52 protein-coding genes and 1 pseudogene (2 of these 53 running past the window's edge) are annotated in these 55,912 nt (G+C 73.8%); 27 read left to right on the top strand and 26 right to left on the bottom strand.

Annotated elements, in window-relative coordinates:
* Positions 1 to 971 carry the 5' portion of a ThiF family adenylyltransferase gene (locus ACT17Q_RS04840; RefSeq protein ID WP_444664969.1) on the bottom strand. It extends 346 nt beyond the left edge of the window, so the window shows 971 of its 1,317 coding nt (coding positions 1–971); it begins with the start codon at positions 969 to 971; its stop codon lies off the left edge, out of view.
* A 120-nt stretch (positions 972 to 1,091) separates the two neighbouring features.
* Positions 1,092 to 1,250 carry a DUF5679 domain-containing protein gene (locus ACT17Q_RS04845; protein ID WP_094180598.1) on the bottom strand — a complete coding sequence of 53 codons (159 nt, stop codon included), beginning with the start codon at positions 1,248 to 1,250 and terminating at the stop codon, positions 1,092 to 1,094.
* 271 nt (positions 1,251 to 1,521) lie between these two features.
* On the opposite strand from ACT17Q_RS04845, the gene ACT17Q_RS04850 reads away from it, so the two are divergent.
* Positions 1,522 to 2,235, top strand: coding sequence for a YgjP-like metallopeptidase domain-containing protein (locus tag ACT17Q_RS04850; protein WP_444664970.1), 714 nt, complete (start codon positions 1,522 to 1,524; stop codon positions 2,233 to 2,235).
* A 5-nt stretch (positions 2,236 to 2,240) separates the two neighbouring features.
* Here the strand turns inward: ACT17Q_RS04850 and ACT17Q_RS04855 are convergent, their stop codons facing one another.
* Positions 2,241 to 3,695, bottom strand: coding sequence for a zinc-dependent metalloprotease (locus ACT17Q_RS04855; protein ID WP_444664971.1), 1,455 nt, complete (start codon positions 3,693 to 3,695; stop codon positions 2,241 to 2,243).
* Between the two features lie 192 nt (positions 3,696 to 3,887).
* Here ACT17Q_RS04855 and ACT17Q_RS04860 point away from each other — a divergent pair, with 192 nt between their 5' ends.
* The gene (locus ACT17Q_RS04860) at positions 3,888 to 4,856 is read left to right on the top strand and encodes a nucleoside-diphosphate sugar epimerase (RefSeq protein ID WP_444664972.1); all 969 of its coding nucleotides are present in this window, start codon (positions 3,888 to 3,890) and stop codon (positions 4,854 to 4,856) included.
* A 43-nt stretch (positions 4,857 to 4,899) separates the two neighbouring features.
* The gene (locus ACT17Q_RS04865; RefSeq protein ID WP_444664973.1) at positions 4,900 to 6,048 is read left to right on the top strand and encodes a YlbL family protein; all 1,149 of its coding nucleotides are present in this window, start codon (positions 4,900 to 4,902) and stop codon (positions 6,046 to 6,048) included.
* Between the two features lie 34 nt (positions 6,049 to 6,082).
* On the opposite strand, the gene ACT17Q_RS04870 is transcribed toward ACT17Q_RS04865, so the two are convergent.
* Complete coding sequence (locus tag ACT17Q_RS04870; protein WP_094180596.1) at positions 6,083 to 6,658, bottom strand: PPA1309 family protein; 576 nt, start codon at positions 6,656 to 6,658, stop codon at positions 6,083 to 6,085.
* Positions 6,659 to 6,791: 133 nt separating this feature from the next.
* Here ACT17Q_RS04870 and ACT17Q_RS04875 point away from each other — a divergent pair, with 133 nt between their 5' ends.
* From ACT17Q_RS04875 to ACT17Q_RS04890, 4 genes are all read left to right on the top strand, one after another.
* Positions 6,792 to 9,824 (top strand): UPF0182 family membrane protein, encoded by a 3,033-nt coding sequence (locus ACT17Q_RS04875; protein WP_444664974.1) that lies wholly within the window; start codon positions 6,792 to 6,794, stop codon positions 9,822 to 9,824.
* Positions 9,825 to 9,978: 154 nt separating this feature from the next.
* Positions 9,979 to 11,004 (top strand): metal ABC transporter solute-binding protein, Zn/Mn family, encoded by a 1,026-nt coding sequence (locus tag ACT17Q_RS04880; protein ID WP_444664975.1) that lies wholly within the window; start codon positions 9,979 to 9,981, stop codon positions 11,002 to 11,004.
* The gene (locus tag ACT17Q_RS04885; RefSeq protein ID WP_094180593.1) at positions 11,001 to 11,798 is read left to right on the top strand and encodes a metal ABC transporter ATP-binding protein; all 798 of its coding nucleotides are present in this window, start codon (positions 11,001 to 11,003) and stop codon (positions 11,796 to 11,798) included. The genes ACT17Q_RS04880 and ACT17Q_RS04885 overlap by 4 nt, the downstream gene beginning before the upstream one ends.
* The gene (locus ACT17Q_RS04890; RefSeq protein WP_444664976.1) at positions 11,795 to 12,754 is read left to right on the top strand and encodes a metal ABC transporter permease; all 960 of its coding nucleotides are present in this window, start codon (positions 11,795 to 11,797) and stop codon (positions 12,752 to 12,754) included. The genes ACT17Q_RS04885 and ACT17Q_RS04890 overlap by 4 nt, the downstream gene beginning before the upstream one ends.
* A gap of 25 nt (positions 12,755 to 12,779) precedes the next feature.
* Here ACT17Q_RS04890 and ACT17Q_RS04895 read toward each other — a convergent pair whose 3' ends face one another.
* Together ACT17Q_RS04895 and ACT17Q_RS04900 are read right to left on the bottom strand one after the other, a co-directional pair.
* Positions 12,780 to 13,184 (bottom strand): Fur family transcriptional regulator, encoded by a 405-nt coding sequence (locus tag ACT17Q_RS04895; protein WP_280525798.1) that lies wholly within the window; start codon positions 13,182 to 13,184, stop codon positions 12,780 to 12,782.
* Between the two features lie 54 nt (positions 13,185 to 13,238).
* Positions 13,239 to 13,778 carry a type 1 glutamine amidotransferase domain-containing protein gene (locus tag ACT17Q_RS04900; RefSeq protein WP_141318696.1) on the bottom strand — a complete coding sequence of 180 codons (540 nt, stop codon included), beginning with the start codon at positions 13,776 to 13,778 and terminating at the stop codon, positions 13,239 to 13,241.
* A 147-nt stretch (positions 13,779 to 13,925) separates the two neighbouring features.
* Between ACT17Q_RS04900 and ACT17Q_RS04905 the strand changes: the two genes are divergently transcribed.
* On the top strand, positions 13,926 to 14,756 hold the full coding sequence (locus ACT17Q_RS04905) for a hypothetical protein (RefSeq protein WP_444664977.1): 831 nt from the start codon (positions 13,926 to 13,928) through the stop codon (positions 14,754 to 14,756).
* A 142-nt stretch (positions 14,757 to 14,898) separates the two neighbouring features.
* The gene (locus ACT17Q_RS04910; protein WP_268531199.1) at positions 14,899 to 15,714 is read left to right on the top strand and encodes an alpha/beta fold hydrolase; all 816 of its coding nucleotides are present in this window, start codon (positions 14,899 to 14,901) and stop codon (positions 15,712 to 15,714) included.
* A 138-nt stretch (positions 15,715 to 15,852) separates the two neighbouring features.
* Here ACT17Q_RS04910 and ACT17Q_RS04915 read toward each other — a convergent pair whose 3' ends face one another.
* Entirely contained in the window at positions 15,853 to 16,041 is a 189-nt protein-coding gene (locus tag ACT17Q_RS04915) for a CsbD family protein (RefSeq protein WP_094180589.1), read from the bottom strand.
* A gap of 66 nt (positions 16,042 to 16,107) precedes the next feature.
* Positions 16,108 to 16,335 (bottom strand): hypothetical protein, encoded by a 228-nt coding sequence (locus ACT17Q_RS04920; protein ID WP_444664978.1) that lies wholly within the window; start codon positions 16,333 to 16,335, stop codon positions 16,108 to 16,110.
* A gap of 63 nt (positions 16,336 to 16,398) precedes the next feature.
* Here ACT17Q_RS04920 and ACT17Q_RS04925 point away from each other — a divergent pair, with 63 nt between their 5' ends.
* From ACT17Q_RS04925 to ACT17Q_RS04950, 6 genes are all read left to right on the top strand, one after another.
* Positions 16,399 to 16,845, top strand: a complete 447-nt coding sequence (locus tag ACT17Q_RS04925; RefSeq protein WP_094180587.1) for a MarR family transcriptional regulator — start codon at positions 16,399 to 16,401, stop codon at positions 16,843 to 16,845.
* A gap of 137 nt (positions 16,846 to 16,982) precedes the next feature.
* Complete coding sequence (uxaC, locus tag ACT17Q_RS04930) at positions 16,983 to 18,422, top strand: glucuronate isomerase (RefSeq protein WP_444664979.1); 1,440 nt, start codon at positions 16,983 to 16,985, stop codon at positions 18,420 to 18,422.
* A gap of 159 nt (positions 18,423 to 18,581) precedes the next feature.
* Positions 18,582 to 19,586 carry an ABC transporter permease subunit gene (locus ACT17Q_RS04935; protein ID WP_268531203.1) on the top strand — a complete coding sequence of 335 codons (1,005 nt, stop codon included), beginning with the start codon at positions 18,582 to 18,584 and terminating at the stop codon, positions 19,584 to 19,586.
* A gap of 47 nt (positions 19,587 to 19,633) precedes the next feature.
* On the top strand, positions 19,634 to 20,524 hold the full coding sequence (locus tag ACT17Q_RS04940; protein ID WP_232514770.1) for a carbohydrate ABC transporter permease: 891 nt from the start codon (positions 19,634 to 19,636) through the stop codon (positions 20,522 to 20,524).
* Positions 20,525 to 20,631: 107 nt separating this feature from the next.
* A complete protein-coding gene (locus ACT17Q_RS04945) occupies positions 20,632 to 22,311 on the top strand; it encodes an ABC transporter substrate-binding protein (RefSeq protein WP_444664980.1) in 1,680 nt (559 codons plus the stop codon).
* Positions 22,312 to 22,383: 72 nt separating this feature from the next.
* Positions 22,384 to 23,094: a DUF624 domain-containing protein gene (locus tag ACT17Q_RS04950; protein ID WP_444664981.1), complete on the top strand. Its 711-nt coding sequence runs from the start codon at positions 22,384 to 22,386 to the stop codon at positions 23,092 to 23,094.
* A gap of 45 nt (positions 23,095 to 23,139) precedes the next feature.
* Here the strand turns inward: ACT17Q_RS04950 and ACT17Q_RS04955 are convergent, their stop codons facing one another.
* Together ACT17Q_RS04955 and manD are read right to left on the bottom strand one after the other, a co-directional pair.
* Positions 23,140 to 25,263, bottom strand: coding sequence for an alpha-glucuronidase (locus tag ACT17Q_RS04955; protein ID WP_444664982.1), 2,124 nt, complete (start codon positions 25,261 to 25,263; stop codon positions 23,140 to 23,142).
* Between the two features lie 5 nt (positions 25,264 to 25,268).
* Positions 25,269 to 26,552, bottom strand: a complete 1,284-nt coding sequence (gene manD / locus ACT17Q_RS04960) for a D-mannonate dehydratase ManD (RefSeq protein WP_444664983.1) — start codon at positions 26,550 to 26,552, stop codon at positions 25,269 to 25,271.
* Positions 26,553 to 26,752: 200 nt separating this feature from the next.
* Between manD and ACT17Q_RS04965 the strand changes: the two genes are divergently transcribed.
* A complete protein-coding gene (locus ACT17Q_RS04965) occupies positions 26,753 to 27,724 on the top strand; it encodes a LacI family DNA-binding transcriptional regulator (protein ID WP_444664984.1) in 972 nt (323 codons plus the stop codon).
* 34 nt (positions 27,725 to 27,758) lie between these two features.
* Here ACT17Q_RS04965 and ACT17Q_RS04970 read toward each other — a convergent pair whose 3' ends face one another.
* The 4 genes from ACT17Q_RS04970 to ACT17Q_RS04985 form a co-directional block, all read right to left on the bottom strand.
* A complete protein-coding gene (locus ACT17Q_RS04970) occupies positions 27,759 to 30,344 on the bottom strand; it encodes a polynucleotide kinase-phosphatase (RefSeq protein WP_444664985.1) in 2,586 nt (861 codons plus the stop codon).
* Positions 30,344 to 31,891 (bottom strand): 3' terminal RNA ribose 2'-O-methyltransferase Hen1, encoded by a 1,548-nt coding sequence (locus ACT17Q_RS04975; RefSeq protein WP_444664986.1) that lies wholly within the window; start codon positions 31,889 to 31,891, stop codon positions 30,344 to 30,346. The genes ACT17Q_RS04970 and ACT17Q_RS04975 overlap by 1 nt, the downstream gene beginning before the upstream one ends.
* 57 nt (positions 31,892 to 31,948) lie before the next feature.
* Positions 31,949 to 32,200, bottom strand: coding sequence for a hypothetical protein (locus tag ACT17Q_RS04980; RefSeq protein WP_444664987.1), 252 nt, complete (start codon positions 32,198 to 32,200; stop codon positions 31,949 to 31,951).
* A 229-nt stretch (positions 32,201 to 32,429) separates the two neighbouring features.
* The gene (locus tag ACT17Q_RS04985; RefSeq protein WP_444664988.1) at positions 32,430 to 33,146 is read right to left on the bottom strand and encodes a TetR/AcrR family transcriptional regulator; all 717 of its coding nucleotides are present in this window, start codon (positions 33,144 to 33,146) and stop codon (positions 32,430 to 32,432) included.
* 166 nt (positions 33,147 to 33,312) lie between these two features.
* Between ACT17Q_RS04985 and ACT17Q_RS04990 the strand changes: the two genes are divergently transcribed.
* Entirely contained in the window at positions 33,313 to 35,889 is a 2,577-nt protein-coding gene (locus tag ACT17Q_RS04990; protein ID WP_444664989.1) for an MMPL family transporter, read from the top strand.
* A 4-nt stretch (positions 35,890 to 35,893) separates the two neighbouring features.
* Here ACT17Q_RS04990 and ACT17Q_RS04995 read toward each other — a convergent pair whose 3' ends face one another.
* The 5 genes from ACT17Q_RS04995 to ACT17Q_RS05015 all read right to left on the bottom strand — a co-directional run bounded on the left by ACT17Q_RS04995 (position 35,894) and on the right by ACT17Q_RS05015 (position 39,269).
* Entirely contained in the window at positions 35,894 to 36,250 is a 357-nt protein-coding gene (locus tag ACT17Q_RS04995; protein ID WP_444664990.1) for a PRC-barrel domain-containing protein, read from the bottom strand.
* The gene (locus ACT17Q_RS05000; protein WP_444664991.1) at positions 36,237 to 36,650 is read right to left on the bottom strand and encodes a hypothetical protein; all 414 of its coding nucleotides are present in this window, start codon (positions 36,648 to 36,650) and stop codon (positions 36,237 to 36,239) included. The genes ACT17Q_RS04995 and ACT17Q_RS05000 overlap by 14 nt, the downstream gene beginning before the upstream one ends.
* The gene (locus ACT17Q_RS05005; protein ID WP_444664992.1) at positions 36,647 to 37,876 is read right to left on the bottom strand and encodes an Nramp family divalent metal transporter; all 1,230 of its coding nucleotides are present in this window, start codon (positions 37,874 to 37,876) and stop codon (positions 36,647 to 36,649) included. The genes ACT17Q_RS05000 and ACT17Q_RS05005 overlap by 4 nt, the downstream gene beginning before the upstream one ends.
* Positions 37,873 to 38,337 carry a hypothetical protein gene (locus ACT17Q_RS05010; RefSeq protein WP_444664993.1) on the bottom strand — a complete coding sequence of 155 codons (465 nt, stop codon included), beginning with the start codon at positions 38,335 to 38,337 and terminating at the stop codon, positions 37,873 to 37,875. Before ACT17Q_RS05010 ends, ACT17Q_RS05005 begins: the two co-directional genes overlap by 4 nt.
* A gap of 68 nt (positions 38,338 to 38,405) precedes the next feature.
* Positions 38,406 to 39,269 carry an SDR family oxidoreductase gene (locus tag ACT17Q_RS05015; RefSeq protein WP_444664994.1) on the bottom strand — a complete coding sequence of 288 codons (864 nt, stop codon included), beginning with the start codon at positions 39,267 to 39,269 and terminating at the stop codon, positions 38,406 to 38,408.
* A 570-nt stretch (positions 39,270 to 39,839) separates the two neighbouring features.
* Between ACT17Q_RS05015 and ACT17Q_RS05020 the strand changes: the two genes are divergently transcribed.
* From ACT17Q_RS05020 to ACT17Q_RS05055, 8 genes are all read left to right on the top strand, one after another.
* Entirely contained in the window at positions 39,840 to 40,760 is a 921-nt protein-coding gene (locus ACT17Q_RS05020) for a DUF2231 domain-containing protein (protein ID WP_444664995.1), read from the top strand.
* Between the two features lie 191 nt (positions 40,761 to 40,951).
* The gene (locus tag ACT17Q_RS05025) at positions 40,952 to 43,177 is read left to right on the top strand and encodes a SpoIIE family protein phosphatase (RefSeq protein WP_444664996.1); all 2,226 of its coding nucleotides are present in this window, start codon (positions 40,952 to 40,954) and stop codon (positions 43,175 to 43,177) included.
* 139 nt (positions 43,178 to 43,316) lie between these two features.
* Positions 43,317 to 43,652: an STAS domain-containing protein gene (locus ACT17Q_RS05030; RefSeq protein ID WP_444664997.1), complete on the top strand. Its 336-nt coding sequence runs from the start codon at positions 43,317 to 43,319 to the stop codon at positions 43,650 to 43,652.
* 67 nt (positions 43,653 to 43,719) lie between these two features.
* Complete coding sequence (gene hsdR / locus ACT17Q_RS05035; RefSeq protein ID WP_444664998.1) at positions 43,720 to 46,176, top strand: EcoAI/FtnUII family type I restriction enzme subunit R; 2,457 nt, start codon at positions 43,720 to 43,722, stop codon at positions 46,174 to 46,176.
* A 67-nt stretch (positions 46,177 to 46,243) separates the two neighbouring features.
* Positions 46,244 to 46,831, top strand: coding sequence for a type IV toxin-antitoxin system AbiEi family antitoxin domain-containing protein (locus tag ACT17Q_RS05040; protein WP_444664999.1), 588 nt, complete (start codon positions 46,244 to 46,246; stop codon positions 46,829 to 46,831).
* A complete protein-coding gene (locus ACT17Q_RS05045) occupies positions 46,828 to 47,697 on the top strand; it encodes a nucleotidyl transferase AbiEii/AbiGii toxin family protein (protein WP_444665000.1) in 870 nt (289 codons plus the stop codon). The genes ACT17Q_RS05040 and ACT17Q_RS05045 overlap by 4 nt, the downstream gene beginning before the upstream one ends.
* Positions 47,694 to 49,190: an N-6 DNA methylase gene (locus tag ACT17Q_RS05050; protein ID WP_444665001.1), complete on the top strand. Its 1,497-nt coding sequence runs from the start codon at positions 47,694 to 47,696 to the stop codon at positions 49,188 to 49,190. Before ACT17Q_RS05045 ends, ACT17Q_RS05050 begins: the two co-directional genes overlap by 4 nt.
* Positions 49,187 to 50,326, top strand: coding sequence for a restriction endonuclease subunit S (locus tag ACT17Q_RS05055; RefSeq protein WP_444665002.1), 1,140 nt, complete (start codon positions 49,187 to 49,189; stop codon positions 50,324 to 50,326). Before ACT17Q_RS05050 ends, ACT17Q_RS05055 begins: the two co-directional genes overlap by 4 nt.
* Positions 50,327 to 50,343: 17 nt before the next feature.
* On the opposite strand, the gene ACT17Q_RS05060 is transcribed toward ACT17Q_RS05055, so the two are convergent.
* The 3 genes from ACT17Q_RS05060 to ACT17Q_RS05070 all read right to left on the bottom strand — a co-directional run bounded on the left by ACT17Q_RS05060 (position 50,344) and on the right by ACT17Q_RS05070 (position 52,735).
* Complete coding sequence (locus tag ACT17Q_RS05060; RefSeq protein ID WP_444665003.1) at positions 50,344 to 51,021, bottom strand: JAB domain-containing protein; 678 nt, start codon at positions 51,019 to 51,021, stop codon at positions 50,344 to 50,346.
* A gap of 86 nt (positions 51,022 to 51,107) precedes the next feature.
* Positions 51,108 to 51,977: an NAD(P)H-hydrate dehydratase gene (locus tag ACT17Q_RS05065; protein WP_444665004.1), complete on the bottom strand. Its 870-nt coding sequence runs from the start codon at positions 51,975 to 51,977 to the stop codon at positions 51,108 to 51,110.
* Positions 51,974 to 52,735 (bottom strand): histidine phosphatase family protein, encoded by a 762-nt coding sequence (locus tag ACT17Q_RS05070; protein WP_444665005.1) that lies wholly within the window; start codon positions 52,733 to 52,735, stop codon positions 51,974 to 51,976. Before ACT17Q_RS05070 ends, ACT17Q_RS05065 begins: the two co-directional genes overlap by 4 nt.
* A 112-nt stretch (positions 52,736 to 52,847) precedes the next feature.
* On the opposite strand from ACT17Q_RS05070, the gene ACT17Q_RS05075 reads away from it, so the two are divergent.
* Complete coding sequence (locus tag ACT17Q_RS05075; RefSeq protein ID WP_444665006.1) at positions 52,848 to 52,988, top strand: hypothetical protein; 141 nt, start codon at positions 52,848 to 52,850, stop codon at positions 52,986 to 52,988.
* A gap of 78 nt (positions 52,989 to 53,066) precedes the next feature.
* The gene (locus ACT17Q_RS05080) at positions 53,067 to 53,792 is read left to right on the top strand and encodes a DUF72 domain-containing protein (RefSeq protein ID WP_141318734.1); all 726 of its coding nucleotides are present in this window, start codon (positions 53,067 to 53,069) and stop codon (positions 53,790 to 53,792) included.
* A gap of 3 nt (positions 53,793 to 53,795) precedes the next feature.
* Here the strand turns inward: ACT17Q_RS05080 and ACT17Q_RS05085 are convergent, their stop codons facing one another.
* The 4 genes and pseudogenes from ACT17Q_RS05085 to ACT17Q_RS05100 form a co-directional block, all read right to left on the bottom strand.
* Entirely contained in the window at positions 53,796 to 54,803 is a 1,008-nt protein-coding gene (locus tag ACT17Q_RS05085; protein WP_444665007.1) for a DUF808 domain-containing protein, read from the bottom strand.
* 124 nt (positions 54,804 to 54,927) lie between these two features.
* Positions 54,928 to 55,695, bottom strand: a pseudogene (locus ACT17Q_RS05090) (APC family permease); the annotation flags it as partial.
* Positions 55,668 to 55,793: a hypothetical protein gene (locus ACT17Q_RS05095; RefSeq protein ID WP_255407198.1), complete on the bottom strand. Its 126-nt coding sequence runs from the start codon at positions 55,791 to 55,793 to the stop codon at positions 55,668 to 55,670. The gene ACT17Q_RS05095 and the pseudogene ACT17Q_RS05090, both read right to left, overlap by 28 nt.
* On the bottom strand, positions 55,790 to 55,912 hold the 3' portion of the coding sequence (locus ACT17Q_RS05100) for a CDGSH iron-sulfur domain-containing protein (protein ID WP_141318777.1). It continues 54 nt past the right edge of the window; the window shows 123 of its 177 coding nt (coding positions 55–177); its start codon lies off the right edge, out of view; it ends in the stop codon at positions 55,790 to 55,792. The genes ACT17Q_RS05095 and ACT17Q_RS05100 overlap by 4 nt, the downstream gene beginning before the upstream one ends.

Here is a 55,912-nt window from a genome sequence, read left to right on the forward strand (position 1 = left end):
GGCGGGGACGGTCGCGTCCCGGGTCGACCGGTCGCGGCCGCGCTCGTCGCGGGACCCGCCGCACGACCGGCCGTGAGACCAGCAGCGAGACCCGCAGCGAGACCAGCAGCGAGACCCGGACCGTGACCCGTCGCGACGCCCCGGGCGTGCGTGCCGAGCGCGTCCGCGACGACCGGCCAGGCGGGGTCGGCGTCGGTCCGGTGCAGGTCGAGGCAGCGCAGGCACGGGCCGGTGCCGGGAGCGACGAGCGGGCCCACGACGGTGTCCGCCTCGCGCAGCACGACGCTGAGGTGCGGCGTCGCGCGGTTCAGCAGCAGCGCACCGAGGCTGGGAGCGACGACGTCGTCGCTCACGACGACCACCAGGTCGGCACCGGCGGACGGTCCTCCCGACTCCTCGCCGGGTGCCACGCCCGCAGCGGTCGCCACGGCGGTCGTCGCGGGTGCGACCGCCGCGAGGACACCGACCGCGGCGGCGACCCGCCCGTGCCCGACGTCCTGGAACCGGTAGCCGCCCGGCCCGACGTCGCCCGAGCGCACCGGGCGGTCGTCGTCGAGCAGCACCCGGCCGACGCCCGCCGCGGCGAGCGTGACCGCGATGCCCAGGCCGGTCGCGCCGAGCCCCACGACGCCGACGGTGCGGTGCGCCCGGCGCAGCACCCGGGCGGCGCCCGCGGAGTCGGGGTCGAGCAGCGAGAGCACGCGCGCGTCGTCGCCCGCGGCCCCCGGCAGCGCTCGCGCCCCGCCGGGCGCGGTCAGCCCCGCCTGACGGAGCTGGTCCGTGAGGTCGGCGAGGCGCTGCGGATCGAGCTCGGCGGCGGCCAGCGCGAGCGGGAGTCCCTGGCCGAGCGCGACGAGCGCGCGCTCCTCGTCGGGGGTCAGGTCGTCGACCCGTACCGCCCACCGGGGGTCCGTGCCGACCTGCACCTCACCCGGCGCCCGACGCACGACGCGCAACCCGGTCCGCAGCATGGCGCCAGGCTGCCACCGGAGGGCTCGGCCGCGGACCGGTCATCCACAGGGGGCGGGTACGACAAGGGGCGCCGTCCGTCGGACGACGCCCCTCGCAGCTTCTCGGCGGTCGAGCGGTGCTCAGGCCTTGCCGAGGATGCGGTTCAGCTTGGTGCCGCAGACGGGGCAGACGGCCTTGGCCATCTTGCGACCCGACTCGGAGACGACGACGTCACCCTCGGCCTCGCGCTTCTCCTTGCACTTCACACAGTAGAACTCGCCTGCATAGGTCTCGGCCATTGGTCCTCCTCGCGGTGTCCGGTGCACCGCCGACGTCCCGCGGCGATGGCCGGGCAGAGCGGTGACCTGCCCGAGCGCCTTCCACAGTAGTGGCCGATCCGCGTCGTCCCGCCGATGTGCGCGTGTCGCGGGCCGGTGTCGGCGATCTCGCACGTCCCGGTTCCTCCGAGCGGGTGACGGCGGGCGGCCCGCCGGGGCCGTTCGGTGGCCGCGTGCGGCACCGCGGCGCGCGGGGGCTGTCCGTGTGGGCGTGGCACGCTAGCGTGCGGCTGTGCACCCGACGTACGACCTGTCGACGATCGGCGGGGTCGACCACGAGGTCGAGGTCCGTCGCTCGCGCAGGCGCGTGCGGACCGTGACGGCCTGGCGTGAGGACGGCCGGACGGTCGTGGCCATCCCCGCGCGGTTCACGCGCGCCCAGGAGGCGGAGTGGGTGCGTCGGATGCTCCTGCGCCTCGCGACGCAGGAGCGACGCCGCCGGCCGTCGGACGACGAGCTCGTCTCGCGCGCCGCGGAGCTGTCCGCACGGTACCTGCAGGGCAGGGCGGTGCCGACGAGCGTGCGGTGGTCGTCGAACCAGGGGCGCCGTTGGGGGTCCTGCACGCCGTCGGACGGCTCGATCCGGATCTCCGACCGGGTGCGCGGCATGCCCCGCTGGGTGCTCGACTACGTGCTGCTGCACGAGCTGACGCACCTGCTGCACCCGGGGCACGGGCCGGAGTTCTGGGCCGAGCTCGACGCCTATCCCCGCACCCAGCGTGCGCGGGGCTTCCTCGAGGGCTACTCCTACCGCGAGGAGCGCGGCCCGCAGGACCCGGCGCCCGACGACGACGATGTCGAGGACACCGAGGACACCGAGGACACCGAGGACACCGAGGACACCGAGGACGCCGAGCGGGTCGAGGCGCACGTGGGCGCGCTCGAGGGCGCGGCTGCGGACCGCCCGCCCGCGGCCGACGGCACGGACCGAGACGGTACGGACTGACCGGGTCAGGGGGTCGTGGGGTCCTGCGGGGGCTCCTCGCCGAGGATCTCGGCCAGCGCCTTGTCGAGGTCGGCGGACTCGTCGGCCGCGGCGCTGCGGCGGCGGGCGTAGCCGGCGGGGTCGTCGAGGTCCTCGGCGGTCGGCATGAGGTCCGGGTGGTCCCACACCGCGTCGCGCGCCGCGGGGCCGCCCTCGGTGCGCTCGATGTGCGCCCACAGGGCCGCGGCCTCGCGCAGCCGTCGGGGCCGCAGCTCGAGCCCGACGAGCGTGGCGAACGTCTGCTCGGCGGGTCCGCCCGCGGCGCGGCGACGGCGGATCATCTCGCGCAGCGCGACCGAGTGCGGCAGGTGGGCGAGCGCGGCGGCCGCGCTCACCTCGTCGACCCAGCCCTCGACGAGCGCGAGCGCGGTCTCCAGCCGCTCGAGCGCGGCCCGCTGCGCGGGGGTCGTCTGCGGCGCGAACACGCCGCTCGACAGCGCGCTCTGCAGGGCCTCGGCGTCGGTCGGGTCGATCGAGCCGACCGCCTGCTCGAGCTGCTCGACGTCGATCGTGATCTCGCGCGCGTACGTCTCGACGAGCGCGAGCAGGTGCGCGCGCAGCCACGGCACGTGCGTGAACAGCCGCGTCGCGGCGGCCTCGCGGAGCGCCAGGAACAGCCGCACCTCGTCGACGGGCGCATCGAGGCCCTCGGCGAACGCGTCGACGTTGGACGCCACCAGCACCGGTGCGGGCACCTCGAGCAGTGGGAGGCCGATGTCGGTCGTGCCGAACACGTCGCGTGCGAGCGTGCCGGCGGCCTGGCCGACCTGCAGCCCGAACACCGCGGAGCCGAGCCGCCGCAGGAGCTGACTGGGCGCGAGGCCGCCGGGCAGCGCACCGCCGGGCAGCCCGAGCGCGCGCATCTGCTCGTCGAGGTCGTCGCCCGCCCCGAGCTCGGGCAGCTCCCCGCCGAGAGCGTCGACGAGCGCGGTCGACAGCGACGACGCGACGGGCTCGGTGAGCGTGCGCCACGTGGGGAGCGTCGCCTCGACCCACTCGGCGCGGCTCCAGGCACGGCCGGGTGTGGTCGCGGGGGGCAGGTCGGTCGCGGCGTCGAGCCACAGCTCGGCGACCGTCAGCGCGTCGAGCACCTGACGCGTGCGAGCGGGCGTGAGCGACGGGTCACCGCCCACGGACGCCTGCTGCCGGGCCAGGTCGTGCGCCATCTGCCAGTTGACCGGCTCGTCGCCGCCGCTCGCGAACAGGCTCTGCACCTGCGCGAGGACCTGCTGCATCGCGGCGGGGTCGGTGGGCAGCGTGCCCGCCGCGCCGAGCGCCTCCGGGTCGATCCCGCGCGCCCGCATCTCGGCGATCGCCTCGTCGGCCCGGTCGCCCAGGAGCGCGCGCAGCATCTGCTCCCACGGCGGCTGCGTCGATTCGGGCGTCGGTTCGGGCGTCGGGTCGCTGTGGTCCGGGCTCACGTGCGCCTCCTGGGAGGATGACTGCGGGGACACCGCCGACGGGCACCGGGACGGCGGGGTCGGGCGGGCCGGGTCGGGACGATTCGGTCGCGGTCTGGCCGGGCTGGCCCCACGGTAACCACGTGACCGAGGAGTTCGTCGATGGCGGGTCGAGAGGTTCGCTCAGGGCGCAGCGCGCCGGACGTCGTCGTCGTGGGCACGGGACCCGTCGCGGCGGGCGTGCTCGCCGCGTGGGGAGCGCGGGCCCGCGCGGTCGACGAGGTGCCGACGGCCGCGCCCGCGTCGGCACTCACGGGCGCGCGTGTCGTCGTGCTCGTCGCGCACCCGGGCGACCTCGCGTCCGTGGCCGGGCGCCGGGGGCCGCAGGGGCACGCCCCCGCGGTCGCGCACGCGCAGCGCACGTTCGCGGCGGCGCGCGAGGTGCGGGCCGAGCACGTGGTCGTCGTGACGTCGGCGCTCGTGCACGGCGCCCACCCCGACCGGCCGGTCCTGCACGACGACGAGCCCGTGCTCACCGGTGCGCGCGCCGTCCCGGACGGGCTGGTCGGTCACCTGCTCGCGGTCGAGGCGGTCGTCGCGCGCGCGGCCCGCCGCCGCTCACCGCGCGTGACGGTGCTGCGGCCCGCCGCGATGGTCGGACGCGGCACCGACACGTTCGTGACGCGGCACTTCGAGGCGCCGCGCCTGCTCGTCGTGCGGGGCGTGGAGCGGCCGTGGCAGCTCGTGCACGTCGACGACGTGGGCGCCGCGACGGTGTTCGCGGTCGAGCACGCGCTGACCGTCGGGCCGCCGGACACGCTGACGCCCGAGCAGGTCAGCGCCGTGGCCGGGATGCGGACGGTCGCGCTCGCGCCCGCGACGGCGTTCGGCACGGCCGAGCGGCTGCACCGCGTCGGCGTCCTGCCGGCGCCGGCGGCCGAGCTCGCGTACGTGGTCTACCCGTGGACGGTGGCGGCGGACCGGCTCACGGCCGCGGGGTTCACGCCGCGGTACTCGAGCGCCGAGGCCCTCGACGTGCTGCTCGAGGGCGTGCGCGGGCGCCTCGCGCTCGGCGGGCGCCGGGTCGAGCGGCGCGACGCGGCCGCGCTCGGCGCGGCGGGCGCCGCGGTCGCGCTGCTGGGCACCGCGGCCATCTGGCGGCAGGCGCGGCGTCGCGGCTGACCGCCCGCGTGTCGCACACACGCGCGTGCGGCATGATGCCGACGTGCCCGACGAGAACGTCACCCCGCCCGCACCCGCGTCCGCCGTCGACGCGCTCGGCGCACCCGCGCCCGTCGTCGCCGAGCGGCCCAGCCGCCGCGCGATCACGCTGTCGGTGTCGATGCTCGCCACCGCGGTGCTGCTCGCGGCGGTCGCCGTGCTGCCCGCGCCGTACTCGGTGACCAGCCCGGGCCCGACCGAGGACGTGCTGGCCAAGGTCGACGACAAGCCGCTGATCACGATCGACGGCGCGCCGACGTACGACTCGACGGGCGAGCTGCGCCTCACGACGGTGTCCGCGACCGGAGGGCCCGGGTACCCGTCGAGCACGCTGCGCGTGCTGCGCGGGTGGTTCTCGCCGTGGTCGGTCGTGCAGCCGCGCGAGATCCTGTTCCCCGACGCGGACGAGTCGCAGGAGGACATCGACCGCGAGAACACCGCGCAGATGGTGTCCTCGCAGGAGAACGCGGCCGTGGCGGCGCTCTCCGAGCTCGGCCGCCCGGTGCCCGCGACGCTCGTCGTCGCGGACACCGTCGAGGACACCGGTGCGGACGGCGTGTTCGAGGACGGCGACATCATCACCGCGATCGACGGCACGCCGCTGCCGGACTACCAGAGCCTCGTCACGACGATGGCCGCGGTGAAGCCGGGTGCGGACGTCACGGTCACGGTGCGCCGCCAGGGCGAGGAGGTCGACCTCACGGTCGAGACCACCGCGGGCGACGACGGTCGCGCGCAGTTGGGCGTGTACATCGACCCGGACTTCGACATGCCGGTCGACGTGACCATCGACGCCGGCCGGATCGGCGGCCCGAGCGCGGGGACCATGTTCGCGCTCGGGATCATCGACCTGCTCACGCCGCAGGACGAGGCGAACGGCCAGGTGGTCGCGGGCACGGGGACGATCGACGTGGTCGGTCGGGTCGGCGCGATCGGCGGCATCCGCCAGAAGCTCGCGGGTGCGCACCGTGACGGTGCCCGGTGGTTCCTCGCGCCCGAGGCGAACTGCGCAGAGGTCGTCGGGCACGTGCCCGACGGGCTGCGCGTGGTGCGCGTCGCGACGCTGCACGAGGCGTACACGGACCTCGTCGCGATCGGCAAGGGCGAGGGTGACGCGCTGCCCACGTGCACGGGGGAGCCCGCGGGGTCCTGACGGGGCGGACGCGGGACCGGCGGCGGGGCGAGGCTCAGGCGAGCGTCGCGCGCAGCGCCTCCAGCAGACCCGGGACCACGTCGGCACCCTGGCCCACCTGGTCGTCGCTGTCGTGCGCACGCTGCCGCACGGCGCACCACGTCGGGCCCTCGCGCAGCACACCCACGGCGAGGCGCACGTCCTCGCGGTCGGGGTGGGCGAGCAGCCACGCGAGCGCCTCGTCGGGGTCGGCGGGCATCTGCGCCTCGGCGGCGGGCGGCAGCACGACGCGCTCGGCGGTCACGGCGACGCCGTCGACCGTCTGCGGCCACGACAGCCCCGCGAGGAGCGTCTCGAGGTCCGGTGCGTCGGGCAGGCCCTCCTGCTCGATCGACGTCAGGTGCCACGGCTCGGCCTGCGCGGCGGCGAGCGTCTGCGGCGTGAGCTGTGCGGCGAGCGAGGGCTCCGCGGCGAGCGCCGCCTGCGTGCGGACCAGGGCGAACACCCGCACGGGGGCGTCCCAGCCGGCGGCGGCGACGTGGTGCTCGATCTCGCGCACGGCGTCGGCGAGCGCGCGCGTCGCGGCGTCGGGGGCGGGCGTGGCGGCGGGCGGCGTCGTGCTGGGGTTCACCGGGCCATCGTCGCACCGTGCGCCGCCGCGGCGGGACCTGACACCTCGGACCGGGCGTGTGGGAACCTGGGCCCGTCCGCCCGCGTTGGGCTGGACGAGTACACGACACCGAGACGACGAGGACCGCACCGACGTGAGCTTCGCCAGCACACCCCGCAACCCGAGCGCCGGCCGACCAGCCGGCCGTCCGAGCGAGAGGCGGCGCGGTGCGCTCGTCCCGACGCTGATCGTGCTCGGCGCGATCGTCGTGCTCGTCCTGATCCTCGCCCAGGTGTGGACCGAGTGGCTGTGGTTCGACCAGCTCGGGTTCATCGAGGTGCTGCGCACCGAGTGGGGCACGCGCGCCGTGCTGTTCGTCGTCGGCTTCCTGGCGATGGCCGTCGCGGTGGGGCTGACGATGCGGTACGCGTACCGCTCCCGGCCCGTGTACGCGCCGTCCACGCCCGAGCAGGCGAGCCTCGACCAGTACCGCGAGGCCATCGAGCCGCTGCGCCGGCTCGTCATGATCGTGGCCCCCGCGCTGCTCGGACTGTTCGCCGGTGCCGCCGTGTCGCAGCGCTGGGACACGGTCCAGCTCTGGATGCACGCGCAGCACGTCGGGACGGCCGACCCCCAGTACGGCATCGACCTGGGCTTCTACCTGTTCGTGCTGCCCGGCATCCGGTTCGTCGTGTCGTTCCTCATCGCGGTCACGGTGCTCTCGGGCGTCGCGGCGCTCGCGACCCAGTACCTGTACGGCGGCCTACGCATCGGCGGCAGCAACGACATGCCGCGCACCACGCGGGCCGCGCGCATCCAGCTGTCGGTGATCGCCGCGGTGCTCATGCTGCTCGTCGCCGCCAACTACTGGCTGGACCGCTACTCGATCCTCACCAAGACCGCGGAGAAGTTCGACGGCGCCGCGTACACGGACGTGCACGCGGTGATCCCGTCCAAGGCGATCCTCGCGGGCATCGCGGTGTTCGTCGCGGTCACGTTCGTCGTGACGGCGGTGCGCGGCAACTGGCGCATGCCGCTGATCGGCGTGGGGCTGATGGTGGTCGCGGCGATCGCCGTCGGCGGCATCTACCCGGCCGTCGTGCAGCGCTTCCAGGTGCAGCCGAACCAGCAGGACGCCGAGGCGGAGTACATCAAGCGCAACATCGAGGCGACGCGCGACGCGTACGGCATCGAGGACGTCGACGTGAAGGAGTACGACGCCAAGGTCACGGCGGAGCCGCAGGCGCTGCGCGACGACGCGGAGACCGCGGCGTCGATCCGTCTGCTCGACCCGCAGGTCGTCAGCCCGTCGTTCAAGCAGCTGCAGCAGGTCACGACGTTCTACAGCTTCCCCGACACGCTCTCGGTCGACCGGTACGAGATCGACGGCGAGAGCCAGGACACCGTGATCGCCGCGCGCGAGCTCAACCTCAGCGGTCTCGAGGCGTCGCAGCGCAACTGGACCAACGACGTCACGGTCTACACGCACGGCTACGGCGTGGTCGCCGCGGCGGGCAACCGGACCGCGGCACGCGGCGCCCCGTCGTTCCTCGAGAGCGGCATCCCGTCGAAGGGCGTGCTGGGCGAGTACGAGCCGCGCATCTACTTCAGCCCGGGCTCGCCGCAGTACTCGATCGTCGGCGGCCCCGAGGGTTCGGACTGGGAGCTCGACCGTCCGACGAACGACGGCGGCGGCTCGGTCAACACGCGCTTCCCGACGCAGGACGTCTCGGCGGGGCCGAGCGTCGGCAACGCGTGGAACAAGCTGCTGTACGCCGTGAAGTTCGGCTCGGAGCAGATCCTGTTCTCGGACCGCGTGAACGAGCAGTCGCAGATCCTGTACGACCGCAGCCCGCGTGACCGGGTCGAGAAGGTCGCGCCGTACCTGACGCTCGACGGGCGCGTGTACCCGGCCGTGGTCGACGGGCGTGTGGTGTGGATCGTCGACGGCTACACGACGAGCAGCCAGTACCCGTACGCCGCGCAGGTCACGCTCGACGACGCGACGGTCGACTCGCTCACGCAGTCGTCGCAGACCGTCCAGGCGCTGCAGCCGAAGACCGCGAACTACATCCGCAACTCGGTCAAGGCGACGGTCGACGCGTACGACGGCACGGTGACGCTGTACGCGTGGGACGACGAGGACCCGATCCTGCGGGCGTGGCAGGAGATCTTCCCGACCTCGCTGCAGCCGCTCAGCGAGATCGAGGGCGAGCTCATGGCGCACCTGCGCTACCCCGAGGACCTGTTCAAGGTGCAACGTGAGCTGCTCGCCCGCTACCACGTGAGCGACCCGAAGCAGTTCTTCACCGGCACGGACTTCTGGGCCGTCCCGGACGACCCGAACACCGCGGGCAACGTCGCGCAGCCGCCGTACTACATGACGCTGCGGATGCCCGAGCAGAAGAGCGCGAGCTTCTCGCTCACGTCCACGTTCATCCCGTTCGGTCAGCAGGCCCGCAACGTGATGCGCGGGTACATCGCGGTCGACGCGGACGCGGGGTCGCAGGACGGCACGAAGGCGCCCGGGTACGGCAAGATCCGGCTGCTGGAGCTGCCGCGGGACGGCTCGGTGCCGGGCCCCGGCCAGGTGAACAACAACATGACGACCGACTCGAAGGTCGCCGAGGAGTTCACGCTGCTGGGTCGTGGCGGCGCGAACATCGTGCGCGCCAACCTGCTCGCGCTCCCGGTGGGCGACGGGATGCTCTACGTCCAGCCGGTGTACCTCCAGGCCGAGAAGGGGACGACGTTCCCGCTGCTGCAGCGCGTGATCGTCGCGTTCGGCGACGAGGTGGCGATCTCCGAGACGCTCGACGGCGCGCTCAACGACGTGTTCGACGGGGACTCGGGGGTCGAGACCGACCCCGGCGCCCCGCCGGCCGGCGAGGACCCGGGGACGGGTGGTGAGACGCCCGAGGAGCCGACCACGCCGCAGGAGCCCGGCGACGCCGACGCCGAGGCGCGCGCGGACCTGGCGGACGCGCTCGAGCGGGCGCGGGTCGCGATCCAGGAGGGTCAGGCGGCTCTCGCCGAGGGCGACTTCGCGGCGTACGGCGAGTCGCAGGACGCGCTCGACCAGGCGATCGCGGACGCGCTCGACGCCGAGGCGAGGCTCGAGGGCGGCACCGCGGTGACGCCGACGCAGGCGGCGGCGCCGGCGCCGACGGCCACGGCCGGCAGCTGACGACCGACCCGACGAACGAGGGGGTCCGTGCCCGGGTGGGCGCGGGCCCCCTCGTCGGTCTCCGAGGAACCGGGGTCGCACGGTCCAGATCCTTATTGGGAACTGCTATCGTTATCGCTGGCCGCACGGTGCGGCACCGTGAAAGGGGTCCTCGATGCGTGCCCGCGCCGCCACCTCGCTCGCCCGCTCCGGGGCGGGCGCCCTCGTCCTTGCCCTCGCTCTCGCCGCCTGCTCGTCGGACGACGGGCCCGACGGCGCGTCCGACGACGCCACGCTGTCGGTCGTCGCGTCGACCAACGTCTGGGGCGACGTCGTGCGTCAGGTCGGCGGCGACCTCGTCGAGGTCACGTCGGTCGTCGACGACCCGTCCGTCGACCCGCACTCGTTCGAGGCGAACGCGCGCGTCGAGCTCGCGATGTCGCGCGCCGACCTCGTCGTCGTCAACGGCGGGGGCTACGACGACTTCGCGTCGCAGCTGCTGGACGCGCTCGACCAGGCGCCGCCGGTCGTCGTCGCGGTCGACTCCCACGCGGCCGACGACGCGCACGCCGACGAGTCGCCCGAGGCGACACCCGCTGAGGACACGCACGCCGAGGACACGCACGCCGAGGAGACGCACGCCGAGGAGACGCACGCCGAGGACGGCCACGCGCACGGCGAGGGCAACGAGCACGTCTGGTACGACCTGCCGACGGTCGAGGCGGTCGCCCTGGACGTCGCGGACGAGCTAGCGGCGCTCGCACCCGAGCACGCGGCGCAGCTGCGGGCCAACGCGGACGCCTTCGTCGGGCGGCTCGCCGAGCTCGAGCAGCGGGCCGCGCGGCTCGCCGAGGAGCACGGCGGTGCCGAGGTGCTCGCGACCGAGCCGGTCCCGCTGTTCCTCGTCGAGGCGGCGGGGCTCGTGGACCGCACGCCCCCGCAGTTCTCGGCGGCGGTCGAGGAGGAGACCGACGTCCCGCCGGCCGCGATGAGCGAGATGCTCGACCTCGTGTCGTCGCCCCAGGTGGCGTTCCTCGTGTACAACGAGCAGACGACGGGTCCGCAGACGGACCAGGTGCTCGAGGCGGCGCAGGCCGGGCGGCTCCCCGTCGTGGACGTGACCGAGACGCTGCCGGAGGGCGAGGACTACGTGTCGTGGATGGCGGGGAACCTGGACGCGTTCGCCCAGGCGCTCGCGTGAGCGCACCGGCGGCGCCGCTCGAGCTCGCGGGGGCGCGGCTGGCCTACGGGCCGCGCGTCGTGTGGTCGGACCTCGACCTCGTCGTGCGACCGGGGGAGTTCCTCACCGTGCTGGGCCCCAACGGGTCGGGCAAGACGAGCCTGCTGCGCGCGATCCTGGGGCTCGCGCCGCTCGACGGTGGGCGCCTGAGCATCCTGGGCCGCCCGCCGCGCCGCGGCAGCCGCGCGGTCGGGTACATCCCGCAGCAGCGGCTGATCGACCCGGCGACGCCCGTGCGTGCGCGTGACCTGGTGCGGCTCGGCCTCGACGGCGACCGGTGGGGTGTCGGCGGTCGCCGCACGCGTGCGCGGGTGGACGAGCTGCTCGCGGCGGTCGGGGCGACGTCGTACGCGGACGTCCCGCTCGGCATGCTCTCGGGCGGTGAGCAGCAACGCGTGCGCATCGCGCAGGCGCTCGGCACCGAGCCCGGGCTGCTGCTGTGCGACGAGCCGCTCTTGTCGCTGGACCTGCGCCACCAGCACGAGGTCACCGCGCTGATCGACGCCATGCGCCGCGAGCGGGGCACGGCCGTGGTGTTCGTGACCCACGAGATCAACCCCGTGCTCCCGTACACGGACCGCGTCCTGTACCTGGGACCCGCCGGGCACGCGATCGGCGCGCCCGACGAGGTGCTCACCTCGAGCCGGCTCACGGCGCTCTACGGCACGCCCGTCGACGTCCTGCGCTCGCACGGGCGCGTCGTCATCGTCGGCGGCGACGACGAGCACCACCACGTCGAGGAGGCCGAGGCATGAGCGTGCTCGCGACGAGCGTCCTGACGAGCGCCCTGACGAGCAGCCTGACGAGCGCTGCGGCCGCCGGGGTGCGGGCGGAGGTCGCCGACGACTGGTGGCGGCGGGTGTTCGACTTCAGCGACTACGGCGCGCTGCTCGGCCTGGTGCACAACTCGCTGATCGCGGCCGCGGTGCTCGGGCTCGTCGGCGGTCTCGTCGGGGTGTTCGTCATGCAGCGCGACCTCGCGTTCGCGGTGCACGGGATCAGCGAGCTGTCGTTCGCGGGCGCGGCCGCGGCGCTGCTGCTGTCGGTCGACGTCATGCTCGGCGCGGTGCTCGGCTCGGTCGTCGCGGCGGTCGTGATCGGTCTGCTGGGCACGCGTGCGCGCGACCGGAACTCGATCATCGGCGTGCTCATGCCGTTCGGGCTGGGCCTCGGCGTGCTCTTCCTCGCGCTCTACCCGGGCCGTGCGGCGAACAAGTTCGGGCTGCTCACGGGGCAGGTCGTGGCGGTGGACTCGACCCGGCTGTCGGTGTTCCTGGTGGTCGCCGCGCTCGTCGTCGCGGGCCTGCTCGCGATGTGGCGCCCGCTGACGTTCGCCAGCGTGGACCCGGACGTGGCGGCCGCGCGCGGTGTGCCGACGCGCGCCCTGGGTCTGGCGTTCATGCTCCTGCTCGGGCTGGCGGTCGCGCTCGCGGTGCAGGTGGTCGGCGCGCTGCTCGTGCTGTCCCTGCTGATCACGCCCGCCGCGGCCGCGACGCGCGTGTCGGCGTCGCCCGTGGTGGTGCCCCTGCTGTCGGTGGGGTTCGCGATGACCAGCGCGGTCGGCGGGATCCTGCTCGCGCTCGGCGGCTCGGTGCCGATCAGCCCGTACGTCACGACGATCTCGTTCGTCATCTACGTCGTGTGCCGGCTCGTCGGACGCGCGCGCACGCGGCGCGGCTGGGCGCGCAGGACGCAGGCCGTCGCGGCCTGAACGGCCGCGTCCCTCGTCGGCCCCGTCAGGAGGTCGCGAGCTCCTCGGCGCACGTCGCGCACGTGCCGAACAGCTCGAGCGTGTGCGACACGTCCACGAAGCCCGTCTCGTCGGACAGCGAGGCGACGAGCGTCTCGAACGCGGCGGCCTGCACCTCGACGGTGCGCCCGCAGCTGCGGCACACGAGGTGGTGGTGGTGCCCCTGCCGCTCGCACCGGCGGTACAGCGTCTCGCCGGTCGCGGTGCGCAGCACGTCGAACTCGCCGCTCGCGGCCATCGCCCCGAGCGTGCGGTACACCGTCGCCAGGCCGATGTCCTCGCCCCGCTGCGCGAGGAGCTGGTGGATCTGCTGCGCGCTGCGGAAGTCCGCGAGCTCGTCCATGAGCTGGCCGATCGCGCGTCGCTGGCGCGTCGTGCGCTGACCGATCACGTGCACCTCCCGGGGGTCGCCCGAGTCTACGTGGCGCAGCCGTGCCGGACGGCGTCAGCCCCGGGACGTGCCTCCCGCGCCGACCGCCTCGACGAGCGCCTCGCCGAACGCGGGCAGGTCGTCGGGCGTCCGGCTGGACACGAGCGGCCCGTCGACGACGACCTGCTCGTCCACCCACTGCGCGCCCGCGTTCGTCAGGTCGGTGCGCAGCGACGGGTAGCTCGTCATGCGCCGCCCGCGGACCGCGTCCGCCTCGACGAGGACCCACGCGCCGTGGCAGATCACGCCCACGGGCTTGCCCGCGTCGACGAACTCGCGCACGAACCGGACGGCGTCCTGCGACATCCGCAGGTCGTCCGCGTTGACCACGCCGCCCGGCAGCACGAGCGCGTCGAAGTCGGCGGCGTCGGCGGTGGCGACCGGGAGGTCGACGTTCTGCTCGTACCCGTTCTTCCCGACGACCGTGACGTCCGTGGGGGACACGAGCGACGCGCGCGCTCCGGCGTCCGTCAGGGCCGCCCACGGGTGGGTGAGCTCGCTGTCCTCGAAGCCGTCGGTGAGCAGGAAGGCGACGGTGCGGTCGTCGAGCGACATGGGTCCTCCTCGTGGTCGGTCAGGTCAGGCTAGGCACGCCCCGTCCGGGTCGGCACGTCGAGCGGCGACGCCGCGCGCCACATGCACCCGCCGCGCGCGGCGTGCGCCCGCCGCGCGCGACGTCGCGCCGCGTGCCACGGTGGCGCCATGACGAGCGCGGTGGGGTCGATGTGGGCGTGGGACAACCCGGTGTCGCAGCAGGACGACGCGCGTGGGCGGGGGTACGCGCCGGCCGCACCTGCCCCGCTCGCGGCGTTCGCGGCCACGCGCGGGCTGGGCCGCGTGCACCTCGCGGCCCCGTGGGCGGCCGACGAGGGGCCCGTCGGGGAGTGGTTCGGCGACGCGGCGCGCGCGCTGCGCGCTGCGGGCGTCGCCGTGGGTGCGCTCGGCGGCGACCCGGGCTGGCTCGACCAGCCCGCGCTCGCCGCGACGTGGGCCGACGCCGCGCTGCGCTCGGCGGGCGGCGCGCTCGACGCGGTGCAGCTCGACGTCGAGCCGTGGACCCTGCCCGCGTGGCAGACGGACCCGGCCCCGGGCGCGCGCGCGTGGCTCGCGGTGCTCGACGCGACGCGCGCGGCCGTGGACGTCCCGCTCGGGGCGGACGCGCCGTGGTGGCTCACGACCGTGCCCGCCCCGGACGAGCCGGGCACGCTGCTCGACGCGGTCCTGCGGCGGGTCGAGCGCGTGGTGGTCGTCGCGTTCGCGGACCACGCGGCCGGCGCCGACGGGATCGTCGCGCTCGCGCGGCCGGCCGTCGCCGCGGCACAGGCGGCGGGCGTCGCGTGGAGCGTGGGGGTGGAGACGGACACGCCCGAGGTCGCCGGGGGAGCGCAGTTCACGTTCGTCGACGAGGGTGCGGCGGTGCTCGAGCGCGAGGCGGCGCTCGTGGCGTCGGCGTTCGACGCGCCGGGCTGCGTGTGCGTGGAGCACCACCGCGCGTGGCGGCGACTGCTCGGGCTCGACGCCGCGCAGGACTGACCCGGCGCCGATCCGGTGCCGGGTCGGAGCTGACGCCTCGTCGTCCACAACCGGGTGCAGGAACCTCGTCGTCCCGTCGCGTGCGTCCTACGGTGGACGCAGGGACCGGGACATCGGCGTCCCGGGGGCGGAGGGAAGGCTCATGACCGCGGGTGAGCTCTGCACGGCTCGGTCGGGCGACGGGACGACGATCGCGTACGAGCGTTCGGGCGTCGGCCCGCCGCTCGTGATGGTCGGGGGCGCGTTCACCACGCGTGAGGTGTTCCGCCCGCTGGCCGAGCTCCTCGGGGACGTGTTCACGACCGTGCTCGTGGACCGGCGGGGGCGGGGGGACAGCGGCGACGCGATCGTCCCGCACGAGGCGTTCTCCTACACCGTCGACCGCGAGGTGGAGGACCTCGAGGCGGTGGTCGCGGCCGAGGGCGGCCGCGCTGCGGTGCTGGGCTTCTCGTCGGGCGCGAACCTCGCGCTGCACGCGGCGGCGGCCGGCCTGCCCGTCACGGCCCTCGTGCTGTACGAGGCGCCGTTCTCGCTCGCGGGCCTGCCCGCCGCGGCGCCGGACGTGCCGCGCCGGCTCGCCGGTCTCGTCGCCGAGGGACACCTGGGCGACGCCGTCGCCACCATGCAGCGCGAGGTCATCGGCCTGCCGGCGGCGATGGTCGAGCAGGCGCGACGGTCACCGGGCTGGCACGCGCTCGAGGAGCTGGCGCAGACGTGCGTGTACGACGCGACGATCACGGCCGCCCCGAACGTGCCGACCCCCGCGATGTGTGCGCTCGCGGTCCCGACCCTCGTGGTGTGCGGTGCGCAGACGTGGCCGACGCTGCGGGCGGCGGGCGCGGCGCTCGCGGGCGAGCTGGCGGCCGCCCGGTACGTCGAGGTCCCGGGCGGTGCGGGGCACGAGATCGCCGCCGAGGCCACCGCAGCGCTCCTGCGCGCCGAGCTCGCCCACGGGTGACGCGCGCCGAGCGCGCACGCGCGATGACGAGCGGGGCTGCCGCGCTCGCCTGAGACGCGACGAGGGCGGGACCGCGTGGTCCCGCCCTCGTCGCGTCCTGGTCGCCCGCTGGGAGCGCCCAGGTCTGCTCGGCTGCCGTCAGAAGGCGTCCTTGACGTCCTTCGCGGCGTCCTTCACGTGGTCACCGGCCTGCTTGACGCCGGCCTCGGCCTGCTCGGCGCGGCCCTCACGCTCGGTGTCCTCGTCGCCCGTGGCCTTGCCGAGGCCTTCCTTGGCCTTGCCCGCGAGCTCTTCGCCCTGGTGCTTGATCTTGTCGTCGAGACCCATCGCGTCGTCCTTCCCTCGTGGTTGTCTCGAACGTAACCGCTCGCCGCGGGGGGCGCGCGGCGAGCGTCAGACGTCGCGCTCGTCGGGCTGGGTGGCGGACCGCTCGACGAGGTAGGTGCGTCCGTTGGCGTCCTGCACCCGCACGAGGGTGCTGCGCAGCTCCTGCTCGCGGGCGTGCTCCTGCTCGGTCGTCGGGCGTGCGGGCTCGCGGCTGTCGCCGACCTGCGCGGGGCCGAGGAGGTGACGCGCGAGCCAGTCGGTCAACGCGCGACCGGTGCGCGGCGAGCGGGACATGCGGTGCCTCCTGGCGACGGTGATAAGTGCCCTCACTATAAGTGCCCTCACGATCGACCTAGGATGACGCGCGTGACCGACGACCCTCTCGCGCTCGAGGCGCAGGTGTGCCTCGCGCTGTCCGCCGCCGCCCGTGCGCTCGTCGGGACCTACCGCACGCTGCTCGAGCCGCTCGGCCTGACGCACCCGCAGTACCTCGCGATGCTCGCGCTGTGGCAGCACGGGCCGATGTCGCTCGCGGGGCTCGCCGGGCGTCTGCACCTCGAGCCGGCCACCGCGTCGCCGCTCGTGCGCCGGCTCGAGGACCGTGGGCTCGTCGCGCGCCGGACGGACGAGCGGGACGAGCGCGCGCTGCTCATCGAGCTCACCGACGCGGGTGCCGCGATGCGCGCGCAGGCCGTCGGCGTGCCCGCCGCGATGCTCGACCGGCTGGGGATCGACGTCGACGAGGCCGCGCGGGTGCGGGACGCCGCGCTGCGCATGCTCGACGCGTGCGAGCGGGCGGTCTGAGCGCGCCGTCCGAGCGTGCGTCCGTCGCGTGACGTGCCTGGTTGCGCCGATGTCGGCGAAAGTGACAAACTCGCATGGCAAACGTTTGCAGCAGAGAGTCGGACGACGAGGTCCGGCCGCGACCGGAAGGAACCGCGGTGACGCGCCCCGCCCTGACCCTCGACCCCGACCGGGCGCTGCCGGCCGAGCCCACCGTCCGGGCCATCGCGCGCGAGCTGCTCGCCGGCACCCAGGACCTGCCGCTCGTCTCGATGCACGGCCACGTCGACGTGGACCTGCTCCTGGCCGACGAGCCGTTCCGTGACCCCGCCGCGCTCCTCGTCGTACCCGACCACTACCTGCTGCGGCTGCTCGTCTCGCAGGGCGTGAGCCTCGACGCGCTGGGTGTCCCGCGCCGTGACGGCGGCGCCGTCGAGCGTGACCCGCGCGAGATCTGGCGGCAGGTCGCCTCGCGCTGGCACGTGCTGCGCGGCACGCCGACGCGGTTCTGGCTCGAGCACGAGCTCGTGGACGTGCTCGGCGTGACGGTGCGCCCGTCGGCGCAGACCGCCGACGAGACCTACGACCAGATGGCCGAGGCGCTGGCCAAGCCGCAGACGCGGCCGCGTGCCCTGTTCGAACGGTTCCAGCTCGAGCTGCTCGCCACGACCGACGACGCGACCGCCCCGCTCGACGCGCACGCCGCGCTCGAGAACGCGGGGCTGCCGGGCCGGGTCGTGCCGACGTTCCGGCCGGACGCGCTGCTCGACGCCGCGGCGCCCGGGTGGGGGCAGCGCGTCGCGCGGCTCGACGAGCTCACCGGGGTGCGCGTGCGCGACGCGCGCACGCTCGTCGAGGCGCTGGCGGTCCGCCGGGGCCACTTCGTCGAGCGCGGTGCGCTCGCGACCGACCACGGCATGCGGACGCTGCGGGCGGAGCGCCTCGACGACCACGAGGCCGACGCGCTCGTCGTCGCCGCGCTGCGTGCCGCCGAGGCCGGGCGCGCGCTCGACGAGCCGCAGGCCGGCGCGCTCGCGGGGCACCTGCTGTTCGAGATGGCGCGGACGTCGTGCGAGGACGGCCTCGTCATGCAGCTGCATCCCGGGGTCCTGCGGGGGTACGACACGCAGGTCGACGCGCTGCGCGGACCGGACGTGGGCTACGACATCCCGGTGGCGACCGACTTCGTGCACGGGCTGCGCCCGCTGCTCGAGGCGTTCGGGCACCATCCCCGGTTCCGGCTGGTCGTGTTCACGGTCGACGAGGACGCCTACTCGCGTGAGCTCGCACCGCTCGCGGGCGTGTACCCGGCGATGCGGCTGGGAGCGCCGTGGTGGTTCCTCGACACCCCCGACTCGATGCGGCGGTTCCGCGAGGCCGTGACGGACACCGCGGGCTTCTACAACACGACGGGCTTCGTGGACGACACGCGCGCGTTCTGCTCGATCCCGGCGCGGCACGACCTGGCGCGCCGGGTGGACGCGGGGTTCCTCGCGCGGCTCGTCGCGGAGCACCGGCTGGACCTGGACGAGGCGCACGAGACGGCGGTCGACCTCGCGTACCGGTTGCCGCTCGCGTCGTACCAGCGACCCATCTGACGCGGTTCGCAGGGTGTACACGCCGCACCCCCTGTGGCAACATGCGTGGCAACCGTTAGCCATCCGATTTGCCCCGCGCGGTCACGGGACATCGGCGGCACACCGGACGGCGGCATCAGGACCTGCCGGCTCACGACGAGGTGAGAGGAGCTTCGCCCCATGGTCAGCGACACCGCAGGCGCGACGAGCGTCGTGGAGCCGCGCGCGCCGCAGAGGTGGCCGGGCGCACGCTCGCGGCCCCCGCGCCTCGACCGACCACCGCGTCGCACGTGGCGCCAGGCGCTCGCCCGCGACTGGCGGCTGTACTCGTTCCTCGTGCTCCCGCTGGTCTTCTTCGCGGTGTTCCGGTACCTGCCGATCCTCGGCAACGTCGTGGCGTTCCGCCGCTTCCGGCCCGGCTCGAGCATCTTCGGCGACGAGTGGGTCGGCCTGTACTACGTGCGGATGTTCATCCAGGACCCCGCGTTCTGGTCCGCGTTCTGGAACACGGTGGTCCTCGGCGGCCTCACGCTCGTCGTGGTCTTCCCGCTGCCGGTCGTCCTCGCGCTCATGCTCAACGAGCTGCGCTCGCGGCGGTTCAAGCGCGCCGTGCAGACGATCAGCTACCTCCCGCACTTCATGTCGGTCGTCATCGTGGCCGGCATGGTCTTCCAGCTCACGGCCGCCAAGGGCACGGTCAACCAGGTCGTCACGTCGCTCGGCGGGACCGCTGTCGCGTTCTTCCAGGATCCCGACTGGTTCCGCCCCATCTACCTGACCTCCGAGGTGTGGCAGACCGTCGGGTGGGGGACGATCCTCTACCTCGCGGCGCTCACGACGATCGACGAGCAGCTCTACGAGGCCGCGCGGATCGACGGCGCCAACCGGTGGCGCCAGACGTGGCACATCACGCTGCCCGGCATCCGGCCGACGATGATCGTGCTGCTCATCCTCAACATCGGCTCGTTCATGGCGGTCGGCTTCGAGAAGGTCCTGCTCCTGCAGAACCCGGTGATCTACTCGACGGCCGACGTCATCTCGACCTACCTGTACCGCGTCGGCATCGTCTCGAACAGCGTCTCCTACGCGACCGCGATCGGGCTGTTCGAGGCGCTGATCGGCCTGACGCTGATCCTGTCGGCCAACGCGATCTCCAAGCGCACCGTGGGGGCCTCGCTGTGGTGAGCGACGTGACGACGAGGAAGGTCGACCTCGGCCGGCCGCGCGCGCGGGTGCCGCGCGGGGTGCGCCCGCGCGACGGGGCGGGCTACACCGCGTTCCGCGTCGCGAACGCGGCGCTGCTGCTCGTGATGTGCGCGCTCGTGCTGTACCCGTTCGTCAACATCGTGGCGCAGGCGTTCAGCTCCGAGGGCTACATCAACTCGGGCCAGGTCAACCTGGTGCCGCGCGGGTTCAACCTCACGACGTTCCAGGTCGTGATGTCGGACGACATGTTCTGGGTCAACTACAAGAACACGGTCGTGTACACGGTGGTCGGCACCGCGATCGCGATGGCCCTCACCACCACGTACGCGTACGCGTTGTCGAAAAAGCACCTCAAGGGCCGCACGTTCTTCATCGGCGTCGCGGTGCTCACGATGTTCTTCAACGGCGGCCTGGTGCCGAACTACGTGCTCATCAACACGCTCGGGTTCAAGGACACCATCTGGGCGATCGTGCTGCCGAACGCGATCAGCGTGTTCAACCTGCTCGTCATGAAGTCGTTCTTCGAGAACTTCCCCGACGAGCTCGAGGAGGCCGCCGCGATCGACGGCATGTCGACGTACGGCATCTTCTTCCGGATCGTGATCCCGCTGTCGAAGGCCGTGCTCGCCACGATGGTGCTGTTCTACGCCGTGGCGTTCTGGAACAGCTGGTTCTCCGCCTACCTGTACATGACGGACCCGCACAACTACCCGGTGACGGTGTACCTGCGCAACCTCATGGCGGGCGTGACGTCGGGGACCACCGTCGCCGGCGGGAGCCTCGACAACACGACCCAGATCGCCTCCAACGTGCAGTCCGTGACGATGCTGCTCACGGTCCTGCCGATCGTGTGCCTCTACCCGTTCATCCAGAGGTACTTCGTGTCGGGCGTGATGCTCGGCGCGGTCAAGCAATGACGAGCGGGCGCACGCCGGGCCGTGAACCCGGCGTGCGCCCTTTCGACCCCGTTCGCATTCCCAGCACCGAGCAGGACGACGAAGTTCCACCGGAGAAGGAGAAGGTCATGAGATCGACGAAGAAGAGCGTAGTCGCGTTCGGTTCCGCGGCCGCGCTCGTGCTGACGCTCACCGCGGCGTGCTCGTCGGACGACCCGGAGCCACAGGCGACGGGAGGCGACGCGACCGCGAGCGGCGTCACGATCGACGAGGAGCACAGCGTCGGCGCGATGGCCGACTTCGCCGCCGGCACGCCGTTCGTCGCGACCGAGCCCGTGACGTTCTCGCTGCTGTACCGGGACCACCCGAACTACCCGCTCAAGAAGGACTGGCTCTTCTTCTCGGAGCTCAAGGCCAACACCAAGGTGTCGTTCGACATCACGAGCGCCCCGCTGTCCGACTGGGACGCGAAGAAGTCGCTCATCATCTCGGCCGGCGACGCGCCGGACCTGATCCCGGTGACCTACCCGGGCCAGGAGACGCAGTTCGTCGCGGGCGGTGCGCTCCTGCCCATCAGCGACTACGTGCAGTACATGCCGAACTTCCAGCAGAAGGTCGCCGACTGGGGCCTGGAGCAGGCGATCGACAACCTGCGCCAGGTGGACGGCAAGTACTACATGCTCCCGGGCCTGTTCGAGTCGCCGCAGCCGCAGTACTCGATCGTCACGCGCCAGGACCAGTGGGACGCCGCGGGCATCACCGAGGCGCCCGAGACCTGGGACGACTTCAAGGCCGACCTCGCGACCCTCAAGCAGAAGAACCCCGACGCGTGGCCCATGTCCGACCGCTGGTCGACCACCAACAACGTCCCGCTCGGCGCGACGCTGCAGATCGCCTCGCCGAACTTCGGCACGGTCGCCGGGTGGGGCTTCGGCAACGGGCTCTGGTACGACGAGGAGTCGGGCGAGTACCAGTACGCGCCCGCGACCGAGGGCTACAAGCAGCTCGTCGAGTACTTCGCGGGCCTCGTCGCGGACGGTCTGCTCGACCCCGAGTCGATCACGCAGGACGACGACACCGCGATCCAGAAGTTCACGTCCGGCGAGTCGCTCACCATCTCCGGGAACACGCAGGAGATCACCACGTACCGCACGTCCTTCACGGACGCCGGCACGGACGCGACGCTGCGGCTGCTGCGCGTGCCGTCCGGCCCCGCGGGCGACAACGTCTCGGCGGGCAGCCGCACCGGTCCGGGCTTCATGCTGTCGGCCAAGGCGGCCGAGAACCCGAACTTCCTCGCGCTGCTGCAGTTCGTCGACTGGCTGTACTACTCCGACGAGGGCATCGAGTTCGCCAAGTGGGGGGTCGAGGGCACCACGTACACCAAGGACGGCGACACCCGCACGCTCGCCGACGACGTCGACTGGAACGGCCTGAACCCGGGTGCGCCGAAGCTGCTCAACGCCGACTTCGGCTTCAGCAACGGTGTGTTCATGCTGGCCAACGGGTCGTCCGACGAGCTCGTCGCGTCCACGTCCTCCGACGAGGTCAAGGAGTTCGTCGAGGAGATGTCGACGAAGACCGAGCTGCCGCTCGCACCCGCCGCGCCGCTCGAGGAGATGGAGCAGGAGCAGGTCAACCTGTGGCAGACGTCGCTCAACGACGCGGTCACGCAGGGCACGGCCGCGTTCATCCTCGGCAAGCGGCCCCTGTCCGAGTGGGACGCGTTCGTCGGCGAGCTCAAGGCGCTGAACATGGACCAGTACGTCGCCACGTTCAACACCGCGCTCGAGCGCGCGCAGGGCTGACGGCCTCCGGTGGCGGTCCGGGTGCGTGCCCGGGCCGCCACCGGCCGCCACCGCGCGTCAGGAGGAGGGACCGTGACCGTGACGGACCGCAGCACCCCGGCCTCCGAGATCGGCCGTGGACCGCTGTCGCGCTGGTCGGCGGCGGTGTACTGGGCGCTGGTGATCGAGCTGCTGATCCTGCTCACGGCGCTGCCCGGGCTGCTGGCCCTGGTCCTGCTCGACCGCTCGGTGTCCAACGCGCCGCTCGTCGCGCTGTGCCTCGTACCGCTCGGACCCGCGCTCGGCGCCGCGACGTACGCCTGGCGCGCCTACCTCGTCTCGCCCCCCGACCAGCGTGACCTCACGCCCGCGTCGTGGTTCTGGCGCGGCTACCGCCTGTCGTGGCGGGACGTGCTCGCGTGGTGGGTGCCCATGCTCGTCGTGCTCGCGCTGCTGGCGGTCGACGTCCTGCACGCCGGTGCCGTCGTCGGGCAGGGCTGGGCGGTCGCGTCGCTGGTGGTGGCCGTCGCGCTGCTCGTGTGGGCGGGCAACGCGCTCGTGCTGTCGTCGCTGTTCGCGTTCCGGACCCGGGACGTGGTGCGGCTGGCGGCGTACTACCTCGCGGCGCGCCCCGTCGCCGCGCTCGGCAACCTGACGCTCGTCGTCCTGGGCGCGACGCTGGCGACGGTCACCACGGACCGCCTCGTCCTGGCGCTCGCGACCCTCGCCGTGGCGTCCCTGGTCCGCACCGCCACGCCGGTCGTCGCCGACGTCACCGCCCGCTTCACGTCCCCGACCGACTGAGCCCGCCCCTCCGCCGACTGCGGACCGGGCCGGGGCGGGGACGGGTCAGGGGATGACGCGGCCGGCGGGGTCGGGGATGCCGGACTTGCGCCAGAAGTAGGTGTTGACCTGGTCGCGCCACTCGGCGGCGGAGCGGACCTGCTCGTCGAGCCGCTCCGCGACGCGGGCGTGCACGGCGTCGGGGACCAGCCCCCGCACCTCGCGCCACGTCTCGCGCATGCGCTCGGTGGCCTGCGCCCCCGCGACGTGGGTGTCGTAGACGTGCTGGACCACCGTCGAGCCCGAGTGCAGCACGTGCGTGTAGGGCACGTGGTGGAAGAACAGCAGGAGCTCGTCGGGGCACGTGTCGAGCGACTCGTAGACGTCGCACCAGGGCGCCGGGTACTGGCCGGTGAAGCCGGTGCCGGTGGCCCGCGTGCGGTCGACGCCGATGCCGTCACGGTCGGCGAAGTGGTACGTGCCCCACGGGGAGTACTCGTAGCCGTCGACGTCGGGACCGTAGTGGCCGTTCGGCTTGACCATGAAGCCGACTCCGAGCGGCGCGGTGTAGCTCTCGTAGACGCGCCACGAGTCGTCGAGGACCGCGTGCACGGTCGCGCGCACGCGCTCGTCGCAGCCGGGGAACGTCAGCGCGAGCCACTCGTCGAGCAGCGCCGACGGGGCGAGGGTCGGGTCCCACGCGAGCCGGCCGTACGCGTAGAGGTTGGCCTGCGCGAGGGGGTGCCCGGTCCAGAACGGGTCGTCGCCGACGTTGGCCACCGCGACGAGCGCGCCGGCGAGCGTCCCGTCCCCGCGCACGACGTCGGCGACGGTCCGGCCCGGCCGCGCGGGGTCGAGCGGACCCCACGGCCGGAAGTCGAGCGCCTCGCGCCACAGCGGGGCGAGGTAGCACGCGTGCCGCTGCTGGCCGGTGTACTCCTGGGTGACCTGCAGCTCCATCGCCAGGCGGGTGCGCGGCATCGCGGCGATGAGCGGGGACAGGGGCTCGCGCACCTGGAAGTCGACCGGCCCGAGCTTGACCTGCACGACGACGTTCTCGTCGAACTGCCCGTCGAGCGGGGTGAAGTGGTCGTACGCGGCGCGGGCACGGTCGGTGCTCCGGTCCCGCCAGTCCTGGCGGTGGTCGTACACGAACGCGCGCCAGAACACCGTGCCGCCGTACGGGGCCAGCGCGCGCGCCAGCAGGTTCGCGCCGTCGGCGTGCGAGCGGCCGTACGCGAACGGCCCGGGGCGACCCTCGGAGTCCGCCTTGACGACGAACCCGCCGAAGTCCGGGACCGCCGCGTGCACCCCGGCCGCGGCGTCCGCCCACCAGGCGCGCACGTCGTCGTCCAGCGGGTCGCTCGTCGTGAGCGCACCCGAGGTGATCGGCGCGGCGAAGTCCACCGCGAGGTACGTGCGGATGCCCTGCGCGCGGAACACCTCGGCCAGCCGTGCCACCTGGTCCAGCCCGGACGTCAGCAGCGCCGACTCGCGCTCGTGCACGTTGACGTTGTTGACGCACACCGCGTTGACGCCGACGTGCGCGAGCAGGCGCGCGTAGTCGTGCACTCGCGTGAGGTCGTCACGCAGCCGACCGTCGGCGAACCACAGCGACGCGCCGGCGTACCCGCGCTCGACCGGGCCCATGGGGGAGTCCGCGGCGATGTTGTCCCAGTGGTCGAGCTTGCGGATCGCGACGGCGGGCAGGTGGTCGACGAGCCCGGAAACCTCGTCGAGCACCTGCTCGTCGAACAGCGGCCCGTCGAACAGCGGCTCGCCGGTGCGCAGGACGTGGTGCCACCCGGCCAGCAGCCCGACCGGGGTCGCGGCGACGACGACGAGGGTCTCGCCGTCCCGTCCGACGACGAAGCCCTGGCGGCCGAGCTCGCCGTCGACGCCCGGCCGTCGCGCGAGGTCCAGCGCGCGTCCTGCCGCGCCGCTCAGCGCGGGCAGGACGCGCGCGTCGGACGCGAGCGCGAGGGTCAGGTGGGCGCGCTCGTCGTGCACCACGGCGCCGCCGTGGAGCCCGGTGGCCCGCGCGAGCTCGTCGCGCAGGGTGGTCAGGACCGGGTCGTCACCGTCGGCCAGCAGCCGCACGCGCCGTCGCCCGGCCGGGCGGAGCGCCTCGTCGGGCAGCCAGGCCGCGTGCCAGGGCCGGCCCGTCGGGCTCGTCGGACGTGTCGTCACCGGCCTCACCAGTCGTGGATGGTGCCGTCGTGCAGGCGCGTGAACGGCAGGTAGGCGGGCTCGTACGGGTGCGCCGCGGCCGCCTCGTCGTCGTACCCGACCCCGAGGCCCGGCTCGTCGCCCGGGTGCAGGTAGCCACCCGTGAACGTGTACGACGTGCGGAACACCTCGCGCGTGCGCGGGGAGTGCGGCATGAGCTCCTGGATGCCGAAGTTGTGGATCGCCAGGCCGAGGTGCAGGGCCGCGGCCATGCCGACGGGGGAGATGTCCGTGGGCCCGTGGAAGCCCGTGCGGACCTGGTACGTCGCGGCCTGGTCGGCGACCTTGCGCAGCGCGGTGACGCCGCCTGTGTGCGTCACGGACCCGCGCACGTAGTCGATGAGCTGCTCGCGCAGGAGCGTCTGGTAGTCCCACGCGGTGTTGAACACCTCGCCGATCGCGAGCGGCGTGGTGGTGTGCTGCCGCACCAGGCGCAGCGCCTCCTGGTTCTCGGCGGGCGTGCAGTCCTCGAGCCAGAACAGGTCGTAGGGCTCGAGGGCCTTGCCGAGCCGAGCCGCCTCGACGGGGCGCATGCGGTGGTGCCCGTCGTGCAGCAGCGGCAGGGCGGGGCCGAACTCGCCGCGCACCGCCTCGAACACGCCCGGGATGTGGCGCAGGTAGGCGCGTGTGTCCCAGTCCTCCTCGGCGGGCACGACCGCGCGCTGCGCGGGTTCGTAGTCGTAGCGCGTGCCGGTGGTGGTGGGCTGGCTCGCGACGCCGTAGACCGTGCGCACGCCCGGCACGGACGTCTGCACGCGGATCGCGCGGAACCCCTCGTCGAGGTGGCGGCGCACCGAGTCGAGCAGCGCGGGCACGTCACGGCCTGACGCGTGCCCGTACGCGAGCAGGCCTGCGCGGCTCGCGCCGCCGAGCAGCTGGTACAGCGGCATGCCGGCGCGACGCGCCTTGATGTCCCACAGCGCGGTGTCGACCGCCGCGATCGCGGCCATCGTCACGGGCCCGCGACGCCAGTACGCCGAGCGGTACAGGAACTGCCACGTGTCCTCGATGCGCTGCGCGTCGCGCCCGACCAGCAGGGGGACCACGTGGTCGCCGAGGTAGCTGGCGACGGCGAGCTCGCGGCCGTTGAGCGTCGCGTCGCCGAGGCCGACGACGCCGTCGGCCGTCGTGACGCGCAGCGTGACGAAGTTGCGGTCGGGGCTGGTGACCAGCACCTCGGCGCGGGCGATGACGTCGCGCTCGGCGGGCTCGGGGAAGGCGATGGGCTCGGCGAGCGGGGTGGTGCTCACGTCGGGGTCTCCTCGGTCGGCGGCGCCGGTGCCGCACGTGTCGTGACCCCGCGACCATAGCCAGCCGTTTCACCCTTTGGCAACCGTTTGCGCACAGTTGCCCGAGAGGCCGCGCGGCTGCGAGGATGATCCGCGGCAGACCCCGTCCCCGTCGTCCGGAGGCCCACGAGGTGGCAGAACGAGCAGCGACGCTCCGCGACGTGGCGGAGCGCAGCGGCGTGGCCGTGTCGACCGCCTCGCGCGCGCTCACCAAGCCCGGCCGCGTGAGCGAGGCGACCGCGCAGCGCGTCCTCGACGCCGCGCGCGAGCTCGGCTACTCCGCGTCCGCGGCCGGCCGCGCGCTCAGCTCCGGGCGGACCTGGACCGTGGCGCTCGTCGTCCCCGACATCACCAACCCGTTCTTCTTCGGCGTCATCCGTGGCACGCAGTCACGGCTGCGCGAGGGCGGCTACGCGCACGTGCTCGTCGACACCGAGGAGTCGGTCGAGGCCGAGGAACGCGCCCTGCGCTCGCTGCGCCGCTCGGTCGACGGCGTCATCCTCGCCGCCTCGCGCCTCGACGACGACAGCCTCGTGCGCTGGTCCGGCGACATCCCGCTCGTCACGCTCAACCGCACCTTCCCGGCGCTGACCAGCCCGAGCGTCGTCATCGACACCCCCAGCGGCGCCGTCCAGGCGCTCGAGCACCTCGCCTCGCTCGGGCACCGGCGCGTCGCGTACGCGGGCGGGCCGCGCACCTCGTGGTCCGACGGGCGGCGCCGCACCGCGCTCGCGGAGGCGGCGCGGCGGCTCCGCGTCGAGCTGACCGCCCTGGGGCCCTACGCCCCGCAGCGCGAGGCCGGCCCCGCCGCCGCCGACGCCGTCGTGCAGTCCGGCGCGACCGGTGTGCTGGCGTTCAACGACCTGCTCGCGTTCGGCATGCTCGAACGGCTCGAGCACCGTGGCGTGCGCGTCCCCGACGAGATGAGCGTCGTCGGCTGCGACGACGTGTTCGGCGCGGACCTCGTGCGCCCCTCGCTCACCACCGTCCGCGCCCCGCTCGAGAAGGCGGGTCACCACGCCGCCGAGCTCCTGCTCGCGTCCCTCGACCCGGTGCACCCCCGTGCCGGCGCGCCCGTCGAGCTGCCCACGCACCTCGTCGTCCGCGAGTCCTCCGGCCCCGCGCCGTCCTGACCGTCCTGGCCGGGCCGACGCGGGCGTCGGCGCCTCAGAGGCGAGGGTCGACCGGTTCGGACTCGAGCGCGAGGACCGCGAAGACCGCCTCGTGGACGCGCCAGAGCGGCTCGTCCGCGACGACGCGGTGCAGTGCCTCGATCCCGAGCGCGTACTCACGTAGCGCAAGGGCACGCTTGCGGCCCAGGTTGCGCGAGCGCAGGCGCTCCAGGTTCGCGCGCGTCGTGTACTCCGGGCCGTAGATGATCCGCAGGTACTCGCGGCCGCGGACCTTGATGCCCGGCTGGACGGTGCCGCGCGGGCCGCGCACGAGGTTGGCGAGCGGCTTGACGACCATCCCCTCGCCGCCGGCCGCCGTGAGGTCGGTCCACCACCGCGTGCCGGCCTCGACGGAGGCGGGGTCCGCGGGGTCGACCACGAGGCGGCGGGTCGTGAGCAGCACGTCGTGGGGGTCGGCGGCGACGAGCGCGTCTGCGACCCCGAGGTGCCACAGGTGGTCGCGCTGCTCGAACGTCGCACCGCCGGACGATCGACCCGCCGCCAGGAGCTGGAACGGTGCGAGCCGCACGCCGCGCAGCCCGTCGGTTGCCCAGACGTACGGGCGGTACGCGGCGGTGAACGCGTCGGCGTCGGCCGCGCGCCGCGCCGTGCTCTCCAGCAGGTCGCCCACGTCGAGCCCGCGCGCGGCGGCGGTGGTCAGGGTGTCGAGCGTCGCGCGGGTGGACGCGCGCGCCGCGGCGCCCACCGCCGCGTACTGCTCGCGCAGCAGGTCGCCGGCCTTGAGCGACCAGGGGAGCAGCTCGGCGTCGAGCAGCAGCCAGTCCACGGGTGCTCCAGTGCCGTCGCCGGGCAGCGACGCGCCCACGGACGCCCACACGTCCGCCGCGTCGGCGGCGTCCCGGACGACCGCGAGCAGCTCCTCGGTGCGCGCGTCGTCGAAGAACGGGCGGCCGGTGCGGGTGTGGACCACGCCGGTGCTGCCCGCCGGCAGGGCGAAGCGTGCGGCGGCGACCTCGCGCGTCCGGCACACGAGCACCACGGCACGCGAGCCCATGTGCTTCTCCTCGCAGACCACGCGGTCCACGCCGTCGGACGCGTACTGCGCGAACGCCTGTGCCGGGTGCTCCAGCAGGTCGGCCCCCTCGGGCGCGGTGGCGCACGGCGACATCGTCGGCGGCAGGTACAGCAGGTGGCGTGGGTCGGTGGCGAACCGGCTCATCACCTCGAGCGCACCCGCGGCGTTCTCCTCCGCGACGGTCACACGACCCGCGAGCGTCGTCTCGACGACGCGCTTGCCGAGCACGTCGGTCACGTCGAGCACGTCCGGGTCGCGCGTCGCGGACGCCGCGGGGCCGGACACGAGGAACGGCCGCGGCGGCTCGCACCACACCTGCTCGGCCGAGACCTGCACGACCTCCTTCTCCGGGTAGCGCAGAGCGCTGAGCCGCCCGCCGAACACGCAACCGGTGTCGAGGCACATCGTGTTGTTGACCCACACGGCGTCCGCCGACGGAGTGTGGCCGTACAGCACCATCGCCTTGCCGCGGTAGTCGTCGGCCCACGGCAGGCGCACCGGCAGGCCGTCCTCGTCGCTCTCCCCGGTGGTGTCGCCGTACAGGGCGAACGCGCGCACCCGGCCCGACGCCCGGTTGTGGTACTCCTCCTTGAGCCCGGCGTGCGCGACCACGAGCCGGCCCTCGTCGAGGACGAGGTGCGCGACGAGCCCGTCGCAGAAGTCCCGCACCTCCCGGCGGAACTCCTCCGGCTCGGCGGCGAGCTGCGCGAGCGTTCCCGCCAGCCCGTGCGCGGTCTGCACGGGGCGGCCGTCGAGCGCGCGGACGAGCTTGGCCTCGTGGTTGCCCGGGACGGCGAGCGCGTGGCCTGCGCCGACCATGCCCATGACGAGCCGCAGGACGCCGGCGGAGTCCGGGCCGCGGTCGACCAGGTCGCCGACGAACAGCGCACGCCGACCCTCGGGGTGCCGGGCGTCCACCGGCCGCCCCGCGTCGTCGCGGACGATCACGTAGCCGAGGCGCCCCAGGAGCGTCTCGAGCTCGCCGCGGCAGCCGTGCACGTCGCCGATCACGTCGAACGGCCCGGCCTCGTCGCGGCGGTCGCTGCGCAGGGGGCGGCGCTCGATCGTCGCGGCGTCGATCTCCTCGACCCCGTGCAGGACGTGCACGGTGCGGAAGCCCTCGCGGCCCAGCCCGCGCAGCGACCGGCGGAGCTGGTCGCGCTGACGTGTGACGACGCGCGACGGGACGGACCGGTCGGTGCGGGCCGCGTTGCGTGCGACGCACACCTCCTGCGGAGGGTCGAGCACGATCGCGACGGGGAGCACGTCATGCTCGCGGGCGAGCGCGACGAGCTCGCGGCGCGCGTGCTCGACGACCGTGAGCAGGCCCGCGGCCAGGCGCAGGCCTGCCGCGTGGTGCAGCAGGTCGAACGCGGCGTCCGTCGCGGACTGGTCCTCGGGGTCGTTCGAGACGACACCGCGGCACCAGTCCGACGAGAGCGTCTCGAACGGACCGAACAGCCGGGCGGCGAAGGTCGACTTGCCGGAGCCCGAGGCGCCGACGAGCACGACGAGCGAGAGCGCGGGGAGGTCGAGTGTGGCCATCACCGGTCTCCTTCCGTGCTCGTCGGGTTGCTCGTCGTCCTGGTCGTCGCGTCGTTCGTCGCGCGGGTCGTCGGGTCGCTCGTCGTGCCGTCACTCCTGACCTCCGGCCCTGCGCCGGTGGTCGGCTGGGCCTGGCGGCGGAACACCGCGAGCTGCGTCGGTGGCCCGACGTCCGGGTCGTCCGGACCCACGGGTGCGAACGACACCGTGTACCCGTGCGCGCCCGCCGACCGCTGCGCCCATGCGCGGAACTGCGCGCGCGTCCACTCGAACCGGTGGTCGTCGTGGCGCACCCCGCCCGCGGCGAGTGCCAGGTAGCGCACGTTGTGCTCGGCGTTCGGCGTGGTCACGACGAGCGTGCGCGGGCGAGCGACGCCGAGCACCACACGCTCCATGGCCGCGAGGCGCGGCGGGTCGAGGTGCTCGACGACCTCCATGAGCACCGCCGCGTCGAACCCGGCGATGCGCGCATCGGTGTACGTGACCGACGACTGCACGAGATCGACCCGGGCGCGCACGCGCTCCGGCATCGTGTCGAGGTGCAGGCGGCGTGCGGCGGTGGTCAGCGCACGCACCGACACGTCGGTGCCGACGACGCGCGCATACCCCTCGTCGAGCAGCCGCCCGACGAAGGCGCCCTCGCCGCAACCGAGGTCGACGACGGTGCGCGCGTCGGACGCCCGCAGCGCGGCGAGCACGGCCTCGTGCCGCTGGCGCACGAGCGGCACGTCCGCCGAAGGCTCGGGCGCCGCCGCCCCTCCGGAGGGGGACGCCGCGTCGTCGTCCGTGGCCTCGAACGGCGCGACGCCCTCGACCTCGGCAAGGCGGTCCAGCGCGAAGGTCGCGAGCGCCCGGCTGCGCGCCAGGTAGCGGCGCGCGATCTCGTCGCGGGCCGGGTGCACCGCGAGCCAGTCGCCACCCGCGCGCAGGAGCTTGTCGACCTCACCCTCGTCGACCCAGTAGTGCTTGGTCCCGTCGAGCGCGGGCAGCAGGACGTACAGGTGGCTGAGCGCGTCGGCGACACGGTGCGTGCCCCGCAACCGCAGGTCCACATACCGCGAGTCGCCCCAGGCGGGCACCTGCGGGTCGAGCGGCAGCGGCGTCGCCTCGACCTCCCAGCCGAGGGGCGCGAGCAGTCGCTGCGCGGCCTCGGGCCCGCCCGTGCAGCCGACGACAGGTACGTGCACCTCGAGCGGCCAGCGCCGGTCGACGAGGTCGGGGCGGGCGTCGCAGCGGCCCGTGAGTGCCGAACGGAACACGCGTCCCATCGCGACGACGAGCTGCGACGACGCGGTGTACGGCCGGTCGTTGACGTACTGCGCGAGGACGAACGGCTCGCGCCTGCCGGTGCCGCGCACGAGCGCGACGGGGTCGACCTCGAGCAGCACGGCGACCGTGCAGCGCTCGTCGTCCGCCTCCGGGTAGAGCACGTGCACGGTGCCGCTGTCGAACGTCTGCACGCGCGCGGGGTGCTTGTGCAGCAGGTAGCCGAGGTCGGACGCCGGTGTGGCGTCGTCCGACCGGGTGGTCGTCAGGGTCAGCAGCACGCGGGGCATCCTCGCAGGTCGCGACCCCGCCCGTCGGTCGGTTTCCCCGGCGCGGCCTCAGGCGGTCCGGGAACGGGCCGAGGCGTCCGCCCGGAGTCGCGAGATCTCCGCGACCTCCGCCTCGGGCAGTGCGTCCGGCACCCGGCGCCGCCCCTCACCCGTAGGCCGTCCAGCAACGCGGGTCGTGCCCGAGTGGTCGTCGATGCGCTCGCCACTCGGCAGGGTCAGCCGGCTGACCGTGCCTTCGACCTTGCCGCCCTTGTCGACCTTGTCGGCGTACCGCTGGATCGCCGTGCGACGAGGCGTCACGGTGGTGCTGGTCCTGGTCCTGGTCCTGGTCCTGGTCTTGGCGGGGCTCGTCGCGGGGACGGCCCGGTCGGAGCTGTGGTCTCGGCCGATGGTGGTCGGCGAGTCACGTGCAACGCGAGCGCGGGTGATTTCGACGGCGCTCACCTGGCTTACCTGGCCGCCGGGTCGGGCCGGGCGTGGTGCGCGGCAGCCGGGACCCGATGCCTCGTGGAGGTGGCGCGTGCGGCCGTCAGGCGGGGCGGGCGCGGGAGCGGGCCGACGAGTCGGCCCAGCGGCGGGAGATCGCGGCGACATCCTGCTCGAGGAGCGGGTCGGGCAGCGGGGGACGGCCCGGTGAGGCGCGCAGTCCGTCGAGCAGGGCGGTGGTGTAGCGGCGGTAGGCGTCGGGGCGGGTGTCGACGGCGTGCTTGGCGAGTTCGGTGACCATCCAGAGGACGACGACCACGTCCTGCTCCGTGGCTCCGTCGCGCAGGTCGCCCTGCTCGCGTGCCCGGCGGAACAGGTCGCGCGTGAGCTCCTCGATGCCGCCCGTGACCTCGGGGACGAGGTCCTCGTACCCGCCCAGGGCGGCGTCGCGCAGGCCGATGTTGTCGACCAGCAGGTCGGTCACGCGGCCGACGAGCAGCACGAGCCCGTCCCATGCGCGTGGCGTCGCGGCGGCCTCGCGCGCCACCGCGTAGAGCTCGTGGAGCGGCGCGGCGAGGGCGGCTTCGAGGAGCTCGCGGCGGTCGGCGAACCGGCGGTACACGGTGCCGACGCCGACGCCCGCGCGGTGCGCGACCTCGTTGAAGCCGACGCCGAGGCCGTGCTCGGCGTACAGCTCGCACGCGGCGCGGATGATCCGCTCGCGGTTGCGCTCCGCGTCCCGGCGCAGCGGCGCCGGGTGCGCCGTGCCGTGCGCCGTGCCGTGCGCGGGGGTCGGGGTCCGCGCCGGAGTCCTGTCCATCCGCTCAGGGTAACCCGCAAGCGGATACGTGAGATCAACTTCACACCGGGCAAGCGGATGACCCGAATCAACTTGTGTGCCTACGATGCGGATCTGGAATGACGTGCCGGCGCACCCGCCGCACGCGACGACCAGCCGGCGGCGCCGGCGGGAGGACACCCCCCTCATGGCTGAGCTGCTCTACCGGATCGGTATGTTCGCGGCGCGTCGCGCCTGGCTCGTCGTCGGCGCGTGGGCCACGGCCCTCGCGCTCGCGGTCGGCGCGTTCCTCACGTTCGGCGGCACGCTGACGGAGGCCATCTCGATCCCGGGCACCCCGACCGCCGAGGTCACCGACCGGCTCGCGCGCGAGCTGCCGTCCGCGAGCGGCGGGACCGGGCGCGTCGTGTGGAGCACCGACGACGGCTCGGCCCTGACCGACGAGCAGCAGCAGGCCATCAGCGCCGAGCTCGCGAAGGTCGCCGACGTCGACGGCGTCGTGCAGGTCGCCGACCCGTTCGCCACCGAGGCGCAGCGCGCCGAGCAGGCCCGGCAGGTCAGCGAGGGGGAGCAGCAGCTCACCGCCGGCAAGGCGGAGCTCGACGCGGGCCAGCAGCAGCTCGCCGACGGCCAGGCGCAGCTCGACGCGGGACGCGCACAGCTCGAGAGCGCACAGGCCGAGCTCGACGCGACGGTCGCGCAGGTCGGCGACAACGCCCAGACGCAGGCCGCGCAGGCCGAGCTGGACGCGCAGCGCGCCCAGCTCGACGCCCAGCAGAAGGCGCTCGACGACAAGCAGGCCGAGCTCGACGCGGGGCGCGCGGAGCTCGAGGCCCGCGCGCCGCAGCTCACCGACGCGAAGGCGCTGCTCGACATGGCGTCCGAGATCCGCCTCGTCTCGAGCGACGGCTCGACCGCGGTCGGCACGGTCGTGTTCGCCCTGCCCCAGCACGAGGTCCCGGACGAGACCAAGCAGGCCGTGGTCGACACCGTGACGGCCGGCGTGCCCGACGGCGTCACCGCGGACTTCTCGACCGAGATCGCGCAGGGCTCGATCCAGCTCGGCGGCGCCGCCGAGGCCATCGGCGTGCTCGTCGCGGGCATCGTGCTCGTCGTCATGCTCGGCACGCTCGTCGCCGCGGGCCTGCCGCTGCTCAACGCGCTCGTGGGCGTGGGCGTCGCCGCCGCGGGGGCGATGGCGTTCTCCGGCGTGGTCGAGATGACCTCGGTGACGCCCGTCCTGGGCGCGATGCTCGGCCTCGCGGTCGGCATCGACTACACGCTGTTCATCCTCAACAGGCACCGGCGACAGCTGCGGCTCGGGATGGACGTGCGCGAGTCGATCGGACTGGCGAACGGCACGTCGGGCAACGCGGTCGTGTTCGCCGGCACCACGGTGCTGATCGCGCTGCTGGGCCTCAACCTCACGGGCATCGACTTCCTGGGCCTCATGGGCACCGTGGCGGCCGCGAGCATCCTCGTCGCGGTGCTCGTCGCGGTCACGCTCACGCCCGCGATGCTGGGGCTGCTCGGCCGCCGGATCCTGCCCGCGAAGCACCGCGACGAGGTCCGGCCGGACGCGCACGAGGTCGCGCAGCCCATGCCCAACGGCCGGGCGTGGCTGTCGATCGTCGCGGGGGTGGGCGTGCTCGTCGTCGTGGCCCTGCCGGCGCTGTCCATGCGCCTGGGCCTGCCGACCGGCGCGAACGAGCCCACGGAGTCGACGCAGTACCAGGCGTACGCCGCGGTCTCCGACGCGTTCGGCGCGGGCGTCAACGGCCCGCTCGTCGTCGTCGCCGACCTGCCCGAGGCGGTCACGCAGGACGACCTCACGTCCGTCCAGGCGCGCCTGGGCGCGCAGCTCATGGCCGACGACGACGTGGTCGCCGTCGCGCCGGTCGGCACCAACGAGGCGCGCACGGTCCTGGTCTTCCAGGTGGTCCCTGCGCAGGGGCCGGACAGCGAGTCCACCGAGGAGCTCGTGCACACGCTGCGGGCGCTCGAGGTGGACGGCGGCACCGGCACGTTCCAGGTCGCCGGGAGCGCGAGCGCGAACATCGACATCTCCGAGAAGCTCGCCGACGCGCTGCCCGTGTACCTCGCGGTGGTCATCGGGCTGTCGATCTTCATCCTCGTCGCGGTGTTCCGCTCGTTCCTCGTCCCGGTCGTCGCGACCGGCGGGTTCGTGCTGTCGCTGTTCGCCGCGATGGGCGGCGTCACCGCCGTCTACCAGTGGGGCTGGGCGGCGGACCTGTTCGGCGTGTCCAACCCGGGCCCGGTGCTGAGCTTCCTGCCCACCCTGCTGGTCGGCATCCTGTTCGGCCTCGCGATGGACTACCAGCTGTTCCTCACCTCGGGCATGCGCGAGGCGTACGCGCACGGGGTTCCCGCGCGGCGCGCGGTCATGGAGGGCCTGCACGCGGGCCGGGCCGTCGTGACGGCCGCGGCGATCATCATGATCTCCGTGTTCGGCGGGTTCGTGTTCTCCCACCTGTCGTTCGTCCGGCCGCTCGGGTTCGCGCTCGCGTTCGGCGTGCTGCTCGACGCGTTCGTCGTGCGCATGCTGATCATGCCCGCGGTGCTGCACCTCGCCGGGGACAAGGCGTGGTGGCTGCCGAGCTGGATCGACCGCGTGATGCCCGACGTGGACGTCGAGGGCGCCAAGCTCGAGCGTCGTCACCCGGGCGTTCCTGGCGGCGCGCCCACCGAGCCGACCACCGAGCCGACGAGCGGGCCGACGAGCGAGCCGACGAGCGGGCGCTGACCCGTCAGCCGCCGGTGCGCGGCGGGAGCGTCGGCGCCCAGCGGCGGTAGCCCGCGCGCAGCTCCACCGGACGGTCGTCGTCGCCGCCGTGCCCGGCGACGTCCTCCCACAGCACCAGGAACGTCCCGCGGTGCCGCCGGCGCAGCCAGCCGGCGAGCACCGCGGGCGCGCGCGCGTCGGACCGCTCGTAGCCGAGGAACGACGTGCCCGTGCGTGGCGAGACGAGCAGGCCGTGCAGGCGTGGCGCGGCGAGCGCGCCGTCGAGCGGCCCGTCGAGCACCAGTCGTACGTCGACGACGAAGCCCAGGGGACGTCCGCGGTCGTCGACGACGCGTGCGTCCAGCAGGTCACTCAGGAGCATGGCGACCCCCCGGGATGCGTCCGATCACGTGCTCGCGCAGCCATCGCTCCACCCACAGCACGTCGAGCTCCTCACCGTGCACGCCCAGGCGGACGACGACCCCCACGTCCGTGACGTGCCGCCACGCGATGCGGTGCCAGCGGCTGCGCGGCGGGCGGCCGCCGAAGATCCGGGTCGCGAGCACGGGACCGGACAGCAGGTCGGTGACGACCACGAGCCCGTCCCGCTCGGCCAGCTCGACGTCGTCGACGGTCGCCACCGGGTCACCGGCCACGTCGTCGACCTGGCGGTCCAGCAGGTGCAGGCGGGCGTCGAGGACCAGCCCGGCGGGACGCGGAGGGTCGGGCAGCCGCTCGTCGGGCGGGAAGGGGCGCTCGTGGCGCCGCAGGCGTGGGCTCATCCGCCGGCTCCCGTCGCGATCATGAGGGGGATCGCCGCGAGCGACGCGGCGAGGATGACGACCAGGTAGACCAGGCCGAGCGCGTTCGTCGCCCGTCCGTTGACGTGGTCGCCCATGTACTCGCGGTCGTTCGCGACGACGAGGATCGGCAGGTACGTCAGCGGCAGCGCGACCGCCGAGAAGACCACCGAGTACTCGGTGACGGCGACCGGGTCGACGTTCGTCAGGAGCACGAGCGTGCCGACGAGCACGGCGACGGCCATCGCGGTGTGGAACCGGGCGGCCTGCGCGGGCCGGTGGTACTTGCCCCACGACCACCCGAAGAACTGCGCGAGCGTGTACCCGGTCGACAGCGCGGTCTCGAGCGCGGCGCCGAACGTGGCCGCCACGATCCCGAGGATCACGAGCGCGAGCAGCAGCTTGCCGCCGGCGAGCGCGACGGGCAGCGTGATCTGAGACAGCGTCGAGACCTCGATGCCGCGGGGGAGCAGGACGACCGCCGCGCACCCGGCGATCGCGACGGACAGCAGCCCGCCCAGCGGGAACCCGATGAGCACGTTCGCACGCGAGACGGACAGGTCCTTCACCGTCCAGCGCTCCTCGCGCGCGCCCGACGAGAAGAAGAACACCTCGTAGGGCGTCATCGCGGCGCCGAACAGCGCGACCGCGTAGTACCAGTACGTGGGGACCGGCTCGCTCGCGGGGACCTGCGGGCGCGTCGCCTGCTCGACGAGCTCGCCCCAGTCGGGGCCGAGCTGGAACAGCGCCACCGCGAACGCGACGAGCGTGAGGCCCAGCAGCCCCGCGACGTTCTCCAGGACCGAGAACTTCACGCGCCACAGCACGAGCCACACGGCCAGCCCCGCGAACGGGATCCACAGTCGCCGTTCGACGCTGCTCGCGAGCTCGAGCGCGAGCGCGATGCCCCCGATCTCCGCGGTGAGCGTGAGCAGGGTGACGAGGAAGGACGCGACGAGGTTCGCGCCGCCCACCCGCGGGCCGAGGCGTTCGCGGATGATCTCGAACGTCGCGCGTCCGCTCACCGCGGCGACGCGCCCCGACATCTGCGCGAACAGGCAGATCCCGACGACCCCGACGAGCACGACCCACACGAGCGACAGCCCGAACCGCGCACCGACGACCGCGTTGGTGACCAGGTCGCCGATGTCGACGAAGCCGCCGATGGCCGTGAGGATGCCGAGCGCGACCGCGAAGAACTTCTTCACGAAGCCGCCTCCAGGTCGGCCGTCACGGCGTCGATCGCGTCGCCCGCCTCGGTGAGCGCGGCCGTCACGTCGTGCGCGGAGCCCGCGGACAGGTCGTTGACCCACGCGCGTGCCGCGGCGAGCGCGGTCGTCGCGGACGCGACCGCGTCCAGCGCCCGCGCGCGGGTGTCCTGCCGCTCGAGCGGCGGCAGCGCGTCGGCGAGCGCGCTGCTCGCCGACCCGACCTCGGCGATCGCGTCGCGCAGGGTGCCGTCCGCGACGGGCGTCGTCGTGCGGTCACGGACGACGAGGTCGACGACGAGGACGCCGACCTCGACGCCCGACGACGCCTCGTCGAGTGCGGCCGTCAGGGTGACCTGCGCCGACCCGTCGGCGGACGACGGGCCGTACGCGCACCCGCCCAGCAGGAGGAGGCACGCCCCCGCGGCCGCGGCCCGCCCGGGGGTGAGTCGGCTGGTCATGTCGGTGATCGTGGACCCGCGCGGCGCGACCCGCACGGCGAGGCGCCGCGCGGGTCCGGGGCGACGGGTCAGAAGACCGGCTTGCCGCCCGTGACGCCCAGCACCGTCCCCGACACGTACGAGCCGGTCGTCGACGAGGCGAGGAACACGAACGCGTGCGCGACCTCGGCGGGCTCGCCCGCACGGCCGAGCGGGGTGTCCTGGCCGAACACCTCGACCTTCTCGGGCGGCTGCGTCGCGGGCTGCAGCGGCGTCCAGATGGGACCGGGTGCGACCGCGTTGACCCGGATGCCGCGCTCACCGAGCTCGGCCGCGAGGTTCACGGTGATGTTGTTGATCGCCGCCTTGGTGGAGGCGTAGTCGACCAGCGACTGCGACGGCTGGTACGCCTGGATCGACGTGCAGTTGACGATCGAGGACCCCTCACCGAGGTGCTCGAGCGCCTCCTGCGTGACCCAGAACAGCGCGTAGAGGTTGGTCTTCATGACCCGGTCCAGGTCGTCGGTCGTGACGTCGGCGAGCGAGTCGCGGCGCGCCATCTGGAAGCCGGCGTTGTTGACCAGCAGGTCGAGGCCGCCGAGACCGTCGACGGCGGTCCGGACGGCACCGCGCGCGGTCTGCTCGTCGCGCAGGTCGCCCGGCACGAGCACGCACGTCCGGCCCGCCTCGCGCACCCAGCGCGCGGTCTCCTGCGCGTCCTCGTCCTCCTCGGGCAGGTAGCTGATCGCCACGTCCGCGCCCTCGCGTGCGAACGCGATCGCCACGGCACGCCCGATGCCGGAGTCGCCGCCGGTGACGAGCGCGCGCCGGCCGGTGAGCAGACCGTGGCCGGTGTAGCTGTGCTCACCGTGGTCGGGCTGCGGCACCATAGGCGCCGTGAGGCCGGGGGGCTCCTGCTGCTGGGCGGGTCGGACGGCGTTCTCGTCGCTCATGGTGCGCTCCCTCGAGGTCGTCGGTGGGTCCTCGCCACGCTAGGCAGAGGTCCTGCGGACCGGCACCTCGAACGGTCGTCGACCTGGTGGGAGACGTCCCGCGGGGAACCGGCCCAGAGACGGGCAGAGACCCGAAGAGACCCGAAGAGACAGGAAGAGACCCGCTCGCGGCCGCCGCGCTCGCCCGCACAGGGCGTCCGTGGCGTCTGGGCGGGGCTCTCGCCTCACGCTCGCGACGCGGGTCTCAGGTCGCCGCGACGGGTCGCGGCCTGGTGCTGGTCCTAGGTGTCGGCCCTAGGCGTCACGGCCCTAGGTGTCGGCCGCGCGGACGTCGCACATGCTCGCTCACCCCTTGATGTCCTGCCCCCGCACGCCTCGACGCGTGCCCGGACCCGGCAACGGCCGGTCGGGGCATCGCACCTCGGCCGGTCGGCACGTCGACCATAGGCCGCCCCGGCCGGCCCCGCATGTCGAGCGCCCCGCACGGGCCGCGCACCGCCGCCTCCCTGCACGTGCGGGTACCGGTCGCGCACCGCAGGATGGGCACGGACCGACGGCGAGGAGGAGCCCATGGGTGGCGTGGACGAGGTGCTGCAGCGCTCGGGGAGGACGGTGCGCGGCGCCGTGGCGCGGCTCGAGGAGTCCGCGGCGCTCGACCGGCCCGCGACGGTGGTCCGGGCGGCCGCACGTGCGGTGCTGCGGCCGCGCGCACTGTCCGACGTGCTGCGCGGCGTGCCCGCCGGTCACCCCGCGCACCCGCCGCTCACCGACGTGCCGATCGGGCTGTGGCTCTCCGCGAGCACGCTCGACCTGCTCGCACCCGTCGCGGGGCGCCGCGCCGCGGACCGGCTGGTCGGGCTCGGCGTCCTCGCTGCGACGCCGACGGCGCTGACCGGCTTGGCCGACTGGGGCACGAGCGAACGGAACGACCCGGCGGTGCGGCGCGTCGGCGTCGTGCACGGCGTCGCGAACCTCGCCGCGCTGGCCTGCTACTCGACGTCGTGGGTGCTGCGCCGCCGCGGGCACCGGGCGGCGGGCGTGCTCGCGGGCCTCGCGGGTGGTGCGGTCCTGGGCGTCGGCGGCTACCTCGGCGGCCACCTCGCGCTGGTGCGCGGTGTGCCCCGCCAGGACCCGGTCGCGCGCGAGGTGGACCGGGTCGCGACCGGCGTGAGCCGCACGGCGTCGCACGAGGCCACGGCGGACCTGTTCGACCCGGTGGCCGTCGACGAGTCGAAGCGCAGCACCACGGACCACGCGGAGATCCGCACCTGGGTCGAGGCGCAGGGTGGAAGGCCCGCGCTCGTCCCGCCGCTCGGGCGCGGTGAGCCGCCCGTGCCGGCGGTGATCTTCCCGAGCGGGCCGAGCGGCCACGGCGCGGTCCCCGCGACGTGGCAGGAGTGGTTCGACGCGTTCGACCGCGGCGGTCTCGCGTTCGTCCGCCCGGCACGGCTGACCGACGCGCCGCCGTTCTTCGAGCTCACCCAGGCCTGATCGGGCGGGTGCCCACCGGGGTCCTCCAGCGGTGAGAGGACCCGCGTTCGCTTGCCGTGGACGCGTCCGCGCACGTACCGTCGTGAGCGCGGCCCGTATCGGGGCGGCATGCGAGGTGGCCTGCGACGCCCTCGCTCAGGCGGGCGGTCAGCCGTATCCTGCCCGCGACGGAGCACGTCGAGAGGCAGCGGATGACGGAATGGCTCGACCCTGAGCTCGCCGGGATCCGCGCAGACCTGCCCGACGACGGCGTGGACCACCTGCTGGCCCGCCGTCCGGCGTGGCGCGAGCGTGCGTCAGGCTCGGGCACGCGCCCGGACCGGGAGGCCCACGCGGACGACGGCACGGACGCGGTGCTCGCCGACCTCGCCGCGCGGTACGAGGCCGACCGGCTGAGCTGGCAGCTCGCCGTCACCGCGGGTGGGGTCGGCAGCTTCGACTGGGACCTGCGCACGGGCCGGCTCGCGTGGGACGACCAGCTCCTGACGATCTTCGGGGTGGACCGCGCGCAGTTCGCCGGGACGATCGACGCGTTCTACGCGCTCGTCGAGCCGGACGACCGCGCGCGCGTCGCCGAGGCCGTCGAGGGGGCCGTCGCGACGTGCGGGGCCTACGAGGCCGAGTACCGCGTGCTGCGCGGCGACGGGACGGTGCGCTGGGTCAAGGCGCGCGGTCTCGCGCTCGCGGGCCCGGACGGTCGAGCGGCGCGGCTCCTGGGCGCCGCGTACGACACGACGAGCGAGCGGGACGCCGAGGCGCGCATGGACCGCGTGCTCGAGACGATGCCGGGCGCGTTCCTCATCCTCGACGACGAGTGGCGGTTCCGGTACGTGAACTCCTCGGGCGAGCGCCTGCTCGGCCGTCCGCGCGACGAGCTCGAGGGCGGGGTGCTGTGGGAGCTGTACCCGTTCGTCGTCGGCACGCAGGTCGAGGAGAGCTACCGGGCAGCGGTGCGCGACGGGAAGCCGCGGATCTTCGAGGTCGGCTCCGAGCTCCAGCGCGGGCACTGGTACGAGGTCCGTGCGTGGCCGGGACCGGACGGGCTGTCGGTGTACTTCGACGACGTCACCGAGCGGCGCGCGGCGCAGGACGAGGCGCGCGCAGCGCGTGAGCTCGAGCAGGCGTCGACGCGCCGCCTCGCGCTGCTCGCCGAGGTGGGTGACCACCTGAGCTCGACGCTCGAGACGGAGGAGGCGGTCCGCCGCCTCGCGCGGCACCTGGTCCCGACGTTCGGGTCGTGGTGCCTCGTCACGATGTCCGAGGACCAGCGCCACCTGCGGGACATCGCGGCGTGGCACGAGGACCCGACGCGCCGCGCGACGGTCGCCCGGTACGCGTCGCTGCGCATCGACTCGCTCGCACCGGACGCGTACCTGTTCCGCACGCTGCGCACCGGTGAGCCCGTCGTCGTGCCGGACGCGACCAGCTCGATCGTCCGCGTGCTGTCCGGCGGTGCGCGGGACGTCCTGCGCGAGCTGGCCCCGCGCACGGCCTACGCCGTCCCGATGCGCTCGCGCGGGCGGACGGTGGGTGCGATCACGATCTTCCTCGACGAGGGCTCGCCCGACCTCGGCACCGAGGACCTCGCGCTGCTGGTGCAGCTCGCGGACCGTGCGGGGCTCGCGCTGGAGAACGCGCGCCTGTACGAGCGTCAGCGGGAGATCGCGGTCGCGCTGCAGCGGTCGCTGCTGTCCGCGCCCGCGCAGAGCGAGGACCTCGACGTCGTCGTGCGGTACGTCGCGGCGGCGGAGGCCGCTCAGGTCGGCGGCGACTGGTACGACGCGTTCGTGCAGCCGTCCGGGCACACGGTCGTCGCTATCGGCGACGTCATGGGCCACGACACCCCCGCGGCGGCGGCCATGAGCCAGCTGCGCACGCTCCTGCGCGGCGTCGCGCACACCACGAGCGGCACGCCCGCGCAGGTGCTCGCGGCGCTGGAGTCGGCGAGTGCCGCGCTGCGCGTCGACGCGATGGCGACCGCGGTCGTCGCTCGGTTCGAGCCGGCCGACGACGACGACCTGACGACCATGCGGTGGACCAACGCGGGCCACCTGCCGCCGCTGCTCGTGCTCCCCGACGGCTCGGTGAGCCTGCTCGAGCCGGGACGTCCCGAGCTGGTCCTGGGCCTCGACCCGGGCACCACGCGCACCGACCGGACCACGACCGTGCCCCGCGGCTGCACGCTGCTGCTGTACACCGACGGGCTCGTGGAGCGCCGGGGCGAGCACCTGCGCCGGGGGCTCGCGCGGCTGGTCGACGAGGTCACGCGGCTCGTGCCGCTCGCGCGCATGTCGGGGCCCACGGGTGCGCTCGACCTCGAGCGACTGGTGGACGACCTCCTGGGCCGCATGACGGCCGGACCGCCGGACGACGACATCGCGGTCCTCGCGGTCCAGCTCCGCCCGCTCGGCGCCTGACCTCGGCGCCTGGCTGCCGCTCCTCACCTCGGCGCCTGACCGCTGCACCTGAGCTCGGTCCGGATGCGCGCGGCGCCGCGGCATGTGACGGTGTGGCTTGGTACGTCCCCGCCCGACGCGGGGGACCGCGGAGGACGCCATGACCGTGCGACATCGACTGCCGGGTCGGATCGACCTGGAGCCGGGCGTGCCCCCGATCCTGCGGGTCTCGGGTGACGTGGACTTCTCGACGGTGGACGGGTTCTGCGTCCGGCTCGGGGTGGACCAGGCCGGGGTGGGCCGGGTGCTCGCGAGCAAGGGCGTGCGGGAGATCGACCTGTCCGAGGCGACGTTCATCGACTCCGCCGTGCTGGGTCTCGTCGTCGGGATCGCGCCGTACCTGCGCCCGGACCGGCTGCGGCTGCGGGGTGCGTCGGGAGCGCCGCTCGCGGTGCTCGAGATCACGGGAGTCGACCGGCTCGTCGACCTGGGTTGACGACGGGCGCGCCGTCGCGATGCCGGCTTACGCCGGAGTGTCGGTCTGTCTGGGTACTGTCGCGCGTGTGAGCGGGGGTCCTCCGGAGAAGCAGACGTGCCGAGAGTTCGTCCTGCCCGCGCTGCGGTCGGCTGGGTGGTCGCTCGACGACGTCGTCGAGCAGTACGCGATGCAGAACCCCGAGTCGGAGCACGCCGTGCGCGCAGCGCGAGGAGTCCTCCGCGTCGCGGACTACGTGCTGGAGGTCGAAGGCGTGCCGGTCGCGGTCGTCGAGGCCAAGCGTCGTCACGCAGCGGCGGCGGACGGGATGGGCCAGGCGATCGACTACGCCCGGCGCCTGGACGTGCCGTTCGCGTACGCGACGAACGGCGACGAGATCCTGCTGCACGACCGCAACGCCGGCACCGAGACCGCCGTCGCAGGATTCGCCTCGCCGGGCGAACTGTGGCAGGCGTTCGTCGACGGGCGCGGTCTGGGCGAGCGTGGGGTGGTGACGACGCGCGTCCGGTTCGACCGGTCGCTGCGGACACACGGCGGTCGGGACGTCCAGGAGCCGCGCTACTACCAGCGGGTCGCGATCCAGCGCGCCGTCGAAGCGATCGACAGCGGACGCACGCGGCTCCTGCTGCTCATGGCGACGGGCACAGGCAAGACGTTCACAGCCCTGCAGCTCGTCCACAAGCTACGTGAGGCGGCCCGGCGACTGGACGACGGCCGCGCCTACCGGGTCCTGTACCTGGCGGACCGGGACGTCCTCGTGACCGACCCGATGAGGCATTTCGCCGAGGCGTTCGGTCAGCAGGCGATGGTCCGGCTCACCAAGAACGCGACCACGCGAAGCCGCGACCTGTACTTCGCCACCTACCAGGGCCTCGACGGTGATGCCGCGGGCGACGAGGACGCGGAGGAGGTACCGACGAGCGTGTACGAGGCGCTGCCTCGCGACTTCTTCTCGCTCGTCGTCGTCGACGAGTGTCATCGCGGCAGTGCGGCGGCCGGGTCCCGGTGGCGCTCGATCCTCGAGCACTTCGACGCCGCCGTGCAGGTGGGCCTGACCGCGACCCCGAAGCGGGACGCCAACATCGACACGTACGAGTACTTCGGGGAACCGGTCTACGAGTACGCGCTCAAACAGGGGATCGACGACGGCTATCTCGCGCCCTACCGGGTGCGGCGTGTGGTGCTCGACATCGACGCGTTCGGGTGGGAGGCGCAGGACGGGCAGATCGATGCCCATGGTCGGCCGGTACCGGCTGGGGTGTACGGCACGCGCGACTTCGAGCGGCGCGTCTCCTTCCCGGACCGGACCGATGCGATGGCACGACGTCTGGTGGGTCTGCTGCACGAGAACCCGGGCGCACGCGCTGTCGTGTTCTGTGTGAGTGGTCAGCACGCGGCGGAGATGAAGAGAGCGCTGCTCAACGCCGACCCGGACGCGACGCGCCGCGATCCGGACTGGGCTGTGCGCATCGTCGGGGCCGAGCCGGACCGGGCGCGGCTCCTGGAGGCGATGACGGATCCCACACGTGAGTCGCCGCGTGTGGCCACGACCATGCGATTGTTGAGCACGGGCGTGGACATGGAGGACCTGAGGTTCGTCGTGCTGTGCCGGACTGTCGGCTCGATGGTGGAGTTCAAGCAGATCGTCGGCCGAGGGACCCGGCTGTACCCGCCGAAGGGCAAGCAGTACTTCGAGGTCGTGGATTTCACGGGGGCATCCGCCGGCTTCGACGACCCGGAGTTCGACGGGCCGCTCCCGGCGCCGCGGACCGAGCGTGTCACGCTCGATGGCCACGTGGTGGTGGAGGACGAGGGGGCCGATCCACTGACGGACGGGGACTCCGGCGACGCCGTGGTCGAGGTCGGGGAGCCGGAGCATGGGTTCCAGGTCGACGGCGGCGGGGACCTGGGGACGGACGTGACGGGCGGGGGGTCGCCGCCCGTGCGCATCCTCACCATCGAGGGCGAGCGGGTCGAGCTGCTCGGGGAGCGACTGCGGATGGTGAACCCGCAGTCGGGCCGCCTGGAGACGCTGGAGTACCGCGACCACGTGCGCGAGGCCGTCCGGTCGATCTTCCCGACAGCCTCTGAGCTGCGTGAGGCATGGGTGGATCCGGTGCGTCGCAGCGAGCTGCTCGAGCGGCTGGGGTACGTCGGGGTCGACCTGGAGGTGCTGGCGGCACAGGCGCGTCTTGAGGACGCGGACCCGTTCGACGTACTCGTGACGGTCGCGTGGGACCTCGCGCCGCGGACGCGTCGGGAGCGCGCAGACCGGGTCCGGGCGGCTCACGGGGAGCGGATCGAGCAGCTCGCCGCCGTGGCACGGGACGTGATCGAGGTCCTCCTCGAGAGGTACGCGGAGCGAGGCCCGAGCGAGATCACGCCCGCCGCGCTCCAGGTGCCGCCGCTGACCGACCGGGCAACCGTCGTCGAGCTGGTCGAGGCGTTCGGCGGTCGCGAGGACCTGCGGGAGTGGCTCTCGGACCTCCAGCGATGGCTGTACGAAGACTCGTCTTCTTCTTGATGTATGCGCCAGTGAAGAGCGCAAAACTCAAGGAGACTTGTAGCGCACGATGGTCTAGGCTCCTCGCGTGACCCAGCGACGCGATGCTCTGCAGTCACTCCACGCCATCGCCTTTCGTCAGGCCGGCTACTTCTCCGCAGCGCAGGCAGTCGACGTCGGCTTCAGCCACCAGGCGCAGAAGTACCACGTCGACGCGGGCAACTGGCTACGCGTCGAACGCGGAATCTTCCGGCTGCGCGACTGGCCGGCAGCGGTCGACGACGTGCTCGTGCTCTGGACCCTCTGGAGCCGCCGGCTCGGTGTGGTCTCGCACACCAGCGCGCTGGCCGTACACGGGCTCGGTGTGTTGGACCCCGGCGTCGTGGAGATGACCGTGCCTCCCGGATTCCGCGCCCGGACCCCCGCGGTCCGCACGCACACCGCCGTACTCCCGGACGCGGATGTCGAGTCGCGGCCCGGCTTCCGCGTGACCACCCCGCTGCGCACTCTGCTCGACGTCGCTGCGACCGCCCATCAGGAGGCGGTGGACGAGGTCGTCGCCGAAGCGCTCGACCGAGGAGTGGTCGCGGCCCGCTCGCTGCGCAGCAGGTCGGACGAGATGGGCGACCGGGCAGCGCTGCGGATCGAGCGGGCACTGCAGGCGGCCTCCCGGTGACCACGCGCACACCAGCCGCGCTGCGCGCCAGCCTGGACGCGCGCTTGCAGCTCCTCGCCCGGGAGCGTGGGCAGGACGTGAACCGCCTGCGCCGGCACCTCACCTTCCAGCGGATGCTGCGGCGGCTCGACGAGACGTGGGTCGTCAAAGGCGGCTACCTCCTCGAGGCCCGCCTCGGGGCCAGGGCGCGGGCGACCAAAGACCTGGACCTGGCGCTGGCCGAGCCGGCGGAGGACCTGGCGGCACGGCTGGCCGAGGCACTGGACGGCGACATCGACGGCGACGGATTCGTCTTCCGCGTCTCGGGCGCCCGCTCCCACCTGCGGGACGACGATGCGCTCGGTGGTCCCGGAGCGCACGTGTCGGTCACGGCCCTGCTGGCCGGCCGGGACTTCGCGCACGTCCGGGTCGACGTCGTCGCACGGCCGGAGGAGGTCGACGGTGGTGTGGAGCGGGTCATCCTGCCTCCGGTGGTCGCCGAGCCCGGGTGGCCCGCGGTGTCGGTCCTGCCGGTCGATGTCTCCCAGCACCTGGCAGAGAAGCTGCACGCGCTCAGTGCGATCGATGCGCACCCCCGCCCTTCGACACGCGTGAAGGACCTCGTGGACGTGGTCCTCGTGGCCGACGCGGGTCTCGTCGACGTGGAGCGCCTCGCGCGGCGCCTGCGTGCCGTGTTCCGTGCGCGGGACGGCGCCCTACCACCGCCACACCTGCCCGAGCCGCCGGCCGCCTGGCGGGCCGACTACGCCGACCTCGTGGCGCCGTACAGCGTGTCCGCAACTGACGTCACCACCGCCATCACCCTGACCCGAGATCTCTACGCGCGAGCGCTCGGGAGCGCCACCCCCACCGAGGAGCAGCAGTGAACGCCGTCCGACCCACGACCACCCGCGCCGAGCTGACGGCGGTCATCAAGAAGGCCCGCAACGTCATGCGGAAGGACCCTGGGCTCAACGGGGACGCGGACCGCATCCCGCAGCTCTCGTGGCTCCTGTTCCTCAAGTCGCTCGACGACCGCGAGAAGCGTGGCGAGCTTCTCGAGGACGACTACGTTCCGGTGCTGCAGCACCCGTACCGGTGGCGGGACTGGGCTGGGCCGCGTGCCGAGACTCCCCGCACGGGCGAGGCGCTGATCACGTTCGTCAACAGCAATCTCATCCCGCACCTCGCCCGCGTCGCCGGCGGCGGGAGCCGTGCGGCGGAGCGGGACGTGGTCGCCCAGGTGTTCGCCGACGTGACCAACCGGATGGTCTCGGGCTACCTGCTGTCCGAGCTCATCGAAGAGGTCGACCGGGTCAACTTCAACTCCTCCGACGACGTGCACACCATGGCCCACGTCTACGAGTCGATGCTCAAGGAGATGCGCGACTCCGCGGGCGACGCCGGTGAGTTCTACACCCCGCGCCCGGTGGTGCGGTTCATGGTGGACATGCTCGACCCGCAGGTCGGTGAGACGGTCATGGACCCCGCGACGGGCACTGGCGGCTTCCTGGTCGAGGCGCACGAGCACGTGAAGGAGAAGGTGAGGACGGCCGCTGACCGGGAGCGGACACGCGGGCGGCTGCGGGGCTTCGAGAAGAAGCCGCAGCCCTTCCTGCTGTGCCAGATGAACCTGCTCCTGCACGACGTGTACGAGCCTGCCGTGGTGCGGGGCAACGCGCTCGTGGCGTCGCTCGCCGAGCAGCGGGCCGACGGTGTGGACGTGGTGCTCACCAACCCGCCGTTCGGCGGCGAGGAGGAGACGTCCGTCGCCCAGGGCTTCCCCGCGGGGTTGCGGACGTCCGAGACGTCATGGCTGTTCCTCCAGGCGGTGATGGCCCGCATCGAGCAGCGACGCGGACGGGCGGCGGTGGTGGTGCCGAACAGCACGCTGTTCGCCACCGGCGTCGGAGCGACGATCAAGAAGAAGCTCCTCGACGGCTTCGACCTGCACACCGTGGTGCGGCTGCCCAACGGCGTGTTCGAGCCGTACACCGCGATCCCGTCGAACCTGCTCTTCTTCGAGGCGGGGCGCCCGACCGGCGACGTGTGGTTCTACGAGCTGCCGACGCCCGAGGGGCGCAAGAAGTACACCAAGACCAAGCCGCTGCGGCACGAGGAGTTCGCCGACCTCGCCGCGTGGTGGGGCGAGCCGGGCGCCGGACCCGAGCGCCGCAAGGACCGTGTGGAGAACGAGCACGCCTGGCGGGTGCCGCTCGCGCAGGTCGTCGAGCGCGGCTACGACCTGGACCTGCGCAACCCGCACCAGGGCGACCAGACCGAGAACCGGCCCGTCGCGGAGATCCTCGACGAGCTGGTGAGCGTCGAGGAGCAGATCCTCGACCTGCTGCGCGGACTGCGGGACGAGGTGGCGAGGTGACCGTGCAGTGGGTGCCGATCGAGTCGGTATTGCGTCGGCGGCTGGAGACCGTCATGGTCGAGCCCGACGAGCGCTACTCGACCTTCGGTGTGCGAAACAACTTCCGGGGTGCGTTCGATGCGGGCGACCTTCTCGGTGCCGACACGAAGTACAAGGTCCTCTACCGTGCGCGTGCCGGGGATCTCGTCTACCTCAAGCTCGGTGCCTGGGAGCGAGCTTTCGCGATGATCCCTGAGGAGCTCGACCAGCACGTAGCCTCGTCCGAGTTCGTGCTCTACGAACCGGACGTCCAGCGCATCGATCCTCGATTCCTTTCGCACCTCATGGCATGGCCCGCGCTGCTCGACGGCATCGGTGGCGAGTCGAAGGGAACCAACGTTCGCAGGCGGAGGCTCAGTCCGGACGTCTTCGAGGCGGCCAGGATCCCCCTCCCTGATCTCCCGACCCAGCGCGCCATCGCCTCCCGCCTTGACCTGATCGGGGGGGCGCGACACAGAGTCTCGCCAGGCTCCTCGTGCTCGAGAGCGGCGGATGCGATCTTGGCAGAGGCACTCAGTTCCGGGGTCGAGAGGCCGCTTGGCGACGGCCTTCGGAGGCGTCAGGATGCGGCGCTGGTGGAAGAGTCCGTGAAGTACTCCATGGCTGGCGTCCGAAACGCCGGAAAGGGTGTCTTCGATTCAGGCGTGATCCTCGGATCGCAGACCAAGTACCGACATCTGCGTCCGCTCCATCCGGGCGACCTCGTCTACCCAAAGCTGGGTGCATGGGCTGGAGCGTTCGCTGTCGTACCCCAGGACTGCGAGGGGCGCTGGGTGTCACCGGAGTTCGTTACGTACCAGATTGACACGGATGTCCTCGACCCCGACTTCCTCCGCTCCCTAGTCGCCTGGGACGCCTTCGTCGACCGTGTGGCCGGTCTATCGGTGGGGACGAACGTGAATCGCCGTAGGCTGGCTCCCGAGACGCTGGAGAGCCTCCCTGTGCGGCTACCCTCCGTTGACCAGCAGCACCGGTTGGGACAGCAGCTAGCAGTCATTAGGCAGGCCGACGATCTGCTGGAGCGACGGGCGCATCTGCTTGACTCTCTCCTCCCCGCTGCCCGGAAGGAGGAGTTCCGCCACCTCCTCGGGTCGTGACCTGCTCGGTGACCGCGTCATGCCGACGCGGTCACCGAGCGCCACTGCGTCCCGGCGACCACCACGTGGTCGAGCAGCCGCAGCCCGACGCGCTGTGCAGCGTCCTGAAGAGTCGCCGTCGTCGCGAGGTCGGCGCCGCTGGGCGTCGGGTCGCCGGACGGGTGGTTGTGCGCGAGTGCGAACGCGACTCCGTCGCGGCGCAGCACCTCGGCAAGTACCTCCCGCACGGGGAACGCCGCACCGTGCGCCGTGCCGTCGGCGACCACGACGACGTCGAGCACCCGGTGCCGTGGCCCGCACACCACCAGCACGACGCGCTCACGTCGTGCACCCGCGAGTTGCGGTGCGGTCACCCGCGCGACATCACCGCTGGACGCGACGAGCGGTCGTGTGTCCTCGGCCTCGTGCGCCCTTGACGACAGGGCCAGCGCGGCGACCAGCCGACTCGCCATCGCCGGCCCCAGCCCCGGCTCCCGTGCGAGCGTCGTCGCGTCCGCGCGCGCCAGGCCCGCCAGTCCTCCGTGGGCCACGAGCAACCGGGTGGCCAGGTCCACCACGTTCGTCCCCGGCAGCCCGGACCCGAGCACGAGGGCCACCAGCTCCGCGTCCGTCAGCGCCCGTGCGCCGTGCGTGGCGAGGCGCTCACGCGGTCGCTGGTCCGGCGCGAGGTCGCCAAGGGCAGGTCCGTCGGTCACCCGGGCACTGTGCCGTGTCACGCGCCCCTGCGCGGGCCGTCGTCCACAGGCCGCTCGAACCGCGGGGGCACGGCCGTGACGGGCCCTCAGCGGTGCGCGTGCGCGACCGCGGCGAGGTGCCGGCGGACCGCGGGCAGGGCGTCGGCCACCTCGCGTGCGAGGTAGCCCGCGGCACCCTGCTCGTGCGCGAGCCGCGCACCCGCCCCGGTGTGCAGCGCGACGCCCCACACCGCCGCGTCGACCCGCGGGAGCCCCGCCGCCAGGAGACCCGCGACGGCGCCCGCGAGCACGTCGCCGCTGCCCGACGTCCCGAGCCCCGGCGTCGTGGCGTCCCCGGCCCGGACGTCGCCTGCGGGGTCCGCGACGGCGCTCGCGGCGACGACGACCGCGTCCAGCCGGGCCGCGAGGCGAGCGGCCGCCTCGCGCTCGTCGTCCGGCCGGTCCTCGCCGAGCAGCCGGTCGAGCTCGGCCCCGTTGGGCGTCAGCACCGCGCGGCCGCGCACGCGGTCCTGGAGGTCCGGTGCGTCGGCGAGCACTCCGAGCGCGAACGCGTCGAGCAGCAGCGGCACGCGCGGCGCTGCCGTCTCGACGACCTGACGCAGCAGGCGCAGCGAGTGCTCGGGGTCCGCCAGTCCCGGCCCGACGAGCACCGCGTCGGCGCCCGCGAGCTCGTCGAGCGCGTCGTGGTCGCAGCCCTCGTCCTGCGACCAGGTGAGCACGCCGGCCTCGAGCACCGCGACCGCCGCGGGCGTCGCCGCGGCCTCGTCGACGACGAGCGTGAGCCGCCCCGCGCCCACCCGCAGCGTCGCGATCCCCGCGAGCAGGGCCGCGCCCACCGTCGCGCGGGCACCACCGACCACGACGACGCGCCCGCGCGCGTCCTTGCTGCCGGTCGCCGCCGGCAGCGGCATCCCCGCCAGCAGCGTGCCGTCGATCGGGGTGGTCGACCCGCTCATCGCACCTCTCCCGCGTGCTCGGTGACGGGCGCTCCGACGTCGCGCAGGTGCGCCACGTCGTCGAACCGCTCGGCGCTCCAGACGCCGCCGCGGCGCACGAGCGTCGTGAGCGACGCGTTGCGTACGCCGTGCTCACGCACGAGCTCCATGACGCCCTCCTCGTCGAGCCGCTCGAGGACGTAGCGCAGCAGGACGACGACCGCGTCGTGCGTCACGACGAGCAGCGGGCCCTCCTCGTCGCGCACGTCCGTGACCCAGGACCGCAGGCGCAGTGCGACGTCGAGCCACGACTCGCCGCCCGCCGGCCGGTGGTAGAGCTTGCCGAGGTGCCGGCGCGCCGCCGCCTCGTCGGGGTGCAGGCGCTCGACGCCCCGGCGCGTGAGCCGGTCGAGCACGCCGAGCTCGCGGTCCCGCAGGCGGTCGTCCGTCCGCACGGGCAGGTCGAGGCCGGCGCGCTCGAGCGCGAGCCGCGCGGTCTGCCGCGCGCGCACGTACGGCGAGGACCACACGGCGACCGGACGCTCGTCGGGGTCGAGGTCACGCAGCGCGACCCCGAGCGCCGCCGCCTGCTGCGCGCCGAGCGGTGACAGCGGGGTGTCCGCGTCCCGGTGCTCGAGCTCGAGGCGGTCCAGCCCGCGGCGGTCCGCGTCGCGCGCCGCGACGTTCCCGGCGCTCTCCCCGTGCCGCACGGCGTGCACGACGAGCGGGCGGGAGCCGGCGGGAGCGGGGGAGGCCTGCGTCTCGGGTGACGTGCGCACCGGTCCACGTTCGCACCCGGGCGCGCGGCCCGCACGAGGAGCGGGCGGGTTCGAGATGCCGTGCGCCGGGCGGTCCCGCACGATCGAGGGGACCGCACGAGAGGAGACCGAGATGTCGCAGCCGCAGGAGCGAGAGCACCCGGTGGAGCCCGCCGAGGGTGCGCCGGAACCCGGCGAGCCGGGCACGCAGGGCGATGCGGGGACGGACGAGCGTGAGCACTCCCAGGACCCGGCGGAGGGCGACGCGCCGTAGCGGTCGCACGGACCTGCGGGAGTCCCTCGCGCGGACCGGCGGCTGCGCCGGCCCGCGCGGGCCTGTCCGGGAGGGCGGATGAGCGTCGCCGTCGGGACGTCGGGGTGGTCGTACGACCACTGGACCGATGTGCTGTACCCGCCCGGGATGCCGCCCGAGCACCGGCTCGCGCGCTACCTGCAGGAGTTCGAGACCGTCGAGCTCAACGCGAGCTTCTACCGGTGGCCGCGGGACGCGGCCTTCGCCTCGTGGCGGCGCCGCCTGCCCGAGGGCTTCCGGATGACGGTCAAGGCGCCCCGCGGGCTCACGCACGCGCGTCGGCTGTACGGCCCCGAGGCGTGGCTCGGGCGGGTCGAGCGCGGGCTGCACGAGCTGCGGGGCCGGCGCGGTGCGCTCCTCGTCCAGCTGCGCCCCGACCAGGAGCGTGACGACGCCCGGCTGGACTGGTTCCTCGCGCGCGTCCCGCCGTGGGTGGACGTCGCCGTCGAGCTGCGGCACCCGAGCTGGCAGGTCGACGAGGTGTTCGAGCTGCTCGCGCGGCGCCGCGCCGCGTACGTGGTGCTGAGCGGGGCGGGGCTGCCGTGCGTGCTGCGCGCGACGGCGCCGCTCGTCTACGTGCGGCTGCACGGTCCCGATCACCATCACCTGTACGCGGGCTCGTACTCCGACGAGGACCTGGGCTGGTGGGCGCAGCGGGTGCGCGAGTGGCAGCGCGGCGGGCACGACGTGCTCGCGTACTTCAACAACGACGGCGGCGGGAACGCGGTGCGCAACGCGCGCACGCTGCGTGACCTGCTGCGCTGAGCGTCAGGGCGCGGGCGCCGCGTCGCCCTCGCCGTGCTCGGCTTCGTCGTGCGCCGCCTCGTCGTGCGCCTCGTCGTGACCGCCCCGCACGTGGTGCACCAGGTGCACCACGCCGACGACGACCGCGCCCACGACGACGCCGACGAGCGCCGCGACGAGCGTGCCGACCAGCCAGGTGAGGACCCCGCCCACCCCCGCGACGCCGTGCACGGCCTCCTCGAGGTGGTGCACCACGTCGTGCGGCCAGTGCCAGCCGAGTTCGTCGACGCCCGAGAGCAGGATGTGCCCACCCACCCAGAGCATCGCGACCACGCCGACGACCGACAGCACCGAGAGCACCTTCGGCATCGCGGCGACGAGCCCGCGCCCGAGCGCGGCGCTCGCACCGAACCGCGTCTGCGCGAGGCGCAGCCCGACGTCGTCCATCTTCACGATGACCGCGACCACGCCGTACACGAGAACCGACATGAGCAGCGCGACGACCACCAGGATCGCGGCGCGCGAGGCCAGCCCCTCGTCGGCCACCTCGTTGAGGGAGATGACCATGATCTCGGCGGACAGGATGAAGTCGGTGCGGATGGCGGCGCCGATGAGCCGCTTCTCGGCGGCCGCGCCGTCCTCCTCCGCGGCGACGGGGACCTCCTTGCCACCGTGCCCGGTCACGGCCTCCCACAGCTTCTCGGCGCCCTCGAACGCGAGGTACGTCCCGCCGACCATGAGGATCGGGGTGAGCAGCCAGGGCAGGAACTGGCTGAGCAGCAGTGCCGCGGGGAGGATGAACAGCAGCTTGTTTCGCAGCGAGCCCCGCGCGATCCGCCAGATGATCGGCAGCTCGCGCTGCGGCGAGACGCCCGTGACGTAGCGCGGGGTGACCGCGGTGTCGTCGATGACGACGCCCGCGGCCTTGGCGCTCGCGCGCCCGGCGGCCGCGCCGACGTCGTCGACCGACGCCGCGGCGAGCTTCGCGAGCGCCGCGATGTCGTCGAGCAGTGCTGCCAGTCCGCCTGCCATGAGCCGCCTTCGTCGTCGTGCCTACCGGGGTATGCCGCATCCTGCCAGCAGGACGCCCTGACGGTGCGTCACGTCCACACGCCCGGCGGGCGAGGGCGCGGCGGACGGGTGGGGACCGGCCGCCTCACGCGTCGGGCGCGCCGGTGCGCACCGGCTCGGGCTCGGCGGCCGGGGTGCCGCGGCGGGCGGACCACCGCGCGAGGGCGTACAGGACGACGCCGAGCGCGAGCAGGACGCCCGCGAGCAGCCAGTGCCGCGCCTGCTGCTGGGTGAGCAGCCCGAGACACGTCGCCGCGGCGAGCACCGGCAGCGCGGTCCAGGCGCGGAAGTGGTCGTGCCCCACGTGGTCGCGGCGCAGCACGAGCACCGCGACGTTCGTGCTCAGGAACACGAGCAGGAGCAGGAGGACGACCGTGGACGCGAGGTCGACGAGCGAGCCCGTGGCGGTCAGCACCATCGCGACCGCCGTCGTCGCGACGATCGCGACGACGGGCGTGCGGCGCCCCGGCAGGACGCGTGCGAACACCGACGGCAGCAGACCCTCGTCGGCCATCCCGTACGCGAGCCGGCTCGACATGATCATGGTGAGCAGCGCGCCGTTGGCCACCGCGACCAGCGCGATCACGGAGAACACCTCGAGCGGCACGCCGCCGGCCGCCTCGACGACCTCGAGCAGCGGCCCGCTGGACTCCTGGAGCTGCCGGGGCGGGACCGCCGCGGGTGCGACGAGACCGACGAGCACGTACACGACGCCCGCGGTGGCGAGCGCGCCGAACAAGGCGCGCGGGTACACGCGCGGCACGTCGCGCACCTCCTCGGCGATGTTCGCCGAGGTCTCGAACCCGACGAAGGAGTAGAACGCGATCAGGGCGCCGCCCAGCGTCGCGGCGGCCCCAGCACGTCGCCCAGGATGAACAGGAACAGCAGCGGGCCGGTCACGGCGCGCCGCAGACGGGTCGGACGCTCGTCCGTCGCGGGTGCGGTGGTCATGAGGTGGTGAAGCCGATCGCCTTGTGCGTGCCGTCGCAGTAGGGCGCGATCGCGGAGCTGCCGCAGCGGCACAGCGCCACGGTGCGCCGCCGCCGGGGCAGCGGACGGCCTTCGTCGTC

Source organism: Cellulomonas sp. CW35, from assembly GCF_052378485.1.
Lineage (GTDB): Bacteria > Actinomycetota > Actinomycetes > Actinomycetales > Cellulomonadaceae > Cellulomonas > Cellulomonas uda.

Excerpts from the sequence above, each read along its gene's own strand:
- ACT17Q_RS05025 (WP_444664996.1), top strand. The coding sequence starts at position 40,952 with ATGACGGAATGGCTCGACCCTGAGCTCGCCGGGATCCGCGCAGACCTG.
- ACT17Q_RS04905 (WP_444664977.1), top strand. The coding sequence starts at position 13,926 with ATGACGAGCGCGGTGGGGTCGATGTGGGCGTGGGACAACCCGGTGTCG.
- ACT17Q_RS05010 (WP_444664993.1), bottom strand. The coding sequence starts at position 38,337 with ATGACCAGCCGACTCACCCCCGGGCGGGCCGCGGCCGCGGGGGCGTGC.
- ACT17Q_RS05000 (WP_444664991.1), bottom strand. The coding sequence starts at position 36,650 with ATGAGCCCACGCCTGCGGCGCCACGAGCGCCCCTTCCCGCCCGACGAG.
- ACT17Q_RS05065 (WP_444665004.1), bottom strand. The coding sequence starts at position 51,977 with ATGAGCGGGTCGACCACCCCGATCGACGGCACGCTGCTGGCGGGGATG.
- ACT17Q_RS05085 (WP_444665007.1), bottom strand. The coding sequence starts at position 54,803 with ATGGCAGGCGGACTGGCAGCACTGCTCGACGACATCGCGGCGCTCGCG.
- ACT17Q_RS05080 (WP_141318734.1), top strand. The coding sequence starts at position 53,067 with ATGAGCGTCGCCGTCGGGACGTCGGGGTGGTCGTACGACCACTGGACC.
- ACT17Q_RS05020 (WP_444664995.1), top strand. The coding sequence starts at position 39,840 with ATGGGTGGCGTGGACGAGGTGCTGCAGCGCTCGGGGAGGACGGTGCGC.
- ACT17Q_RS04910 (WP_268531199.1), top strand. The coding sequence starts at position 14,899 with ATGACCGCGGGTGAGCTCTGCACGGCTCGGTCGGGCGACGGGACGACG.
- ACT17Q_RS04985 (WP_444664988.1), bottom strand. The coding sequence starts at position 33,146 with ATGGACAGGACTCCGGCGCGGACCCCGACCCCCGCGCACGGCACGGCG.
- ACT17Q_RS04945 (WP_444664980.1), top strand. The coding sequence starts at position 20,632 with ATGAGATCGACGAAGAAGAGCGTAGTCGCGTTCGGTTCCGCGGCCGCG.
- ACT17Q_RS05030 (WP_444664997.1), top strand. The coding sequence starts at position 43,317 with ATGACCGTGCGACATCGACTGCCGGGTCGGATCGACCTGGAGCCGGGC.
- ACT17Q_RS04925 (WP_094180587.1), top strand. The coding sequence starts at position 16,399 with ATGACGCGCGTGACCGACGACCCTCTCGCGCTCGAGGCGCAGGTGTGC.
- ACT17Q_RS04935 (WP_268531203.1), top strand. The coding sequence starts at position 18,582 with ATGGTCAGCGACACCGCAGGCGCGACGAGCGTCGTGGAGCCGCGCGCG.
- ACT17Q_RS05095 (WP_255407198.1), bottom strand. The coding sequence starts at position 55,793 with ATGACCACCGCACCCGCGACGGACGAGCGTCCGACCCGTCTGCGGCGC.
- ACT17Q_RS04845 (WP_094180598.1), bottom strand. The coding sequence starts at position 1,250 with ATGGCCGAGACCTATGCAGGCGAGTTCTACTGTGTGAAGTGCAAGGAG.
- ACT17Q_RS04890 (WP_444664976.1), top strand. The coding sequence starts at position 11,795 with ATGAGCGTGCTCGCGACGAGCGTCCTGACGAGCGCCCTGACGAGCAGC.
- ACT17Q_RS05075 (WP_444665006.1), top strand. The coding sequence starts at position 52,848 with ATGTCGCAGCCGCAGGAGCGAGAGCACCCGGTGGAGCCCGCCGAGGGT.
- ACT17Q_RS05015 (WP_444664994.1), bottom strand. The coding sequence starts at position 39,269 with ATGAGCGACGAGAACGCCGTCCGACCCGCCCAGCAGCAGGAGCCCCCC.
- ACT17Q_RS04900 (WP_141318696.1), bottom strand. The coding sequence starts at position 13,778 with ATGTCGCTCGACGACCGCACCGTCGCCTTCCTGCTCACCGACGGCTTC.
- ACT17Q_RS04920 (WP_444664978.1), bottom strand. The coding sequence starts at position 16,335 with ATGTCCCGCTCGCCGCGCACCGGTCGCGCGTTGACCGACTGGCTCGCG.
- ACT17Q_RS04915 (WP_094180589.1), bottom strand. The coding sequence starts at position 16,041 with ATGGGTCTCGACGACAAGATCAAGCACCAGGGCGAAGAGCTCGCGGGC.
- ACT17Q_RS04990 (WP_444664989.1), top strand. The coding sequence starts at position 33,313 with ATGGCTGAGCTGCTCTACCGGATCGGTATGTTCGCGGCGCGTCGCGCC.
- ACT17Q_RS04995 (WP_444664990.1), bottom strand. The coding sequence starts at position 36,250 with ATGCTCCTGAGTGACCTGCTGGACGCACGCGTCGTCGACGACCGCGGA.
- ACT17Q_RS04970 (WP_444664985.1), bottom strand. The coding sequence starts at position 30,344 with ATGGCCACACTCGACCTCCCCGCGCTCTCGCTCGTCGTGCTCGTCGGC.
- ACT17Q_RS04880 (WP_444664975.1), top strand. The coding sequence starts at position 9,979 with ATGCGTGCCCGCGCCGCCACCTCGCTCGCCCGCTCCGGGGCGGGCGCC.